Here is a 54,417-nt window from a genome sequence, read left to right as displayed (position 1 = left end):
CGTCGTGGAACGCTGACGGGTCACACGTGAACTCACACGCTCCTTCGCCGCCCGACCAGGCCATTGCTGGAACGAACCGTGGCGAGCCGCGGTAATAAGCGCTTGCGTCCGCGCCTCCCTCCGCTCCGAGTCGGTTCTCGCCCGGCTACGGCGTCCACCACCGGATGCCGACCATCACGAACACGATGGCCAACTGCATGACGCCCTGAATCCCGCCGAGTCTGGCGTTTCGCATCCCGATGTCGGAGATGAGGTCCACATCCGGGTTCTCGGAGACGACCTGCCGGTAGATCCGGATCTCGCCGGGGAGGATGACCCCGAAGCCCTGCACGGACAGCACCGTGACGATGGCGAGCGCGGCGACGATCCACCACGAGGTCATCGCGAACTGCGGGAGCGCGGTCGCCAGGTACGCCCCGGACCCGACGACGGCGAGCGCGAGCGCCACGAGCGTCTTCGGGTCGGTCAGCGCGTCGAACTGGTAGCCGACGAGCAGGACGACCGGAATCAGCGTCGCAGCGGTCATCAGCGCCAGCCACGGGTCGGCGTTCGGGAACTTCCCGAGCCGCAGCGCCAGCAGGATGCCGCCGCCGACGGTCACCGCGGCCAGCGTCGGCATCAGGAACGTCATCTTCGGCGTGAACGACGAGAAGAAGCCGGCCCGCGCCTCTGGGTCCTGACCGCCCAGGACCGGGCCGAGTACCAGGCCCATGAACAGGTCGATGCCGGTCCACAGCACGCCGGCCATCACGTGGACGTACGTCAGCGCCCGGAGGTTCCCGCTCGCGACGGCCCCCGCGAACGCGAGCAGCGGGACGGCCACCGCCCCCGCCGCGAACGCCGGGTTCGCCTGCTTCGCCAGCCCACCGATACCCCGTTTCCGCTCGGTGCGGTCCGCTGTCGGTTGCGCCATGTCTGTGATATCAGGTGGCTCCCCCGACAAAAGCGTTGGTGGCTGGTTCGGAGATTTATCCCGGAACACGGCACAATTGTCGGGTATGACCGCACGCTTAATACGATGCAACACGTTGCATTCCGCATGGAGAACGTCACGACTCGAATGAGCGATACGGAACTCGATCTGGTGGCGCGTCTCGCCGAGGCGAAAGGAGAGAGCCGGAGCGACGCGATCAGGCAGGCGATCCGGCAGGGCGCTCGCGAGGAACTCATTCGGGTCGCTCTCCAGCGCTATCAGGACGGAGAGATCGGGATGCGCGGTGCGGCGGATTTGGCTGGGGTCACCATCGCGGAGATGATGGCTGAAGCGAACGACCGCGGAGTGCTGTCGAACTACGACGAGGTCGACCTCGCGGATGACGTGGATGCGTTGCGATGACCGACCGCGACCGGACGTTGTTGGTTGATGCGAGCGTCTGGATCACGCTTTCGGAGACCAACTCTTTGGACCTTTTACGAGGCTTGGATGGGAAGATTGTAATCCCAGTATCTGTTTTTAAAGAAATTAAAACGAACCCAGCGATGAAAGATCTAGAGAGTGCGAGTGATAACTGGGTACAATTTGAACCAATACTAAAAAATAAAAATATATTCGATGACATCGATGAGTACGTTCAGACGGCGGCTTCCCAATTAGGAGTTGAAGATGAATCTGATTTTACAGGCGATGTCGGACTTCTTGCGATGGCATTAAGAAACGATCGGCCAGTCGTGATAACTGACGACAAACCGCTTCGACAGACCTGCAAGGCGCTGTCGATCCTCATCTCCGGATCGATCGGTGTCCTGATACGAGCAGTCGAGCGTGGCGAGTGTACCGCCGAAGACGCCAAACAGACACTCTACGCGATGGACGAAGTCGGAGCCCGCCTCAGTGCGAGTCTCGTGAAGCGAGCGGAACAACTGATCGACGACGCGGCCGATTAGTCGTCGTCCGCGGCCGGCTGTTCGGCCGCCGATTCGCGGTCGGCGCGAGGCCCTTCAAGCTCGACGTTCGGCAGCAGGTCGCGGAGGTACTGCCCGGTGTACGATTCCTCCGTCCGGGCCACGTCCTCCGGGGTCCCTTCGGCGACCAGTTCGCCGCCGTTCTCGCCGCCCTCGGGCCCGAGGTCGACGACGTGGTCGGCGTTCTTCACGAGGTCGAGTTCGTGCTCGATGACGACCACGGTGTTGCCGTCGTCGGTGAGGCGGTGGAGCACGTCGATGAGCTTTCGCTCGTCTTCCGGGTGGAGCCCGGTGGTCGGCTCGTCGAGCAGGTACAGCGTCTCGCCGGAGTCCTTCTTTCCCAGTTCCTCGGCGAGCTTCACGCGCTGGGCCTCGCCGCCCGACAGCGTGGTCGAGGGCTGGCCGAGGCGCATGTAGCCCAGCCCCACGTCTTTCAGGAGTTCGAGGCGGCGGCGGATCCCCGAGTGGCTCTCGAAGAAGTCGTAGGCCTCCTCGACGGTCATCTCCAGCACGTCGGCGATGGTCGCGCCCTTGTAGGTCACGTCCAGCGTCTCGTCGTTGTAGCGCGCGCCGCCGCACTCCTCGCAGGGGACGGTCACGTCCGAGAGGAAGTTCATGTCGATGGTGACCGTGCCCTGCCCGCCACAGGCCTCACAGCGGCCGCCCTTGACGTTGAACGAGAACCGGCCCTTCTCGTAGCCCCGCTGTTTCGCGAGGCTCGTCTCGGCGAACAGCTCGCGGATGTGGTCGAAGACGTTGGTGTAGGTCGCCGGGTTCGACCGCGGGGTGCGGCCGATGGGAGACTGGTCGATGAGCCGCACCGACTCGATCTGGTCGATGCCCTCGATGTCGTCGTGCTCGCCGGGGTTCACGTCGGTGTCGTTCATCCGCCGGACCAGCCCCTTGTACAGCACGTCGTGCATCAGCGTCGACTTGCCGGAGCCGGAGACGCCCGTGATGGCCGTGAACGTCCCCAGCGGGACGGTCACGTCGAGGTCCGCGAGGTTGTGCTGGCGCGCTCCCCTGACGACGAGTTCGCCGTCGCGCTCGCGGCGCTCCTCGGGGACGGGAATCGCTCGCTCGCCCGCGAGGTACTCGCCGGTCACCGACTCCTCGCAGGCGGTCACCTCGTCGAACGGGCCGTTGACGACGACCTCGCCGCCGCGCTTGCCCGGTCCCGGACCCATGTCGATGATGGCGTCGGCCCGCCGCATCGTCTCGGTGTCGTGCTCGACGACGAGCAGGGTGTTGCCGAGGTCTCGGAGTTCCTCTAAGGTGTTCAGCAGGCGGTCGTTGTCGCGCTGGTGGAGGCCGATGGAGGGCTCGTCGAGGACGTACAGCACGCCGACCAGCCCCGAGCCGATCTGGGTCGCCAGCCGGATGCGCTGGCTCTCGCCGCCCGACAGCGTCGAGGCCTCGCGGTCCAGCGTCAGATAGTCCAGGCCGACCTCGGTCATGAAGCCCAGGCGGGCGCGGATCTCCTTGAGGATCTCCTCGGCGATCTTCCGGTCGCGCGCCGAGAGGTCCGCCTCCAGGCCCTCGAAGTGCGCCAGCGCGTCGCCGATGGACAGCTCGTTGACCTCGGTGATCGACGTGCCGTCGACGAGCACCGCCCGGGACTCCGCCTTGAGCCGGGTCCCCTCACAGGCCGGGCACGTGGTTGTCGCCATGTACTCCTCGATGTGCTCGCGGGCGCGGTCGGAGTCCGTCTCGACGTGGCGGCGTTCGAGGTTCGGGATGACGCCCTCGAAGCGCTCGGTCTTCTCGCGCGTGCCGTTCTTGGTGCGCCACTGGAAGTGGACGAGGTCGTCCGTGCCGTAGAGGAACTGCCGCCGGACCTCCTCGTCAAGCTCCTCGAACGGCGTCGACAGCGAGACGCCGAAGTGCTCGGCGACGTTGTCCAGCTGTCGGGAGTAGTACGTCCGGTCGTAGCTCCAGGGCTCGAAGACGTGCTTCAGCGGCTTCGACGGGTCCCGGATCACGAGGTCCTCGCTGACCTCCTTTGTCTCGCCCAGCCCCTCGCACTCGGGGCAGGCCCCGTGGGGGGAGTTGAACGAGAACGAGCGCGTCTCGATCTCCGAGATGTCGATGCCGCAGTGGGTGCAGGCGAGGTCCTCGGAGAGTTCGACGACGAGGCGCTCGCGCTCGCCGCCGTCGGCCCCGTCGCCGGCCAGGTCGCCCGTCGCGCGGGCGTCCGATCCGCCGAGCGTCTCGGCCGCGCCCTCCGGCGGGTCCGGGAGGATGACCTTCAGCGTCCCGTCGGCCTCGGTCAGCGCGGTCTCCACCGAGTCGGTGATGCGCGAGCGGGCGTCCGGCGCGATCTTGACGCGGTCGACGACCACGTCGACCGTGTGGTCGTAGTTCTCGTCGAGGTCGGGTCGGTCGAGCGTGAGGTCGTAAGACTCGCCGTCGACCTCGACGCGGCTGTACCCCTCGCTCACGAGGTCGTCGAACAGGTCCTCGAAGGCCCCCTTCTGGTCGCGGACGACCGGCGCACACAGCTTCGCTCGGGTCCCCTCGGGGAGTTCGAGCAGGCGCGACACCATGTTCTGGGCGGACTGCTCGCCCACCTCGCGGCCGCACTCGGGACAGTGCGGCGTGCCGACGCGGGCGTACAGCAGGCGGAGGTAGTCGTGTAGCTCGGTGACGGTCCCCACCGTCGAGCGGGGGTTGTTGGCGGCGTTCTTCTGGTCGATGGAGATGGCCGGCGACAGCCCCTCGACGTTCTCGACCTGCGGCTTGTCCATCTGGCCCAGGAAGTTCCGGGCGTACGCCGACAGCGACTCGATGTACCGGCGCTGGCCCTCGGCGTACACCGTCTCGAAGGCGAGCGAAGACTTCCCCGAGCCGGACAGCCCCGTCACGACCGTCAGCTCCTCGCGGGGGATCTCCACGTCGACGTCCTTGAGGTTGTGTTCCTCGGCCCCTCGGACCTCGATAACGTCCTTGCTCATCTATGGGTTCCCCAAGTGCGGGACCGCCGAAACCCTGTCGGTTGCAGTCGCTGGTCCCCGCGACCGACCAGCACAGTTCAGGCCGGCGACCGGGCACGCCCGGCGGTCCGGGACGACCCGCCCCGCTCACGCCGATTTATTTTTCGCCACAGGCGGTCGAAACTTTCAATGCGGAGGGTTCTGTGGACTCCGTGTATGAGTCAGTCCTCCACGTACGACATCTCGGGCATCGACCTCTCCGACGACCGCTACACCGTCGAGCAGAGCCTGATTCGCAACAAGTACAAGGCGATGGACGCCGCCGGGAACGTCGTCCTCCGCGGCAAGCAGAAGATGTTCAAGATGAAAGAGCAGTTCCCCTTCGTCGACGCCGACGGGAACGAGGTGTTCGAGGTCAACGCCGGCGGCATCCTCGACGTGGCGGGCAACTACATGCTCACCGACGCCCGGACGGGCGAGGACGTGGTCGTCCTCGACAACGACTTCTCCGTCTTTCAGGACGTGTGGACGGTCCGCGACGCCGACTCCGGCGAGGCGCTGGCGAAGATCACGTCCCGCGGCGCGCTCGTCACGCTCGCTCGGAACCTCCTCCCGTTCGGCGAGCTGATCCCCCACAAGTACGAGATCACCGACGCCGACGGCGGTCACGTCGGCACCATCGACGGCCAGTTCTCCTTCCGCGACCGTTACGAGATCAGCATCGACGACGCCAGTTCGGTCCCGAAAGAGCCCATCGTCGCCGCCGCGATGGTCATCGACGCCATCCAGGGCAACTGAGCGGTCGCCCCCTCCCCTGGCTGCCCGAGCGCCGACAGCCCGTCGCTCCCACCGGAACGCTTCTTGCCGTGGCTCCCGCAGGGACAGCCATGCGCCGCCGGACGGTCCTCCGACGACTCGGTGCCGGAGCGGGCATCGGGCTGACTGCGGGACGCGCGGGCGCCCACCCGACGCCGACCGACGGCGGCACGGCCGCGCCGGGCCCCGCGAGCATGCCCACCGGCGACGACCCGCTGGGCGTCCTCGCCATGGACGCCGTCTACGAGGTGGTCACCAGCCCGGACGGCCACACCGCCTACGTCGCGACGGGCGACGGCGTCGCGTTCGTCGACCTCGTCACGCCGACGAACCCGCGGCTCATCGGGCTGGAGCGGGACCTGCTGGCCGACAGCGCCGACGGGCCGATCCAGCGCGTGCAGGACCTCGCCGTCAGCGGGACGCGCCTGCTCGTCGCCGGTCCGGCCCACCCCGCCGACGGCGCGCGCGGCCTCATCGTCTTCGACGTGGCGGACCGCCGCGACCCCGAGCGGATCGCCGGCGTCGAACTCGACACGCGCATCCACAACTGCGACTTCGACGGCCGCTACGCCTACCTGACGGCGAACAGCCGCGACGGCAATCCGCTGTCGATCGTCGACACCGAGACCGGCCGCGAAGTCGGCACGTGGTCGCTGCTCGACGCGGACGACGCGTGGGACGACGTGCCCTCGGGCCTGTGGCCGCTCCACGACGTGTGGGTGCAGGACGGCCGCGCGTACCTCGCGTACTGGGATGGCGGGACGTGGATACTCGACGTGTCTGACCCCGCCGCCCCCTCGGTCGTCTCGAAAGTCCGCGGGCGCTCGCCGGCCGAACTCGCGGCGATCGACGACCCGGGCGTCGAGCGGAGCGAACCGCCCGGGAACGACCACTTCGTCACGGTGGACGACGACGCGTCGCTGCTCGGCGTCGGCGGCGAGTCTTGGGAGATCGACGACGACGGCACGGGCGGTCCGAGCGGCATCGAACTGTACGACATCACCGACCCGACCGCGCCCGAACCCGTGGCGACGCTCGACCCGCCGGCGACGTCGGACCCCTCGCCCGGTGGCATTCTCACCACCGCTCACAACTTCGAGCTGACCGCCGGCCGCTGTTACTCGGCGTGGTACAACGGCGGCGTCCGCGTCCACGACGTGCGCGACCCCGCCGCGCCCGATCTGGTGTTCGAGTGGCGCGACTCGGAGGCGGCCTCGTTCTGGACCGCCCGGCGGGCCGACGGCTGCTTCGTCGCCGCCTGCACCGACGCCAACGGCGGGACGGAGGTCCAGCCCGGCGTCTACGCGTTCCCGGACCCGCGGATTCGGACGCCCACGCCGACCGGGGCCGCTTCACCTTCGGGAGCCGAGGCCAAGGGCACCGCGCTTGGCGTCGGCGGTCCCGGCTTCGGAATCGGTACCGCGCTCGCGGCGGTCGCGCTCGCCGCCTGGCGCGCCCGGCGCTGAGCGCCCGGTCTCACTCCAGCGCGCTCCGGACCGCTGCGGCGACACTGCGCGCCCGGTCGGCCAGGTTCTCGGGGACGTTCCCGCGCTCGACGGCGGCGTCGAGTTCGTCGTCGTCGACCCGCTCGACCGTCCCGTCGGCGTGTCTCACCACGTCGACGTGGAGGTCGACGTATCGGGCGGTGTCGGGGAAGACCTCGACCGGCGTGCAGACGTTGACGTAGGTCCCCTTCTTCGCCCCGTCGCGGTCGCGGTAGACGGTGGGATACCACCAGCGCCCCTCCTTCAGTTTGGTCTCGGCCACGTCGCCGGCCTCTTTCGGCACGCCCAGCGCGTCGTAGGTCCCCCCGGCACTCAGCTCGCGCTCGATGGTCACGGTGCCGTCGTCGTCGACCGACTGCACCTCGCCGCTGCCGAGCGTGATGAGGCGGCCGTCGGGCTTGCCGTGCCCGAGCGCGATCGACCCGCCGACCTGCGGGCCGAACTGCCGGGCCGTCACGGCGAACGGGAAGTCGGACTCGCCGGTCTCGGGCTCGTCGCACAGCGCCTCGACGTAGTCGACGGCGGCGCTGGCCGCGCGGTCGCCGGCCTTCACGCGGTGGTGGCCCGGCATCGTCGCCGTCACCTCGCGGCGGGCGTCGTCCAGCGCGAAGCGGCTCTCGCGACCGAACCAGCACCACGTCGTCGCCAGTCCTGGGTGGTGACAGACGGGCGCGCTCTCTGCCGGTGCGTCGGCGTCGGCCAGCGTCGCGTCGATCTCGGCCGCCCGCTCGTTCGCCGCCTCCAGGGCGTCGGCCAGCGCATCGAAGCTGGCGTCCTCGCTCGCCCCCTCCCAGGAGACGCCCCAGCCGTCCCGCGGGTCCGCGGCGATCACGTCGAGCATCGCCGGGCCGCCGGTCCCCGACGACGGGCCGCTCCCGCCGCGCACGAGCGAGAGGAGTTCGCCGCGGACGGCGACCGTCGTGTCCAGCACGGGTCGGTCGTCGTCCCACGGCGCGCTCGCCTCGACGACCTGCACGCGGACGGCGTCGCCCGTCTCGACGCGCTCGGCCGACGACGAGTAGGGGAGAAACCCCTCGCCGTCACCGAGGTCGACGACCGCGCCGCTGCCCAGCGTCTCCGTCACCGTCCCGTCGTAGACCGCGCCCACCGGCGTCGGGTCGTCCCACGCGAGCGCGTCGCGGCCCACGTCGGTCAGGCGATCGACGACCGCGGCCGCGGCGTCGCGCTCGCCGACCACGCCGACGCCCTGCTGGTCGCCCGTCGTCTCCACGGTCACGGCCGCCCGCTCGTCGGCGAACGCGCCGTCGAAGCGCGCTTCGATGGGGCCCGACGCCTGGACGATATCGTGGCCGTCCTCTCGAAGGAGGCGGGTCAGTGCCGTCGCGTAGATGCCCCTGACCCTGACGGTCATAGCGCGTCCTCGTCGGCGGCAAAGCGCACCCGGTCGTGGACCGTCGGGCCGAGCGACAGCTCGATCACCTCGTCGCTCAGGACCCGCCCGCCCTCGACGGGGACCCCCCACCGCTCGAAGCGCAGGTAGCCGCGGATGTCGTCGGCGTGGGTGAACAGGTCGCAATACTCGACGGCGTGTTCCTGAATCTCGCTGGCGCTGTGAGCGCGGTCCATGTCCGAGTACACCGTCTCTCGGTCGTCGAAGAACGCTTCGAGGTCGGCGGCGGCCTCGTCGGTCGCGTCGACGACGGCGTCCGACGCCGCCGCGATGGTGTCCTGGTCGACGCCGGCCTCGCGGAGCGCACGCTGTTCGCGCTGCGTGAAGTGCATGTCTGGGAGTCCGCGACGGCCGACAAAAACAGTGCGGAAACTCAGACGACCATCGCGTTCAGCACGAGCATCAGCAGGCCGAACAGCATCCCGAAGGCGACGATCGTCCGGGGGTCGATGCGAATCGTGTTCTGGTCTTCGGCGTCGAAGTACCGGACCAGCCCGGCACTGGACATCAGCCCGCCGCTATCGCTACTCATACACCGAACTGTCTCGTCGGTGGCGGTAAGCCTTTCGGGTCTCGTCGCCGGTCGTGCGCCCGCAACTGCACATGGATAACCCTTATCTGACACCACAGACTAAGCCGAAGAGAGCACAATGACCGTTACACTGAAAGACTTCTACGCGGACTGGTGTGGCCCCTGCAAGACTCAGGATCCGATTCTGGAGGACTTGGAGTCCGAGTGGACGGACGTGGAGTTCGAGAAGATCAACGTCGACGAGGAGCAGGACGTCGCCAACGAGTACCAGGTCCGCTCCCTGCCGACGCTCATCGTCGAGAACGACGACGGCATCGTCGAGCGCTTCGTCGGCGTCACGCAGGCCGACGACATCGAGGACGCGCTCCAGCAGGCCTCGGCGTAACGACGCAGTCTTTTGCGGTTCGTCACACTGCCCAGTAGCGGCCGCGCCAGCGTCTTGTCGCTGGCGTCGAAAGGGCGGGGTGGCCGCCGAAGCAGGCCCCGCGATGACAGTGCTGCCGGCGGCTGTGCAGTCGCAGCAGGCATACCGCGCGCCGGCGGCGCGCGGTTTCACTCCGAGTGCGGCCGCAGGCCGCGACTCGGAGGTCGTTTTTAGCGTAGATTTTTGCGAACCCGCTCCCCGCAGCGCGCTCTGCGAGCGCGCGAGGAGAGGGGGTGACGTAAAAAGGTACTAGTGGAACTTCACGCCGAGGTCGTGCATCCCGTCGTTGTGCCGGGCGACGTTGATGAGCAGCGGCGTCAGTCCCTCGATCTCGGCGGCGTTGGCGAGCGGGCCGCCGTCGAGCGCGCGCAGTCCTTCGATACCCTCGGCCAGTTCGCAGACGGTGTCCTTGGCGTCGGTGTCGTCGCCGACGACGATGGTGTCCCAGTCGAGGTCGGCGTCCAGGTTGGCGAGGCGGCCGGCCGCGAGGTTGTGGAACGCGCCGACGACGGGCGTGTCGTCCGGGGCGGCGTTGGCGGCCAGTTGCGTGACGCTGCCGGCGCCGGGGCGGTTGTAGTGGAAGCCGTCCTCGTCGCGCTGCATCCCCACGGCCGGGGCGACCAGCGTCGCGTCGTCGAGTTCGTCGGCGACCGACTCGACGGTGTCCGTCAGGTGGTACGCCGGGACGGCGGCGACGACCACGTCAGCGCGGGCGGCGGCCGCCTCGTTCCCGAGACCGTCGATGGTCACGTCGTCGAGCCCGCGACTCGTCAGTTCCGTCTCGTACTCCTCGGCTTTCGTCTCCGCCTTCTCCGCCTTGCGCGAGCCGATGATGATCGTGTGGTTCGTGTCGTAGGCCCACCGGAGGGCGAGGCCCTGTCCGATGTCACCGGTGCCACCGAGCAACGCGATGTCCATACCTACGGGGTCGGACGACCACCGAATAAACGTTGTGCGACAGGCGCACTCGGTTACGTGTACTCCGCCCACGCCCGGTCGAAGCCGCCGGCGAAGGAGACGTACAGTCCGGTTCCGAGTCCCAGCAGGTACGCGAGCCACTGCGCTGCGATACCCAGCGGGGTCGAGTGGCCGAGGAGGAGGTCCAGCAGGATGGTGAGCGGGACGGTCACGAAGAACAGCGCGAGGATGAACAGCGCGACCCGGCCCGGTCGGTGCGCGGACGCGAGGATATCGTCGTGGCGGCGCATCGTCCAGTAGGCCGCGAGCAGCGCGACGACCTGGCAGCCGACGGCGTACGCCGGGACCAGGTCGACGGTGGGCTCGCGGATGACCGCGCCGCCGACGATGCCGGCCCAGAGGCTCACGAGAATCGCCCAGCCCGCGGTCGACAGTCGTCGCATACTGGGGGACTCTGGCCCATCGGTGAAATCGGTGCCGTTTGCGGACGGCGGTCCGTCGTCGCGTGCGGTCCCGCTCACGCCGACTCGAGTAGGTCCGGCAGGTCGGTCACAGATTCGACGACGGCGCTCGCGCCGGCCGCGGCGAAGGCCCGTCTGCCCGCCTCGCCAGTCAGCCCGCCGGTGAGGACGCCGACGCCGTAGTACACGCGGTCGTCGTCCGCCGCGTCGGCGTTGACCGCCGTCTCCACGTCGTCGAGCGTGTCGCCCACGAAGGCGATCCGCTCGGCGTCGAAGCGCTCGCCGAGGGTCACCAGCGCCGTCGGATGGGGCTTGCCCTCCTCCCAGTCGTCCATCGTGAAGCGGTGCTCGTCGGGGAGGTCGAGCCCGACGCGTTCGAGCGCGATGTCGGCCTCGGCCGCGGGACGGCCGGTGACGACGCCGACGGCGAAGCGCTCGCGCAGGTCCGACAGCGTCGCCTCGTCGAGCAACAGCGGCTCGTCGTTGATGTAGCCCGGCGCGTCGAACGGCGGTTCGCCGCCCTCGAGGTCGCGGTACAGCTCCGACCCGAGGTACAGCGCCTGGAACACGTCGCGGAGCCGCTCGGGGTCCCAGTCGTCGAAGACGCGCTCGGCCGCCGGTTCGTCGAGGAGGTCGCGGACCACGGCCTCGGCCGCGTCGAGGCCGCCGCCGCGCTCGGCGACGGCGTCGGTGAAGGCCGCCACGTCGCTGACCGCGGACTCGCGGCGGGCGAGGACCAGCAGCGCCGCGGCATACGTCAGTTCCCAGTCGTTGTTGAAACCGCCGGCGTCCTTGAACCGCTGGATCGCCGCCTTCTCGATCGTGTCGCCGTACACTCGGTCGACGGACTCGACGATGGCGCGGCGGTAGGAGTCGGCCACGTCCACAAGTACGCCGTCGATGTCGAGGACGACCGCGTCGACTTTCATGGCCGGGCGAACGCGGGCCTCACTCAAGCGCCTTGCTATCCCGCGCCCGGTACAGCGTCTCGCCGCCCGGGAGCTGCTCGCGCTCGACGGCGACCGCCGGCTGGTCGCCCCCGAGCGTCGTGAACCAGCACGCCGCGCCGACCGACCGCGCGACCGCCAGCAGCGGTCGATGGAGCTCCGGGGGAAGATTCCGCGCGAACACCACGTCGGCCCCCTCGTACACCGACCGGTCGGGGTCGAGCACGTCGTCCACGACGAACGCGACGCCGTCGGGGACCGGTCGCTCGTAGACGTCCGTCGCCGTCACGTCGACGCCGCGCTCGGCGAGCGCCGCCGCCACGTCCGGCCGGTTTCCGACGCCGACCTCGACGACGGAATCGACGGACGCCAATCGCGCGACGAGGGCCTCGGTGGGGTCGTTCACGTCGCGAGATTTATGCCACGCCGGCGCATATGCGTTCGCATGCACGTCGACATCGTGCCGGTGGGCGAGGTCTCCGCGCAGGTCAAGCGCGAGGCCTCCGACGGACTCCGCTCCGTCTACGACTGTGAGGTCTCGATGCACGAGCCACAGTCCGTCCCCGCCGGCGCGTACGATGGGGACCGCGACCAGTACCGCGCCGAGGAGTTCATCGACCTCGCCCGGCGCGTCGGCTCCGGCGGCAAGAACATCGCCATCACCCCAAAGGACCTCTTCTATCGCCGGCGCAACTACGTCTTCGGCCTCGCCTACCTGGGCGGGTCGGGCAGCGTCATCTCCACGTACCGCCTCCAGACATCCTCCGACGGCGGCTTCTCGAACCGCTCGGCCGGCGAAATCTTCTCTCAGCGCGTCCGAAAGGAGGTCGTCCACGAGGTCGGCCACACGCTCGGCCTCGAACACTGCGACAACAAGCGCTGCGTAATGAACTTCTCGCCCACCGCCAGGCAGGTCGACGTGAAGGAAGTCTCGCTGTGTGGCTCCTGCCAGCGTCACGTGCTCTGACCGGGCACGTCGCTTGCTGGATACGGTCCACGCTCGGTAGCGCGCGTTGCTTGCCCGTCTCTCGTGCCGTGACGGAATCGACGAACGAACCGCAACCACCCTGTGTGTATCACACTCGGCACTGTCCGGTGCAGAGACTGTCGCGCTCGCGGCGCGGTTCGGGATGTGCACCACCGTGACACACAAGAGTCGTTTTGAGCCTTGGGCAGCTACTTAGTGGGGCTGTGATTTGATTCTGTATGGACCGTCGCTACGGACTCGTCGCACTCGTCGCGCTCGGTATCGGCGTGGTCGCTTTCACGACCGTGTGGGCTCCGCAAGCAACCACACCGGGATCCGAGCAGACGTATCCCGCGGGAGCGGGGCCGGATCACATCAACTTCACGGCGCTCGAAGCGGACGAGGCGAACGTATCGCACACGCCGCGGTCGCACTGGGACTCGTACGCCATCGTCTACACCGCTCCGCCCGACCGCCGACTCGTGGAAGGAGACTATTACATCGACTCCTCGACGGGTGAGATACTCACAGACCGGTGGCACAACGCGACGGTCTATCGGAACGGGACCACCTACGCGTTCGTCCAGCCGGCCGACAGTCTCCCGGCCCACCAACGCGAGCAGTTCACGTCTGACCCGCAGTTCGTCTACGACAACGCCACCGACGCGTACTACAGATACGACCCACACTACGGACAGATTGCCCCCACCAACATCGGCCGCCATCCCGACATCCTCGGCGCGTACACGTGGACGGCCACCAACAGGACGACCCATCACGGTGTCCCCGTCATCACGTATCGCGTTTCGGGCGAACGGACGACAGCCGCCGACGTTCCACCGGCTCTCAACGGCACCCTCCGGCTGGGGGCCGAGGACGGGATCGTCTACGCGTTCGACATCACACTCGACGCGGCCGAGCGCGAGTATCGGTACACGTACGACGTCCACCCCGCTCCCTTCCCGGACCACGGCTGGGTCGAGACAGCCAGAGAGCTCGCCGCCGCGAACGAGTCCGCCACGTGAGAGGCCGGCTGTCACGACTGCATCGCTCTCCAGCGCTTCGTGTCACCTCACTCACGCAGAGTCGGACCGAGCCGGATGGACGCCATCGGATTCCGACGCCACGAGCGAGGTACGCAAGCGTCCGACCGCCACCGGCGCGCGGTTCACGTCCCGCTCGCAGGGCGGTAGGATTGCACTACATTTTCGCAGGCGGGAGTGCCCGCAGCGAGCGAAGCGTCCGCGCCCGCTCTATGACGGAACAATTCAGTTCGGCGAGTAGTAGTACTCGCCGGCGTTCTTCTGCTCGCGGTCCAGTTGCGAGCCCGGCTTGTTGATGCGCGGGCGTGAGGTCCGCTCGTCGCGGCGGAAGGTGATGTCGAGGTTCTCGAGGAACTCGTTCATCCCCTCGCGCATCCCCTGTGGCGGCGCGGCGCGGCCGCGCTTTGCCGGCTCGCCCTCGAAGACGAGCAGGCGGTCCGACAGCAGGTCGATCATGTAGATGTCGTGGTCGATGACCAGCGCCGTCGCGTCGTGGTTCTCGGCGTAGCGCCGGATGGCGGAGGTGGCGAGCACCCGCTGTTCCACGTCCAGATGCGCCGAGGGCTCGTCGAGCAGGTAGAGGTCGGCGTCCTTCGAGAGGCAGGCCGCGATGGCGACGCGCTGGCGCTCGCCGCCCGAGAGGTCGGTCAGTTGCTGCTCCATCACTGACTCCAGCTGGAGCGGCTGGGCGATCTCGGTGGTCCAGTACGACGAGCCGAAGTCGTCGGTGATCGAGGCGAGGAACGCGTCGACGCGCATCGGCTGGTCGATCTCGATGTACTGGGGCTTGTACGCGATGTCGAGGTCGCTGTCGACCGCGCCCTCGGTCGGCTCGAGGCGGCCGGCGAGCATCTTCGCGAACGTGGACTTCCCGATGCCGTTCGGGCCGACGACGCCGAGGACCTCGCTCTCGCGGATGGTCCCGGCATCGACGGAGAGCGAGAACTCGCCCTCGCCGTAGCTCTTCTCGAGTTCGGGGTACTCGATGACCACGTCGCCGGTCGAGGCGGTCCGGGGGGCGTGCTCCTCGAACTCGATCTCGGTCTGGCGGATCCGCATGTTCTCGTTCTCGAGGAAGCCCGAGAGGTACTCGTTGATGCCCTTCTTCGTCGACTTGGGCGACGTGACGATACCGAACGCGCCGGGGGTCCCGTAGGCGACGTTGATGTTGTCGGCGAGCAGGTCGAGGATGGCGAGGTCGTGCTCGACGACGAGCATCGAGCGGTCCCCGTCCTCGGCGAGTTCGCGGATGAGCCGCGCCGCGGTCATGCGCTGGCCGATGTCGAGGTAGGGCGTGATCTCGTCGAGGAAGTAGAAGTCGGCGTCGCGGGCCAGCGTCGCGACCAGGGCGACGCGCTGGAGCTCGCCGCCGGAGAGGTCGCCGATGTGGCTGTCGACGACGGGCGCGATGCCGGTCCGCTCGACGAGATAGTCGAGCTCGCCGCGCTCGTCGGTCCGTTCGAGCAGCTCCGCCGCCGTCCCGTCGAACTGGTCGGGGATGCGGTCGACGTACTGGGGCTTGCGCGCGACGCTCACGTCGCCGTCGCGGAGCTGTTCGAGGTACTCTTGCAGCGCCGTGCCGCGGTACTCGTCGAGGATCTCGTCCCACCCCGGCTCCTCGCCGTAGCGGCCCAGGTTGGGCTGCATCTCGTCGGCGAGGATGCGGACGGCGGTCGTCTTCCCGATGCCGTTCGGGCCCAGGATGCCGGTGACCTGCCCCTCGGTGGGGCTGGGGAGGCCGTACAGGGCGAACGCGTTCTCGCCGTAGCGGTGGACCGGCTCCTCGGTCAGTTCCTGCGGGAGGTTGATGATCTCGATGGCGTCGAACGGGCACTTGTTGACGCAGATGCCGCAGGACTCGCCCAGACAGATCTCCTCGGAGATGCGGACCTGGTCGGGCCCGCCCTCGAAGGGCTCGTCCTCCTCGTAGGCGTCCCCGCGCTTGACGATACACTCCTTCCCGCTGCGGTTCGGCGGGCAGTAGTTCATGCACTCGTAGTTACAGCGGTCGGGCTGACACCGCTCCAGGTCGACGACTGCGATGCTGTCCTCGGCCATGCTTACGCTCCCGTGGTCAGCAGGATGCCCCACGAGACGAACCAGAGCGCGAAGGTCATGAACCCGATGTAGAGAAAGTCCTTCGTCGAGAGGTCGTCCGTGTCGATGCCGATCACCCGCAGAATCGGGAACTGTGCCGCGACGGCGACCGCGACGACGAGGACGCCCTGCGGGTCCGATGCGCTCGTCGCGAGCGCGTTCGACCCGAACGCGGCGGCGATGCCAGCGACGGCCGTCAGCGTCGTGACAGTGAGCCCGCGCATGTGCGAGCTCATCCCGTCCGCCGTTTCCGTAGCCATACCTCACCTTCCACTACCCGCAACCAAAAGGGGCGCGGTTCGGGGCCGCTACTCGCCGTCGCGGCGAGGCCGACTCCTCAATCTTTATGCGGCCGGCGCTACTCGATACGGGTAATGACGGACTCTGACGGGGAGGACATCGCAGACCTTCCACCGAGCGCAAAGCTCGTGTACAAGGTTCTGGAGTACGACGGCCCGCTGACGCAGAAAGGCATCGTCGAGGAGTCGATGCTGTCGGCGCGGACCGTCCGCTACGCGCTGGAACGGCTCGACGAAGTCGGCGTCATCGAGGAAGACGTGTACTTCGCGGACGCGCGCCAGAACCTCTACGAGATCATCGACCAATCCGCGGAAGCCGACGCCGCCGTCTCGGACTGATTCCTTCTCTCTCACTCGCTCGAGCGCGTCCGTAGCGGCGTCTCTGTCGCGCTCACAGCGCCTCGATCACGTCGTCCGCCGACGCCACCGCCGCGAACTCGCCCCGAAGGTGCGCCAGCGCCGTCCGGTGAACCAGATCCGGCTCGAAGCGCTCGCCGTCGAGCGCGCGCTCGAAGGTCGCCGTCGCGTCACTCGCGACGACCACGTCGAACCCGCGGTTCTCGGCCATCCGCGCCGTCGTCGAGACGCAGTGGTCGGTCGTCAGCCCGCAGACGACGAGCGTCTCGTGGCCGCGCTCGCGGAGCCACGCCTCCAGGCCGGTGTCGACGAACGCGCCGTTGACGCGCTTCTCGAACGTCGCGTCTCCGGCTTTCGGCTCCAGTCCCGGCTTGAACGCGAAGCCCGGGTCGTCGCCCCGGAGCGGGGAGTCCGATTCGGTCGAGTCGTGGCGGACGTGGACCACGGGCAGGTCGCGCTCGCGCCACGCGGCCAGCAACCGCTCCGCGTTCGCCTCGGCGTCGGGGTTGTTCCGCGTGCCCCACCCCGGGTCGTCGAAGCCCCGCTGGAAGTCCACCAGCACGAGCACGGGGTCCGCGGGGAGCGAGAGCGCCGCCATCAGTCGGCCGGCTCCGGAGTCGATGCGTCGACGAGCCACTTCGACTTCGGGTGCTCGCGCGTCACGGTCATCGGGCACTCGTCGGGGGCCTCGGACTCCTCGGACGACAGCATGTACTGGGGCCACTCGCGGTCGCCGTCGACCCCCCAGTCGCCGATGTCGGCGTGGGGACAGACGCCGTCGTAGTCTTCCAGTCGGTCCTGGATGACCTCGCGGGCGTGCTGGCCGGCCTCGGTGTCGGCCGTCACGTCCAGGTCCTCGAACAGCGAGCGGGGCTGGAGCGTGATCTCCAGGCCGATCGGGCAGTAGCGGCTCTTTCGCGCGTCGTAGAACGGCGCGCGACACGTGGGGAACATCGGCTCGCCGCCGAAGCAGAACTCCCAGTAGGGGTCGTCGGTATCGGTCGGGATGTCCTCGGGCCACGGCGCCGGGTCGTGGACGTGCAGGAACTGGAGGATATGCCAGAGGCGGTCGTGGTACTCGGCTTCCGTCAGCGAGCGCTCGGGCGGGCGGAAGAACGTCACCAGCGAGGCCCGCTCGCTGTGGTCGCGGTACGTGTCGAGGTACGTCAGTATCGTCCGCCCGAGGTCGAACAGCGCGTCTGGGTCGCTGGTCGAGGGGACGGCCGTGTACAGCGGGACGCCGTCGCGGACCGACTCCGCGCCGAAGAAGCAGGGGAACGGCGTGTCGTTTCGCTCGCCGGTCAGTCCCGCGCTGAAGGTCCGCCAGTGCTCGGCCACCCAGTCGGGCGCGACGCCGCGGTCGACCTGCTCGACCAGCGTCGCCTGGTCCACCAGCCCGCCGACGACTGTGTCGCTCATACTCACACTGACGGACTCGAATCCAATTTAGCTGTCGCTTCCGTCGCGCTCTCCGCCGAATTCTACACGATCAGTCACCGAAATCTCGCCGCTCTCGACGATTCGACACCGGAGTCCGCCGCGGTGGACGAGCGCCTCACGGACGCCGGACTCGCCGAGATGGTCTTCCAGATACGCGCACGGTTCGCACAGCTCCGTTCCGACGCAGACGGCGTCGCCGACGCGGAATCGCTCGCCGACGAGGTGGTTCAGCGCGACCCCCGCCGTCGTGACGTTGCGCCGATGGGCTCCCGGTTCGAGGTCGATGCCGTGGTCGCGTTCGACCGCCGCGAGCGCCTCGGACTCGATGAGCGTCAGGTCACACCCCTCGCGGTCGGCGAACGTCCCCGACTCGTCGAAGTAGCGGTCGCCGCACAATCCCGCGCCCGCGACGGCCTCGACGCGCTCGACCGGCTCCGGCTCCGCTCCCCGCTCGGGCGTGACGTGGATCTGTGTGACGGTTCCGGTCATCGCGGGCCCTCCTACGACGGGACGACCGTGATCGTGCTGCCGCGGTCGATGGCGCGCTCCAGTTCCTCGGCGATGCCCGACCCGCGCGAGACCTGGATCTCGCCGCCGCGCGAGACGGTCGCGGTGAACAGGTACTCGCCGTCGGCCTGTAGCTCGACGGTGTCGCCGGAATGCCCGTCCAGCGGGACGATGACGTGCCGGGAGGTGACCTCCGGCTGGACGATCTCGCCCTGCTTGCCGCCGGAGTCGGTCTGCGGCCCGCCGGAGGGGCCCGTCGGGCGCTCCTCGAAGGTCCGCACGTCGATGTCGATGCCGAGGCGGTTCTCCACGTCGGAGATGCGGCCGCCGCCCTTGCCGATGACCTGCGAGATGTCGTCGTCCTCGACCCACACGACGGCGGTGTTCGGCCCGCGCAGTTCGACCTCGACGTGACCCCTCGCGATGGAGCGGATCTCGCGTTCGACCTCCTGCTTGGCGAGGCGGTCGACGCCGGAGTCAGGCTGGTCCTCGTCGTCGTTCAGCGGGACCGTGACGACCTGCCGGTTGAAGGTGTATATCTCGTACTCGGGGCGGCCCGTCTCGAAGTCCTTGATCATGATGACCGGTCGCGCGAGGTCCTCCTCCATCAGGCCCTGCGGGACCTTGACCTCGGTCGAGACGTCGTAGACGGTGTGGACCTCGCCGGCCTCGATGTAGACGACGGTGTCGACGATCTGCGGGATGAGGCCGAGTTCGACGCGGCCGATGAGGCGCTGGAGCGCGTCGATGGCGCGGGTCGCGTGGACGACGCCGACCATGCCGACGCCGGCCAGGCGCATGTCCGCGAACACCTCGAAGTCGTCGGTCTTTCGCACCTCGTCGTAGATGGTGTAGTCCGGCCGGACCATCAGCAGCGAGTCGGCCGTCTTCTCCATCGACCCGCCGAGTTCGGTGTACTGGGTGATGTTCGGCCCGACCTGGAGGTCACGTGGCTTCTCCATCGTCTTGACGGCGTAGTCGGCGTCGACGAGGAACTCGCCGACGGCCTGGGCGAACGTGGACTTCCCGGCCCCGGGCGACCCGGAGATGAGGACGCCGCGCTGGTGCTCGGTGAAGCGGTCGCGGAGCTCGTCGGCGTGCTCGTAGTCGTCCAAGTCCGTCTTGACGATGGGCCGCACGGCGGTGATCTCGCGTGCGTCCGAGAACGGCGGGCGCGCCATCGCGATGCGGAGGTCGCGGAACTGGACGATGGTCATGCCCGGCTCGTCGAGTTCGACGAAGCCGTCCGGCGACGACCGGGCGGCCTCCTCGACGTCCTCGGCGTACCCCCGCAGTTCCGCCTCCGTGGCGATGTCGTCGCGGATGGGCTGGTAGTGCATGTCGCCGATGGACCCCTTCTTCGCGTAGGGCTGGACCCCGACCTTGAGGTGGACGCTCATCGTCCCCTCGTCGAAGAAGTTCTCGATCTGGAGGCGGTCGACGGTGCGCCCGCGCGGCTCGACGAACTCCACGTCGAGGCCCTTCGCGCGGGCCACCTCCGCCTGCACGTCGTCGCTGGTCACGAGCGTCGCCCCGCGGTCCTGAGCCACGTCGCGGATGAGCGCGTCGATCTGGCCCTCGCCGGCCTCGCGCTTCTCGACGGCGTCGGGGCGGCGACCGACGTACTCCAGGTCGATGGTGCCGGAGTCGGCCAGGTCGACGAGCGTCTGAAGCTCTTCGAGGCCCTCCCAGCCGGTCTCGCGGCCGTCGTTGGCCTGCGCCTCGAGTTCGCCGACGACGGCTTCGGGGACGATGACTGTCGCGCCGGCGAAGCCCATGCCGTCCACGTCGGTGTCCGGGTCGGCGTCGGCTTCGATCTGCTCGGACACGCGGCCGTCGATGACCACGCTCGTGTCCGGTACGATTTCCATACGCTCCGTTGGAGGGCTGACGTTGAAAAGGGTGTGGAGTCGGTAGCCGGCGTTCGCGCCGCTACACCTGCCGCTGGAGTCGCATGCGAACCGCCCGGTCCGCGGCCGCGAGTCCGGGCTGGCCGAACTCCTGTGCAGACAGTTCGCGGACCCAGAGCGTCCGAACCAGTTCCCTGAGACCCTCGTCCTCGCCGACGACTCGGACGGAGTCGTCGGTCGCGTCCGCGACCGCTACGTGCTCGTTCCCGCGGGCCGCGCGGCGGAGTTCGGTTGCCGAGTCGGACGTGAGACCGTCGACCGTTTGCTCGCGTCGCATCGTGTAGTTGCTATGCGAAAGCGCGGAATAGCACCACTCCCGAATTGTTTGGGCACCTCATCCCGGCTGGCCCACCGATGCCACCCTCCGCCCCTGACTTTTTGGCCCGGCCGCTCCCCGAACGGTGTATGTCATCGCTCGCGTCGCTCACCCGCGACCTCGTCTCGATACCCAGCCACGAGGGCGAGTCGGCCGCCGGCGACTTCGTCGAATCGTGGCTCCGGGACCACACCGACGCCGCCGTCACGCGCGACGACCACGGGAACGTAATCGCCCAACGGGGCGACGGTGACGCGTCGCTCGCCCTGGTCGGCCACCACGACGTTGTCCCGCCGGACGAGTCGCAGGTCGACGCCGACGGCGGTTACGTCGTCGAGGAGCGCGAGGGCCGCCTGTACGGCCGCGGCACGGCCGACATGAAGGGCTGCGTCGCCGCGGCGATGCTGGCCGTCCGGGACGCCGACCCGGCGGGCGAACTGGTCTTCGCCTCGTTCGTCGGCGAGGAGCAGGGCGGACTCGGCTGTCAGGCGGCCATCGAGGACGGGTTCGCGCCGGACTACGCCGTCGTCGGCGAGGGGTCGACCGGCTACTCCGCCGCCGGCGTGACCGACGTGGCCGTCGCGCACAAGGGCCGGCGTGGGTCGACGCTCGTCGCCGAGGGCGGGGCGGCCCACGCGAGCGAACCCGACGCCGGCGAGAACGCCATCTACCGCGCCACCGACGCCGTCGATGTGGTCCGCGATCTGGACTTCCCGTCGACGACCGTGCTGGGCCACGACCTCCGAGGGAGCGTCGCCGTCACCGAGATCGAGGGCGGGTCGGCCTGGAACGTCATCCCCGAGCGCTGTGCGGTCACGGTCGACGAGCGGACGGTCCCCGGCGAGCGCGCCCCGCTGGACCGCGCCGAGACCGTCGACGGCGTGGCCTGGCGCGTCGACCAGGACCTCCCGCCGATGGCCTGCGGCGACGCCGACTTCGCGGACACGGTGCTGGACGCCGTCACTGGAGCGCAGGACGGCGCGCCAGACCACGTCGTCAAGCCCCACGCGACCGACGCCGGCTGGCTCGCGGAGGCGGGCACCGACTGCGTGGTCGCCGGCGCGGCCGAACCCGGCGAGGCTCACACCGCCGACGAGAGCGTCTCGCTCGCCGTGCTGGAACGCTGTCGCGAGGTCTACGAGCGCGTCGCCGAGACGTGGCCGCCGGCGTGAGTCGGGGTTCGGGACCGCGCCCGCGCTGACCGCGCGGCCCCGCGCTATCGCGACGCCCCTTACCGCCGACACCGGGTCTTTAGGGCCGCCCGCCCAACCACGGCGTATGGCAACAGCGAGCGAGGACAGCGAGTCCACGTACGAGCAGTTCCTCGACCACGTCCGCCGCCTCCACTACGTCCAGGACGCCGGCGGCGTCCTGAACTGGGACCAGCAGGTGATGATGCCGGACGCCGGCACGCCGGCCCGCGCCAAGCAGACCTCCGCCGTCTCCACGCTCCATCACGAACTGCTGACCGACGACGACCTGGCCGGCTGGCTCGACGAACTGGCAGACGCCGACCTCGACGCCGAACAGGCGGCCGTCGTCCGGGAGGTCCGTCGGGACCACGAGCGGGCGACGAAGGTCCCCGCCGACCTCGTCGAGCGCCTCTCTGAGGCGTCCTCGAACGCCCTGCCGGTCTGGAAGGAGGCCAAGGCCGAGGACGACTTCGACGCCTTCGCCGACACGCTCGAAGAACTGGTGGAACTCCGCCGCGAGTACGCCGCAGCCATCGACCCCGACCGCGACCCCTACGAGGTCCTGTTCGAGGAGTACGAGCCCTACCTCGGCATCGACACCGCCGAGGAGGTGCTGACGGACCTGCGCGACGCGCTCGTGCCGCTCATCGACGACATCGCCGACAGCGACGTGACCCTCGCCGACCCGTTCGAGGGGACCTACGACGAGGACGACCAGCACGCCCTCGTCGAGGCGGCGCTGGACGACCTGGGCTACGACTGGGACCGCGGCCGGCTTGACACCGCGCCCCACCCCTTCTCGATGGGGACGCAGTTCGACGCCCGCGTCACCACCCGTTTCACTCCCGACGACCCGCTGGACGCGCTCGGGTCGACGATCCACGAGTTCGGCCACGCCACCTACACGCTCGGCCTGCCACAGGCCGAGTACGGCACGCCGCTCGGCGACAACCGCGACCTCTCGGTCCACGAGTCCCAGTCGCGCTTCTGGGAGAACCACGTCGGCCGCTCGGAGCCCTTCTGGGACTTCTTCGCCGACACCGCCAACGACCACCTCGGGACCGACGCGTCGCCCCGCCAGTTCTACGAGGCCGCAAACGAGGTGTACGACGACAACCGCATCCGGGTCGAGGCGGACGAGCTGACCTACCACATGCACATCGTCCTGCGCTTCGAGATCGAGCGCGACCTCATCCGGGGCGACCTCGACGTGGCCGAGGTGCCGCGGGTCTGGAACGACAAGATGGAGGAGTACCTCGGCGTGCGCCCCGAGACCGACGCCGAGGGCTGTCTGCAGGACATCCACTGGACCAACGGCGCGTTCGGCTACTTCCCGACGTACTCGCTCGGGTCGGTGCTGGCCGCCCAGTTCGACCACCACGCCCGGCAGGACATCGACGGCTTCGACGAGCACGTCCGCGCGGGCGAGTTCGGTCCCATCCACGACTGGCTGACCGAGCGCGTCCACCGCCACGGCGCGCGCTACACGACGGACGACCTCGTTCGGGAGGCCACCGGCGAGTCGTTCACCGCCGACCACTTCCTCGACTACGCCGACGGGAAGTACCGCGCGCTGTACGACTGCTGAGTCGCGGGCTGGCAGTATCGGTCGTGAAAATTTTAGGTAGTCGCCTTTTACCGCTGGCGTCCGTCAATCCGGATAGCATGTCTGAGGAGCACGTCGACGCTGAGCCGAGGGCCAGCACTACGGATATCGACGAAGATATCGACGCAGACATCGAGGACGAGATCGCCGAAAACATCGACAGGCAGTCCGGATACAACCACGAGGCGGCGAGCGAGATCCAGACCATGCTCGCCGAAGTGGAGGACTCCTCGGTCGACGTCGCCGAGGAGACGGACGCCATCCGCGCACAGGCCGCCGAGCAACACGAGGCCATGACCGAGATCGCGAACGAGGTGTCGAACCTCTCGGCGTCGGTCCAGCAGATCGCCTCGTCTTCGGAGGAGGTGTCCGCCGCCTCGCGCGAGGCCACGGAACTCGCGGAGCGGGGCCAGGACAACGCCGAAGACGTGCACGAGGCGATGGAGAACATCCAGCGCGCGGCCGACAGCGTGGCCGAAGACGTCGAGACGATTCGGGAGAGCGTCGCCGAGATCGACGAGATCGTCGAGGTCATCAACGACATCGCCGATCAGACGAACATGCTGGCGCTGAACGCCTCCATCGAGGCCGCTCGCGCCGGCGAAGCCGGGGAGGGGTTCGCCGTGGTCGCGAACGAGGTCAAGAGCCTCGCCGAGGAGTCCCAGCAGAACGCGACGGAGATCGAACAGATGATCGACGGGATTCAGGAGGACACGGAGAACGCCGTCGAGAGCCTCGAAGAGAGCAACGCGGAGATCGACGACGGGATCGACACCGTCGAGGAGTCCACCCAGATTCTCGAAGAGATCGACGACACCGTTCGCGAAGTCAACGACGGCATCGCCGAGGTGGCCACGGCGACAGACCAGCAGGCCGCCTCGACCGAGGAGGTGGCCAGCATGATGGACCAGTCGACCGCGGCCGCGAAGGACATCGCGGACAGCACGGCCGACATCGCCGGGGAGTCCGTCGAGCAGACCGACCTCCTCGCGGACATCAATCAGGCGATGGACGACCTCGTCGCGGACCTCGAACGGAACGCCTGAGAGCGCCGACGAACACGCCGCTTATTTCGCCGGCCGGCCAACTCCCTCCCATGCGACCGGACCTCGACCCGGAACAGCTCGACCGCTACTCGCGGCACATCATCATGGACGACGTGGGGCCCGAGGGACAGGCGGCCCTGCTCGATACGTCGGTGCTCGTCGTCGGGGCCGGCGGGCTCGGGTCGCCGGTCCTCCAGTACCTCGCGGCGGCCGGGGTCGGCCGGCTCGGAATCGTCGACGACGACGCCGTCGAGCGGTCGAATCTCCAGCGACAGGTCATCCACGGCGACGCGGACGTGGGCCGCCCGAAGGTCGACAGCGCCGCCGAGTTCGTCGCCGACCTGAACCCCGACGTGACCGTCGACCGCCACGCGGTCCGCTTCGAACGGGAGAACGCCCCCGGCCTCGTCGCCGACTACGATATCGTCGTCGACGCGTCGGACAACTTCGCGACGCGCTTTCTCGTCAGCGACGCCTGCACGCTCGCCGGGACGCCCTTCTCCCACGGCGCGATCTTCCGCTTCGAGGGGCAGGTGACGACGTTCTCGGGCGACGGCCCGTGTTACCGCTGTCTGTTCCCCGAAGCGCCGCCGGAGGGGACGGTCCCCGACTGCGCGACCGCCGGCGTGCTGGGCGTGCTGCCGGGCACCATCGGCTGCATGCAGGCCACGGAAGTCGTCAAGCTCGCGATGGGCTACGGCGAGACGCTGGACGGGCGACTGATCGCCTACGACGCCGCAGAGATGACCTTCGAGGAGGTCCCCGTCGCCCCGAACCCCGACTGCCCGGTCTGCGGCGACGACCCGGCCATCGACAGCGTCGCCGACGCGACGTACGAGGGGCGCTGCTCGCTGGCCGAGGACTGAGCGGAACCGCTGTCCTGAAGCCCCGCCCGACGGCCCGCGGCGCTCGGCCGATTCTCACAGCTAATACTGCGACACCGAGCTTTATGCGACGGTGGTCCGGAGGTCGGGTATCTCGTGTCATGGCCCCGACTGAGCGCCCCCACTCCCTCTCGATTCGCCTGCAGAAGCCCGGCTACGTCGAGCTGGTGTTCTCGCTGGTGCTCGTCTGGGGCTTCGGCGACGCGCTGTCGACGCTGTTCGCCGCGCGCTTCGCGGGACCGGGGCTGGAGGCGAACCCCTGGATTCGGTCGCTCCTGTTCCACGAGCCGCTGCTCGTCGTCGCGCTGAAGATGGCGGTCGTCCTCTACGTCGGCGTCGTCCTGCTGGAGTGTCGCGACCTCGTCGAGCGGGTCCCGCTCTGGCGGGCCTGGCTCCTCGGCGTCGTCGCCGTCGGCGCGCTCGTCGTCTTGGGGAATACGTACGTCGGGCTGGCCGCGGCCGCCGTCGCTTAGGCCCGAACGGCCCCGAGGTCGACGACGGCGTCTCGCGGCGGTGAATCGAACAGCTCCGGGTGGACGAGCGCCGCGAGGAACTCCAGCGTGTCGACCAGCCGCGGCCCCGACCGATTGACGTAGTGGTGCCCGTCCACGACGTAGGTCCGGCCCTCGCGGACGGCCGTCAGGTCGTCGAAGCCCGGCCGCTCGGTCAGGTCGGCGAGGTTCTCGCGGGTCTGGGCCACGTCGAAGCCGCAGGGGGCGGCCACCAGCACCTCGGGATCGTACTCGCGGACTGCCTCCCACTCGCGCGGCCGGGAGTGCGCGCCGGCGTCCTCCAGTCCGTAGCGCCCGCCCGCGGTCGCGACCATCTCGGGAATCCAGTGGCCGGCGACCATCACGGGGTCGAGCCAGTCGAGGACGGCCACGCGTGGGCGCGTCTCGGCCCGCGCCGCCGTCGCCTCGACGGCCGCGACCCGCTCTCGGAGGTCCGCGACGAGAGCCGACGCCCGTTCGTCCCTGCCGATCGCGCTCCCCACGCGGTGGATGGACTCGAAGAGGTCGTCGAGGCTGTGCACGTCGAGCGTGAGCACCTCGGCATCGAGCCCCAGTTCCGCGACCGCCTCTGCCACCAGCACGTGGTCGACGGCGCACACGTCACAGACGCCCTGCGTGACGACGAGGTCGGGGTCCAGTTCGGCCAGCGCCTCCCGGTCGACGGCGTAGACGCCGTCGCCCTCCTCGGCCGCCGCGACCTGTTCGTTGATCTCAGCGCTAGCTGCTTCGGGGTCGACACGCGAGCGGTTGACCGACGGCCGCTCGCGGGCGGCCGGGGGGTAGTCGCACTCGTGGGAGACGCCGACCGGTTCGACGCCGAGCGCGTAGACGATCTCCGTCGCCGAGGGAAGCAGCGTGACGACTCGCATACCTCCGTGTTCGGCCGGGAGCGCAAAAGCCTCTCCCCGTCCGGCCGGTTCGTTACGCTTACCCTCCACCGCCGACGAGACGGGAGTATGGAAGTCAAGTCGCGTCACCACCTCCGCTCCGACGAGGTGGACGCCATCACCGCGGCGCTGTCGGACAACCTCGGGGTCGACCTCGACGCCGACAGCTTCGAGAAGGTCGCGTTCGACGACAGCGACTGGAACGTCGTCCTCGTCGACGGCGACCCGCTCGTGCTGTACTTAGACGACGAACCGTTCCTGACCGTCCAGGGCGCGAATCAGCACCCGCCACGGAAGCACGTCGTCACCGTCGACGCCGGGGCCGTCTCGTTCGTCTCCGACGGCGCGGACATCATGCGGCCGGGCATCACCGAGGCCGACGACGACATCGGCGCGGGCGACCTCGTCGTCATCAACGAGGAGTCCCACGGGAAGTTCCTCGCGGTCGGCCGCGCGAAGACCGACGGCGACGACATGGTCGGCGACAGCGGGAAGGTCGTCGAGTCGCTGCACCACGTCGGCGACGACCTCTTCGAGTTCTCGGTGTAGCGTCGAGCGGCCGCCCGCTGTCTGCCCGCGATTTTGCGTCTGTTACACCAGCGGTCGGAGTCCCAACCGGCCGACGCCGCGGTCGAGGCCTACTCTGACGAGTGCTTCGACAACACCAGCACCCACGGCGACCCCGAGCAGCAGGGGCCAGACGGTGAGATACGACGACAGCGGGTGGAGATGCATCCCGTACAGCCACTCGTACACCGTGTTGCCGAGCAGCCAGAGTGTCGCGAGTCCCGGCGTGACAAGCGAAAACCGGCCACAGAGATACAGCGGGACGGCACCCGTGAGAACCATTCCGACAGCGGCGTAGCCGGCCCCGAACGCGAGGGTCGCCGGCTCCTGTGACCAGAAGTGGACGCCGTTCGAAAACAGCCACGACAGCACGCCGATGGCATAGAGAACGCCACCGACGGCCGCGACAGCGATGGGAGTCGTTTTGACGGAGGGCGGACGCATCGGTGTCGCTGTTCGGTCCGCCGCTGAATAACGCTTTGTCCCCGTCCGCGCGCAGAGTCCGGCTGATCAGGGCCCCCTGTGTCAACACGTTCGATGGACGAAAACTTGAAACCGGTTGCGCACGCCGGGAGTGACATGGGACTGATGAGCAAGATTCTCGGCGAGTCGGGGTCGTCTCGGAACACCGAGGACTACGTCGAGCTAAACGCCAACGAATTCGACATGAGCGGGACCGAGACCGAGCGGCAGGTCCGCATCGCCCGCATCAGCGACAAGCAAGACGTCATCGAGATCAAGGACGCCGTCTACGACGGCGACGTGGTGATCGCCGACATCACGCGCCACTCCACGCAGGACCGGACTATGGAACACATCAGCGACGAGCTCAAGCAGGTCGCCAACGAGGTCGGCGGCGACATCGTCCAGAAGGACGACGACCAGCTCATCATCACGCCGGCGGGCGTCGGCATCGCCCGGGAACGCCTCGGTCGATAGACGTCGGCGCGGCGGCGTTCGTTTCAGTGTAACGGCCGGTTCGTCGGGGGTTCAATGCGTTTTTCGGTGTCGCCGCGCTAGCGATGCCAATGACAGATCCGGCCATACGAGCCAGTGGGTTACGAAAGCGATACGGCGACGTGCAGGCGCTCGACGGCCTCGAACTCTCCGTCGATCGGGGGGAGTTCTTCGGCCTGCTCGGGCCGAACGGGGCCGGCAAGACGACCTTCATCAACACGCTGGTCGGTCTCGTCCACAGCGACCAGGGAACCGCCGAGGTGTTCGGCTTCGACGTGGAGGACGACTACCGGGAGGTCCGCGACCGCATCGGGCTGGCCCCACAGGAGTTCAACGTCGACCGATTCTTCCCCATCATCGAGGTGCTCGAACACAAGGCCGGCTACCACGGCATCCCGCGGGACGAGGCCCGCGAACGCGCCGAAGAGGCGCTCAAGACCGTCGGCATCTGGGACAAGCGCGACACGCGCTTCGACTGGCTCTCCGGCGGGATGAAACGCCGGCTGATGCTCGCCCGCGCGCTCGTCTCGGACCCCGACCTGCTCATCCTCGACGAGCCGACGGCGGGCGTCGACGTGCAGCTCCGGCACGACCTCTGGGACATCATCAACCGCATGAACGACGCGGGGACCACCATCCTGCTGACGACCCACTACATCGAGGAGGCCGAGCGCCTCTGTGACCGCGTCGCCATCATGGACGACGGGCGGAAGGTCGAGGTGGCGACGCCCGACGACTTGATGGCCCGCGGCACGGACACCATCGTCCTCGAACTCGCGGATCCGCCGCGGACCGCGCCGCGCCTCGACGTGGATGGCGTCACGGACGTGGAACTGACCGACGAGGGCCTGTCCGTGACCGCGATGGGCGGGAGCCAGACCGCGCCGGCGATCATGCGCGAACTCGAAGCACAGGGCCACACCGTCGCCTCGCTCGACATCCGCCGGGCGTCGCTCGAAGAGGTGTTCGTCGACATGACGCGCGACGAGCGCGACTACGCGGAGGTGTCGGCGTGAACCCCAACGCGACCCAGCTGGTGACGCTGGTCCGGCGGGAAGTCCTCCGGTTCGTGCGCCGGCCGTACAACACGTTCCTGCCGCCGATCATCACGAACGCGCTGTACTTCTCCGTCTTCGGCGTGATCCTCGGCAGCCGGATCGGGTCCATCGCGGGCGTGAGCTACATCCAGTTCGTCCTCCCGGGACTGGTCGTGCTGGGGGCCATCTCGGACAGCTTCGAGAACGCCTCGTTCACCATCTTCCACGGCCGGTGGAACGAGTACATCCAGGCCGTGACCACCTCGCCCATGTCGAACCGGAGCATGGTGTCGGCCTACGTGACCGCGAGCGCGCTCCGGGGCGTCATCACGTCGCTGCTCATCATCGGCGTCGGACTGGTGTTCACGTCCGTCCCCGTCTCGCACCCGGGCTACCTGGTCGCGTTCGTCCTCGTCATCACCACGCTGTTCGGCGGCCTCGGCGTCGTCGGCGGCCTGTGGGCGAGCGACTTCGACTACCTCACCGTGATGAACCAGTTCATCCTCCGGCCGCTGGTGTTCTTCGGCGCGGTGTTCTACTCGCTCGACGTGCTGCCGCCGCTCTGGCGCAGCGTCTCGCTGCTCAATCCGATGGTGTACATGGTGAACGGTGTTCGCTACGGCATGATCGGCGTCACCGAGATCGACCCGAACACGTCGCTCGCGGTCCTGACCGGCGTGACCGTGGTCGTCCTGTCGATCGACTTCGCGCTGTTCAAGCGCGGCTACGGGCTGACGGAGTGAGGGCTCGCCGGTGCGCCTCGCGCTCGTCGGTTTCGCGACGCTACTCGCCGTCGCTCCTGTCCTACGAAAAGGGGGACGTGCCCTCGGCGGCTGACCCGGATCGGAATGCCGGATTGGGTCCGCTCCGGCGGGCGGACAAACTATGACAGGGTGCCCCGGAACGAGGTTCCGTGGCGACACGAGCGGACTCGTGACCCGGATACTTGTGAGCGCCTCCGGGCGTGGCGTATGTTAAATTATGACATGAGGGCATTTAGGTGTGACGCCCGTCTGACGCGCAGTGATAATCGGGCCCGCTGTGGCTGTGCAATCGCTCTTGAGTGGTCGTTCGGCAGCACGTCACCGCGTGGCTCCGGAACGCGGTCGTTTCGTGCTCACGAGCAGGTACTGCGCGCTCGGACTTCGATCGCACCCGCAGAAAGTCCGCCCCGGTCGGACCCTATACGTTGTCCGGCGCGTCGGCGTCGTCCTCGACCGAGCGCTTCAGCGAATCGCGGCGCGCCTTCGCGTCGCGGTCCGTCGCCTCTTCGAGGAAGTCGTTTTTCTTGGCCACGGCGTCCTCGGCGGCGTCGACGTGTCCCTCGGCGATGACCTCCTCGGCGGGGCGCTCGTCGATGTGCAGCGCCAGTTTGTCCTTCTTCGATCCGTACTCGACGCGGCCGGCGACGACCCGCTCGAACACGGGATTGTCCGGTTCGTCGACGACCAACAGGTCGTTGCCCTCGTACTCTTCCGTGTCAGTTACCGGTCCGAAATACTCCTCGACGAACGCCTCCATGTCAGGGACGCGGTCTTCGAGATGCTCGCCCCGTCGCATCTTGTACTCTCGCATGGCCGAGTTTTTGCGAGGGGCTGTCTTACCCTTTGCGTTCACTCGTCGCGGTGGTTGATAAGTGACCCCTTGTGGCACTCGGGACAGAAGTCGCCGGCCCGCAGCGAGGTCGATTCGACCTCGGTCGTGAACCCGCACTCGGGACAGCGGAACTCGCCTTCGGGAACGGTCACGGCGTTCTCACCGACGGGCTCGACGTCGGATTCGTCGTCGTCCTCGACGGGCATCGTCTCGGGTGACCAGTCGTCACCGTCGTCTCCTGGCTCCTCGGGCCACGCGCCGGGCTCCCGGTCGCCGCTCGTCCCCTCCTCGTCCTCCTCGCCGAGGATGAGCCCGTCGTCTTCCTCGGGATCCGTCTCGTCACCGGCCAGCGAGTCGTCGCCCTCCGCGTCCGGTACGTCGACCGTCGTCGTGGGCTCGTCCAGTTCGACGTCCCCGCTTTCGGCCTCGTCGTCGCTCTCGTCGTCGTCGATGATCTCGGCGTCGTCGGCCGACGGGTCGATCGGTTCCGACTCCTCGTCCGATCCGCCGCCTCCCACGCCACCGACATCCGGGTCGACGGGCTCCGTCTCGACGCCCTCGTCGACGCTGTCCCAGCCGTCGGACGCGTCTTCCGCCTCGTCGTCTTCTGGGGGTTCGAACTCGCTCCCCTCCGGTTCGGCGTCCGCCGCGTCAGCGTCCGCGTCGTCGACGAGATCGCCCGCGATGTCCGATGGCGTCTCGATTGCCGTCACTTCCTTGTTCTCCGAGACGATCCGTGTGTTCCCACACCGTTCGCAGGTCTCCCGTTCCTGGATGGTGATTACGACTTCGCTACCCTGCTCTTCGCGCTCGCGCTCGACGGTGGTCTCACCGTACTTGTGCCCGAGGACGGAACATTTGAGACCCATTGTCAGAACTTCCCGCCGTGGTATACTTAAACCCTGCCCGTTCGCCCGTCATCACGTGACAGTCTGAGATTTATTTCACCTCCTATTGCGAAATTTTATAACAGATACCGGGCCTACGATTCGTCAATGCGTTGGACGACGGCGGCGATCGTCGCGTTGTGTCTGCTCCTGCCGGTTCTCAGTAGCACCGGCGCGGCGACGGCGAACGAACCGCCGCTTCCCGACGCTGGCCTCGACCAGTCGGTTGAGCGCGGAGCGACGGTCCACCTAGACGCCAATGGGTCGCGCGACCCCGACGGCGACGTCCGCCGCGTGGAGTGGACCATCCGAACGCCTGGCGGCGCGACGCGTGCGCCCGACTGCCCGACCTGCGTCCAGACGGCGTTCACCCCGACTGAACTCGGGCGATACAACGTCACTGTCGCGGTCACCGACGACAACGGGACCACCCGCTCGGACACGCTCTACGTGACGGTGACCGACCCTCGCGGACCGACGGTCTCGCTGTCGTCGCCGACGGCGCTCCCCGTCGGTGCGCAGCGGAACCTCTCCGCCACCGTGACCGCCGGCGACGCGTCTCTCCGGTCGCTCGCCTGGCTCGTCAACGGAAGCATGGTCCGGCGAGCGCAACTCTCGGGCGACAACGCGACCGCGACGCACCCGTGGACGTTCAACACCACCGGTCCGATCTCAGTCCGCGCCGTCGTGTACGACGCGGCCGGCCACCGCGGGGCCGCGAACCAGACCGTCCGAGTCGTCAGCTCGACCGGCGGTGGTGGCGGCGGCGTCGGTTCCGAGCCGTGTCCTGGCGGTACGATCAACTACTACGACAGTTCCAACCAGAATCGAGGGTGTACCACCGGCGCATCGATGACTATCGGCGATACCGTCGTCGACGTCGATGGGAAACCCGGGATCTGGATGTACGTAGACAACGAACTTACACAGGTCGTTAAGCCGGAAGAAGCCGATAGTCTCTCGAAAAATGGTTTGGGGGAAACGTTCACGAAAGAAACAATTGATGAAGAAAGTCGGAGCCTATTAAATCAGCGACAACAGAGAGAAACCGATAATAGAGATAGCGATTCTGATAGTAGTCCTGATTTCATATTCCACGAAGAGACTGATTCAAATGGAAAAGCAGATGTAAGAAACACTCCCAGCAATGGTGTTGGTGGGTGTGAAACGTGTGATGGAGGAACGGATGATACCAGTGGAGGTAACGACAGTCCAGTCTATGGTGGATGGGGGCCGTGAAGTAAAGAATCGTTTCAACATGGCGAAAGCAAATAAAAAACGTAGCATAAAATAAGATATAAGATGATGTTAGATTTAAAAAGGAGTTTTGTGTTGTTCAGTATTCTCACACTTGTCTTGTTTTCGGGGTGTTCCAGCCTTGGAACCAGTAGAAGTACTGTGACACCGGAACTAACTCCAGAAGAAACAGCCACTGAGAAAACAACAGAGTCAGCAATCCGAAAGAGTTCGACACCAAAAAAGAAGACCCCTCACGAAGCTATTCAGACCAAAACAGAGGTTGATAAATATGCCGATCGTCGACAAAAATATAGACAATTCGATAAAGAATTTCGAATTTGGATGACTCTTGGAATTACTGCAAAGGTTATTAATACCGAGATCTATCCAGAGAACGAATCATATCATATCCAATATGAAATGGAGAATCCAAGAAATAGGTCAATTAGCAGAGAAGAGAGACGGCTTATTGCTTTGAGCTATATGCATATTGTCAACCGGTGGAACTCTGCTGATTTCCCAGATCGTGATCATACATATATCCCAGATACAGTAAATGTGACTGTTCTAACGCCAGAGGGAAAATTGTACGAGACAAGCTACCTAAAATACAACTGGGCTTATCAACACTCTATTGGAAAGTGGTCAAAGCGCCTCTATCTGGCACATTATGCGGGTTCTATCGAATTAGGTCCAGAACATCCTGATTACGAAGGTCGCGAATAAAATCGAGTGGTTAATAAATATCCAAGGTTTGTCCCTTCTATTCTAGTAATTTTTATAATGTACGGTCAGCTGTGTCTTTCGAGACTAAATATGAACCTAGTAACTCCGTGCAGATCTCTTCTCTCTTTATACCCGTTGACAGGGGACAAAGATTAGACCCGTCCGGTAATAGAGGGGACCATGAGAGCGAAGCCGGAGTATCGTGACCGGGACGAGACCGAGGTTGCGGTGCTCGACGCGCTCGCCGACCGCCGCGAGGAGGGGATGACCGTCTTCGAGCTTCGGTCGCGGACGGAGGAGAACATCGACCGGATCGAAGACGCGCTGGCGGCCCTCAAGGCGGACGACCTCATCGAGGTCGAGGACAACGGCGAACGGACGGTCATTCTGCCGGGGGAGGACGTGGTGGGCGACGACGTGCCGGACGAGGAGGGATCGCTGCTGGACCAAATTCGCGATCGGTTGCCGTTTTAGTCGCTCAGTCGTCGGCCGTGGGGGTGGCGGCGCAGTTGTTCGGCCCGAGTTCGAGTTCGAAGGCCGCGTCGTCGTCGGCGGTTTCGGTGCCGAGGTTGATCGCGATGATGCGTTCGAAGTTGGCCGGCCGCGGGGGTATGTCGTCGCAGACGGCGTCGACGAACGCTTCGCGGTCCATCGAGAAGGCGGGGTGGCGCTCGCGGAGATCGCCGAGGGGGGCGGTGTAGGTCCCGTCTGACGCGGGCGTCGCGGCGTCGCCGTAGTGCCCCGGTGCGACGAGCGTGTCGTCCGGGAACGCGGCGAGGCGCTCGATCAGCGTGCGGTGGAGGTCCCGAGCGAGGTCGCGCGCGCCCTCGGCTCCGGCTTCGAGGTCCGGGCGAGCGACGCCGTCGAGGAAGACGCTGTCGCCGGCCAGCAGCACGTCGCCGACTGCGAACCCGGTCATGCCGGTAGTGTGGCCGGGCAGGGGGTGGGCGCGGAGCGTCGCCGAGCCGACGGTGAGCGACCCGTCGTCGGGGAGCGCGGTCACCGCGTCCGTGACGCCGCGGTCGACCGCTCGTGTGGCCATGACCGGTTCGGCGTCGGTCTCGGCAGCGAGGCGGCGAACGCCGCTGACGTGGTCGGCGTGGACGTGCGTGTCGACGGCGTAGCGGAGCGTCGCGTCGTGCTCGGTGGCGTCGGCGACGTAGCGGTCGGCGAACGTCCGAAGCGGGTCGACGACGGCGGCGTCGCCGTCGCTGACGACCATGTAGCCGAGACAGCCCGAGGCGGGGCGTCGGTACTGGACGACGGTGGCCGCGTCGCAAGGGATCTCGCGGGCATCGTAGAGACGGGCCCATCCCTCCATGCCGTCGGCGAGGTTCTGCGCGTCCACGTCGTGGTCGGCCAGAAGGCCGGCGACGAAGGCGCTGGCCTCGCCGCGGGCGCAGACGACGGTTATCGGGCCCGAGCCGGCCACGTCCGCTACGAGGTCGTCGACCTCGCCGGTCACCTTCGCCTGCAGGAACTTCGGGAACGGGAGTTGCGTCGCCGTGACCGACGGGCCGTCGATGTGCCACTCTTCGTACTCGTCGCGGTCGCGAACGTCGAGCAGTCGGACCGGTTCGCCGGCGTCGAGTCGCGATTGCAGCGCCGCCGCCGACACGGACTGTGGCTCCGTCGGGGGCTCCGGATAGTCCTCGGTCATACCGGACGTAGGTCGCTCCGGCAGATAAACCGGGCGGGGAATTGAAGCCCGCGCCGGCCCCAGCGAGAGTATGGACGCGCGAGCCACGATCGACGCGGTGCGAGACGCGACGGAGACGGAACGCGACCGACTCGGGTCGGACAAGGCGCTCGTCGCCGCCACCGGCGCGTCGCTTGAGACCGACGCGGTCCTCGAAGCCGCCGCGACTCGCGAGGCGGGGCTGGCGGCCGCGCTGGGACGGTGGAGTGACGAGATCTCGGACGACGATGGAGCGGACGGCGCGGTCGCGGACGCGCTCGATGAGGCGGCCGCGGCGGCCGCAGAGCGGAGCGACCGAATCGACGCCGATTCGGGAGAGCCAGACGCGCTCTCGGCGCACCTCGAAACCGTCGCGGGGACCGCAGAGCGCGTCGGGGCCGGCCTCGTCGCGGCCCCCCTGATCGCCGACCGCTTCTACCTGCAGGTGGTGAACTTCTTCGTCAACGAGGCCGACGAGGGCCGCGCCGACCTCGCCCGGGAGCTCAGGTCCGACGCATCGTCGCTTGACCAGGCCGAGACCGCTCTCGACGCGCTCTCGGAATCGGAGCGTGACGCCGCTGCGGCGGCTGCCACCGAGGCCGTCGAGGCCGCCTACGAGGGCTACGCCGAGGCGCTGGACGCGATGGGACTCGATCCGAAGCCGATCTGTTGAGCGAGGTGGTCCGTCGCTGGTCTGGGTCCGGAGGCCGCTCCCGCCGCACCGTCCGTTCGCGCTCAGTCGAAGCGGTAGGTGGCGACGCGGTTGGACGCGTAACGGAACCCGGCGGCGCCACACCCCAGACAGAGCAGGAGCGTCGCCGCCAGGCCGCCGCCGAGGACCAACGGCTCGTCGCCCAGCGAGAACAGGTCGTGGACGCTGAACAGGAACGCTAGGCTCGCCGGCGCGACGGCCGCGCCGAAGACGACGAGGTAGCCGACGAAGGCCCAGCCGCTCGGAACGACCACCTCGCGCCCGTAGACGGAGGACCGCTCGAACTTCGGAAAGACGACGCCGGTGCCCACGGCGATGGCCGGCGCCGCGACGGTGGCGACGAGTGCGGTCGCGAGCGCGACGCCGAACACCAGCGGTGGCGTGCCGGCGGCGACGCCGACGCCGCCGACCAAAACCACCGTGAGTGCGACGCCGGGGAGCGCGCCGGCGAGGACGAGCCCCGAGACGAACGCTCGCCCGGAGACGTTCGCGGTCAGCGTGAGCGGGAGGACGCGCTCCTCGCCGCCGAGCGGATTGAGCGTGAACGCCGCGCCCGCGGCCGCCGCGCTCGCGACCCCCGCGGCCAGCGGAAACGTCGGCGGGACGACGCCCTCGAGTATCACGGTCTGGAGGTGGAACATCAGGAAGAAGAACGGCATGGCCGCGTACTGGACGGTGATGGGGGCGCGCTTCGTCCGGAGCCACGACTTCTGTGCGACGACGCGGGTCGCCGTCGAGACCCGGCCCCGAAGGAGTCGGTCCGAGAGCGTCCGCTCGTCGTGGTCGAACTCGTGGGCTGGCTGGATCGGATCCGCGTACCAGGTCCGTCTGGCGAGCCACAGGCACGCGACTGTCCCGACCGGGAGGCTCCCCGCGAGTGCGACGGTCGCGACGCCCGCGTGGAGGGGGTCGGCGCTCGCGCTCCCGAGGGCCAGCAAGACCGCGTCGGCGGTCCACGACAGCGGCGACCGCGTGGCCAGTCGGAGCACGCGCGTCTGCACGGAGGGGATCGTCGTCATCGTGATCCAGCCGACCGCGAGCGCGAGGGAGGCGAGCCCGCCGAAGCTCGCGCGGTGGCGCGCGACGACGGCCGATTGGCTCGCGACCAGCTTCGTCACCAGTCCCAGCCCGTAGCCGCCGAGGGTCCCGAGGACCGCGACGAGGAGCGAGCCGACGAGGAGGACGAGCGCGACGGCGACGCCCGCGCTCCCGGCGGCGAGACCGAGCGTCAGCGCCGCGAGGGGGAGCGCGAGGCCGGCCAAGACGCGGCCGACCTCCGCGACGACGAGTCCGGCCAGCGCGTCCTCGTAGGGAATCGTCGTCAGGAGCCCGTCCGCGGCGTCGGGTTCGCCGGCCGACTTCACCGTATGCTGAAGCGTGACGAAGCCGACCAGTCCCAGCAGGCCGCCGATCGCTCCCGTCGTCGCGAGCCTGACAGTGTGGGGGTCGCTCTCGACGAGCGCGCCGCCGAGAAACAGCGCCGCCGCGCCGATGGCGAGGCTGTACAGCGAGATCATGAGACCGCCGCCGCCGAGCGTGAGCGTCCCGCGCGCCGTCCCGAGGAGCTTTCGCCACGTCCGCCGAAGCTCGGTCCGCGCGACGAGCAGCGCCCGGCGGCCGTCCGGCCGTCTCATTGCTCCGCCGGCCGCTCGCTGGTCACGTCGAGGAACACGTCTTCGAGCGTCCCGCCGGCCGCGATCTCGTCGGTCAGCTCGGCCGGCGTGCCCTCGGCGACGAGGTCCCCGCCGTACAGGACCCCGACGGTGTCGGCCAACTCCTCGACCACGGGGAGGATGTGCGTCGAGAGGAACACGGTCGTCTCCGCGGCCGCGACCTCGCTGATCGTGTCACGCACCGTCCGGGCCGCCCGCGGATCGAGTCCCGAGGTCGGTTCGTCGAGAATCAGCACCTCGGGCTCGTGTAACAGCGCCTGGACGAGTCCGAGCTTCTGTTTCATCCCCTTCGAGTACGTCTCGACGCGGCGGTCGGCGTCCGCCGAGAGGTCGAAGCGGTCGAGCAGCGACTCCACGCGCTCCCAGTCCTCGTGGCCGCGCAGGCCCGCGATGTACTCCAGTTGCTCGCGACCGGTGAGTTCGTCGTACAGCGGCGGTTCCTCGGGGAGAAAGCCGATTTTGTCGACCACCGCCGCTCTATCGGAGACCGGTTCGCCGGCGACCCGGGCCGTCCCCGAGGTCGGGTTCGTCAGCGTCGTCAGGATGCGGATGGTCGAGGTCTTGCCCGCGCCGTTGGGGCCGAGAAAACCGAAGACGCTCCCGCGGGGCACGGTCAAATCGAGGTCGACGATGGCGCTCGTATCGCCGTAGCGCTTCGTCAGACCGTCCGTCTCGATCGCCGGTGCTGGTGGAGGGCACATACCGGCAGTGCCGCCCGGGCGGAAAAAAGGTCTTCCTGTTGGTGCGAACGACTGTCCGGACGCCGTCGGGCGGCACTACTCCTCGGCCGCCTCGTCTTCCGCGCCGTCGTCGGCGTCGTCGTCCGGGTCCTCGACCACTTCGATGCCGCGGTTGTTGACCGCGGAGGGGTCAAGGCCGACCTCCTGCAGGAAGTTTTTGTACTCCCGTTCGCACTGCTCGGCGTCCTTCTGGCGGTCGCTGGCGCGGTCACACAGCGCGATGAGGTCCTCTGGTACGTCGTTGGTGTAGACGATCCAGTGGTTGATGAGGTCCGACAGCCGCCGGATGGGCGAGGTGAAGTGGCCGTAGATCTCGAAGTTCAGCGCGTGGTGGCCGCCGAAGGGGTCGTTCATGTACTTCGCGCGCGGCATCACTTTCATCACGGCCCACTGGATCTTGTCGAGCTGGCGGCCGGGGGCCTGTTCGAGCGTGGCGTTGACGGCCTTGCGCGGGTCGTCCCAGGCGTCGCCGGGGATGGAGACGCCGTCGAGTTCCTGGATCTCGACCAGCGCCTCGTCCCACTCGTCGGGGCTGGGCTGGGGGTGGACGCGGTACATCGCCTCGACGCCGCGCGACCACATCAGCTCGTGCGTGACGGCCTTGTTGGCCTTGAGCATGCACTCCTCGATGATGGTGTGGGCGCGGTCCCGCGCGGGGTTGAGGACGAGCGACCCCTCCTCCTTGCGCTGCTCGTGCATCCGGTCGGCCAGCTCCCAGACCTGCTCGGTCTTCTCCGCGAGGTCGACGCTCTGGTCTTCGAGCAGGTCCGCGGCGCTGTCGGGGTCGTCGAGCAGGCGCTCGGCCTCGGTGTAGGTCAGCCGGGCGTCAGAGCGGATGACGGACTTGTAGATGTCGATCTCGTCGTAGCCGAGGTTCTCCTTGTCGAGGTGCATCTCGACGGTGTGGGCCAGTCGGTCCTCGTTCGGGACCAGCGAGCACACGGTCTCGGCGAGGACTGGCGGCAGCATGTGGACGGTGTAGGCCGGGAGGTACACCGTGTTCCCGCGCTCGACGGCCTGGTCCCACATCGCCGTGTCGGGGTTGACGTAGTGCGTCACGTCGGCGATGTGAACCCAGAGGACGTACTCCTCTTCGCGCTCCTCGACGGAGATGGCGTCGTCGAAGTCCTGGGCGTCGATCGGGTCGGTCGTCCAGGTCGTCATCTCCCGGAGGTCCTCGCGCTCGTCGACCTCCTCTTCGATCTCGGCCTGGACGTCTTCCGTGCGCTCTCGCGCTTCTTCGAGGACCTCCGGCGGGAATTCGTCCGGGATGCCGAACTTCTCGAACAGCTCCTCGCGCTTGTTCTCTAAGTGCCGGGCCAGCTCCTCGTCGATCTGGACGGGGCCTTGCCCCTCGGCGGTCCCGGCCGCCGCCTGCGCGTCCTCGGTAGTCATGTAGCCGGGTACGAACAGGGTGTAGTTAGGACTGTCGGGGTCACTCCACCGAACTGTCGCCCTCGGAGAGCTCCCGGAACCGACGGAGGAACGTCTCGCGATCGGCCTCGCCGGCCCCGGCCGCGTCGAGCGTGGTCTCGAGTCCCTCGCGGGGCTGGCGACACAAATCCGCGAAACAGGGTTTGCAGAGGTGCTCGAACTCCTTGTCCCGCCGGTCCCACCGGTCGCCGTGCTTGTCGTACTCGCGGGCGTCCGACCGGGCGACCGAGTCACCGCAGGCGATGCAGGTGACCGAGCGCTCCCGGGCGTTCCGGGACCCGAACATACCCGCTGGTAACGCCTGACAGTGTATAGAGTTTTTCGCAGAGGCAACAGTTCGGCTGCGCTGCTCCAGCCAGCCGGGTATGCCGCTCCCGCCAGCGCGCTCTGATCGCCCCCGCATCGGGCCACACGTTTATTCACCGGCCGCCACTAGAGGGGGTATCGGCTACTCGGAGCCGGGGACACCGAATGAAGCCACCAGAGACACTCGCGCGCTCGACACTGGATACGTTGCCGATAAACATCGCTGTCCTCGACGCGGACGGGACCATCGTGTTCACGAACCGCGCCTGGCGGGAGTTCTCGGGCGACGCCGACGGCGAGATGGAGGGCACGAACTACTTCGCGACCACCGACGTCGACGCCGACGAGTACGCCGGCAAGGCGGTCGCGGGCATCGAGTCGGTCATCGACGGCGAGGAGGACCTGTTCACGATGGAGTACCCGTGTCACTCCCCCGATGAAAAGCAGTGGTTCCTGATGCGGGTCGCGCCGCTGTCCGACAGCGAGTCCGGGAGCGCGGTCGTCGCGCACATCGACATCACGCAACGGAAGCTCGCCGAACTCGCGGCCGAGCGCCGCAGCGAGGAGCTTCGCGCCGAGCGCCGGAACCTCGAGCACCTCGTCGACCGCGTCGACGGCCTCCTCAGGGCCGTGCTGGGCGACGTGCTGACGGCGGACTCCCGCGAGTCGATCCAGCAGACCGTCTGCGACCGACTGGCGGCGACCGAGGGCTACCGGTTCGCCTGGGTGGCCGACATCGACCTCCGCGACGAGAGCCTCGTCCCGGTAGCGCTCTCGGCCGACCGCGACGACCCGCCGTCGATCCCGCTCGACGCCGACGATCCCGTCGCGGCGGCCGCCCGGACCGAGGAACTCCAGGTGGCCGCCGTCGACCTCGACGGGCGCCACGAGCGGTTCGCCGGGGCCGACGTGAGTTCGGTCGCCGCCGTGCCGCTGGTCTCCGGGGACTCGCTGTACGGCGTGCTCACCGTCTACGCCGACGGCGATGATGCGTTCGACCCTCGCGAGCAGGTGGTCCTCCGGACCATCGGCCGGGCGGCGGCGGCGGCCATCGACGCCCGCGAGACCAGTCGGCTGCTGACCGCCGACAACGTCACCGAACTGCAGTTGCGCATCACCGACCCCGAGGTGTTCTACATCGCGGTCGCGAGCGAACTCGGCTGTTCCATGGAGTACGGCGGGAGCGTCCCCGACGGCGAGGCGACGGTGATGTTCTTCCTCGTCGAGACGGACGACCCCTCCGCCGTCTGCGCCGTGGCCGCCGACCACCCGCAGGTCTCGGGCGTCTCGCACGTCTCGACGGCCGACGGGACCGCCCTGTTCGAGTTCGCGGTGGACGACCCGCCGGTCGTCTCGACCGTCGCCGACCGCGGCGCGCAGACGAAGCGAATCGTCGTCGAACCGGGCGCGGCGACGGTGACGGTCACGCTCCCGGCGACGACGGAGACCCGGGCCGTGGTCGAACAGGTCCGGGACCGCTACCCCGAGACGGAACTGCTCTCGGTCCAGGAGCTCGACGAGCCGCCGGTCTCCCGGCAGGCGTTCATCGCGACCGTCGAGGAGCGACTGACCGACCGACAGCTCACGGCGCTTCGGAAGGGATTCCTCGGCGGCTTCTTCGACTGGCCGCGGGACGTGTCCGGGGAGGAACTGGCCGAGTCGATGGACATCTGCCCGTCGACGTTCCACCAGCACCTCCGGGCGGGCGAGCGGAAACTCCTGGAGGAGGTGTTCGAAAACTGGTGAGCGTGCCCAGTCGACCGCTGACCGGTGGGGAGACGCCGACGCGCGCCGAGTCCGGTCGCCGTCCCCGAAGCAATTTGGTAGTCTGCTTATCCCCACGACCGCCGTATTTCACGGTAGTGACGAAGTACCCGTGTCCCGCTCTCGACCGCCGTTTCGGCGGGGCACAGACCCCCGTGAGCGCACCGCCACGTCCGACAGCACCCACTCGGTCCCCGACTCGGACAGCGCCGTCGACGCACCGCGCATCGAGAGACCGCTCGACCGCTTTCAATGCACTCTGACAACATCCAGACCAGCAAATCGATTCAGCAGGAGACCGGACGGACGTTCCACCTCGCGACCCGCCTGCTCCCGGAACGGATCCGCCACCCGACGTACGTCATGTACGCCTTCTTCCGGGTGGCCGACGAGGTCGTCGACCGGACGGACGGGCCGCCGCCGACGGTTCAACACGAGCAACTGGAAGTGATCCGCGAGGCCGCGCTCGGGAACGTCGACCCCGCCGACACCGACCACGAGGCCGTCATGGCGGCGTTCCAGGACCTCGCTGAGCGCCACGACATCTCCGAGGACACCATCAACGTCTTCATCGACGCGATGGAGATGGACATCGCGCAGGCCCGCTACGAGACCTTCGAGGACCTCAGGGGGTACATGGCCGGGTCGGCCGTCGCCGTCGGGTCGATGATGACCGAGGTGATGGACCCGCCCCAGAAGGAGGCGGCCCTGCCCCACGCGGAGGCGCTGGCCGAGGCGTTCCAACTCTCGAACTTCCTGCGCGACGTGCGCGAGGACATCCACGACTACGGCCGGGTGTACCTCCCGCAGGAGACGCTCTCCCAGCACGGCGTCACCGAGGCGCAACTGGCCGACGCCGAGCTGGACGAGGGGTTCCGCGCGGTGATGCAGGAGGAACTGGCCCGCACGGAAGAGCTGTACCGCGAGGGCGTCGCCGGCATCCGATACCTCCCGGAGGACTGCCAGTTCGGCGTCCTGCTCGCGGCGGTCCTGTACGCCGAACACCACCGGCTCATCCGCGACCGCGGCTACGACGTGCTGACCGAGACGCCGGAGCTCAGCCGTCGACGCCGCCTCTGGCTGCTCGCCCGAACCTGGTGGCACTGGCGGCGCAACGGTGACCCGGAGGCGACGTTCTACACGGTGAGCGCCGTCTCCGAGCGCGGGCCCGGCGAGCGACCGACTGAAGTCCACGGCCACGGCCAGCCGACGTGGCGCGGATGACACGGTCCGCGAGCAGGACAGCGCTCCGCCCCGTCTCGCGACGATGACGCCGCCGCTCTCGTATCTCCAGTTTCACGCCCTGTTCGTCGCGCCGGTACTCGCGGCGCTGGCGCTGACGGCGACCTACCGCCTCGGCAGCCGACGGGCCGTCCTCTCGGGGACTGCGCTCCTGACCGGACTGGCCGTCATCTATACGATCCCGTGGGACGGCGCGCTCATCCGCCGCGGCGTCTGGTGGTACGGCGAGGGGACGGTGCTGGCTCGGTACTGGTCGATTCCGCTCGGCGAGTACCTCTTCTTCGTCTTCCAGACCGTCGGCGTCGGGCTGTGGACCGCCCGGTTTCGCGTGGACACCGACCGGCCGCTCGCCACGCCGCTTCCGACGCGGCTGGTCGGCCTCGCCGCAGCCGGCGCGGTCGCGGCGGTCGGTCTCGCGCTCCTGCGGGCCGACGCCGGGCTCTATCTCGGGTCGCTCCTGGCCTGGAGCGCGCCGATACTCGCCCTCCAGTGGGGCTTCGGCTGGCACTTCCTCGCCGGCGAGCGGCGGACCGTGGCGGCGGCGACGCTCGTCCCCACGGCGTACCTCTGTGGCATCGATAGCATCGCGCTCGAACTGGGAATCTGGACGCTCTCGGGGCAGTACACGACCGGATACGCCGTCCCGCTGATCGGCCTGCCGGTCGAGGAAGCGGTGTTCTTCTTCTGCACGTCGCTGTTCGTCGTCCAGGGCGTCGTCCTGTACGTCTGGCTCCTCGACAGATGGCACTGACCACCGACGCGACGGCCGCCGCCCGCGCGACGCTCGCCCGGGTCGCACTCGCGCCCGGATGGGCCGCGAGCGCCGCGCTCGTCGTCCCGTTCCTCGCGGGCGTTTCGGTCCCGCCGACGCTGCAGTACGTCCCGCTGGTCGCCAGCGTCGTCGTGCTGGGCCTCCCCCACGGCGCGGTCGACCACTTCGCCGTCGCGCGCACGCGCGACGAGCGTCCGGACCTGCGAGCCGTCGGTCGCGTGGTCGCGCTCTACGCCGTCGTCGGCGGGGCCTACGCGGTCGTCTGGTTCCTCGCGCCCGCCGCGTCGCTCGCCCTGTTCATCGCAGTGACGTGGTTCCACTGGGGGCAGGGCGACCTGTACGCGCTCGTCGCGCTGGCGGACGCCGACCACCTCCGGTCGCTCCCCCAGCGGGCCGGGACCGTGCTCGTCCGCGGCGGCCTGCCGATGCTGGTCCCGCTGCTCGCGTTCCCCGCGTGGTACCGCCGCGTCGCCACCGATCTGGTGTCGCTGTTCGCCGCCGACGCCGCCGCCCTCGCGTGGGCGTTCCGGCCGGACGCCCGGGCCGCTCTCGCCGTCGCCTACGGCGCGCTCGTCGCGGCGACGCTCGCGCTCGGGTACGTCCGCGCCGAGTCTCGTCGTCCGTGGGCGCTCGACGCCGCCGAGACGCTGGGCCTGCTCGCGTACTTCGCCGTCGTCCCGCCGGTTCTGGCCGTCGGCGTCTACTTCTGCCTGTGGCACTCGCTGCGCCACGTCGCCCGCCTCCTGCTCGTCGACGACGCGGCCGCCGCTGCCCTCGGTGACCGCGACCTCTCGAGAGCGTTCGCCCGCTTCGCCCGCGACGCGCTCCCCCTGACCGTCGCCTCGCTCGCGCTGCTCGGCGGCCTGTTCGTCCTCGTTCCAGACCCCCCCTCGACCGTCCCCGGCTGGGTCGCGCTGTACCTGGTGTTCATCGCCGTCGTCACGCTCCCGCACGTCGTTGTCGTGACGGTGATGGATCGGGAGCAGGGCGTCTGGGCGTAGTCCGACCGGACCGCACAGGAGCAGAGCGTCGTCGACACTGGCCGGCCAGTCGTTTCGACGGACGTGACGACAAACAATGCGTCAGCGGTTCCGACTCGATCCGCGCTGGCGACCGATCAGAGTCCGCCCGGCGGGAACAGTCGCCTCGCGGTGGACTGGTCGCCGGAGACGCCGGTCGCGTCGGATCCCGTGGACCGCTGGACCTTCTTGCCCAGCCATTTCCGTACGTCTTCGAACAGTAGTCTGAATTGTGGCTTTCTCATTACACGGTATTTTAACGCCCAAACGTATAAACTTTTTATACACAATAGTTCATTCGTCCATTAAAATTGGCTGGATTTAGGCGCTGAAGACGACAGCATCTGGCGACTCCTCACTACTGAGCGTGTCGCGACTGGACGCGTCGAGAGAGAAGAAACGGCCGCGTCGGCGTTACTTGCCCTTGCCGCCGTTACTGCGCAGCGACGGGCGGGTCTTCTCTGCGCCCTTGCCCTTCGTGCCGAGGCCGCGGTTGCGGCGGCCGGCACCGGTCAGACCGCGGAAGGCGCGGTCGGCCTGATTGTCGGCGCAGATCCAGTTGAGGTCGTCGTCGTTCTGGATCGCGGGGTGCTCCGGGTCGATGAGGATGATCTCGTGCCACTTCTGGCGACCGTCCTGGCCGACGGAGTAGCTGTTGAGGACGCGGAGGTTCGGGAAGGTCCGGGAGGCGCGCTCCTCGGCGACGCGCTGGATGTCCTTCCGGCGGGTGATGCGCGTGACGCCCTGGCGCTTGGAGCGCCGACCGGCCTTGTGCCGGCGTTTGCGCGCGCCGCCCTTGCGGACGGAGACGCGAGCGACGACGACGCCCTGTTTCGCCTTGTAGCCCTGCGAACGGGCCTTGTCGAGGCGCGTCGGGCGCTCGATGCGCTCGACCGCGCCCTCGTCGCGCCATTCCTGCTGGCGCTGCCACTGCAGTTCTGCGAGCTGTCCGTCGCCCGGGTTCTTCCAGGCCTCTCGAATGTAGGAGTATGCACTTCGTGCCATGTGTGTTCACCACGGGCGTTGCGTGGTTCAAGTCGCGTCCGGCGACTCACATCCCGACCTGCACACGCAGGTGCCCGCTGGTGCCCGTCGTCCAGCGAGTTACTCCGTCGTTCGCCGCTGGGACTCTTAAGCGGTTCGGACCGTGGATGCGGGTGTGACGCGCTCACGCGGACGACCGCGTCGGAATCCGGGGCCGGTTCGCTCGCTCGCCCGAATCGGTCGCTCTCGGAAAACGCCCTCGATACCGCGGATATCTCTCTTTCGACCTACCGGTTGACAAATTGGTTATAGAATCGCCCTCAATTCCGATCCTGTCTCGACTTGACCTCTATACAATTCCGTATTCTTATTTCTATTTCCAAAAATCTCGAAAATAGGCCTATTATTTAGATACTAGTGTTTAACTAGACTACAATAGCGAAGTATCTGTGTAAAAATCGCAGATGTGTCTGGTGACCCCATTCGGAGTCTTTACTCCGGCACGATTGGAGATTCTTCTTCGATTGACGGCTGTCCACGCGACAGTATCGGGCTCGCCGTTCCCGGGAAATAACAGTCGTACGGGCGTTAGCGGTAGAGTGCGCACCCGCGTCGTCCGGTAACAGTGGTACGTTCGTTAGCCACGTCAGTCCGCGGTGAGGTCGACCTGGACGGACTTCGTGGTGCTGAGCACCTGCCCGGTGATGTCCTCTTCGAGGTACCGGCCGTTCAGTCGGTCGACGGGGCCACAGACGCCCAGTGCGGCGATCCGACTCCCGTCGATTTCGGGGAGCGGCGCGGCCACGCCCACGACGCCCTCATACTGTTCTCCTCTGCAGAACGCGATGCCGTCGTCCCGGATCCGCCGGAGTTCCCGGACGAGTTCGTCGGGATCCGTCGTCGTCGCGTCGGTCGGCGCGATCAGGTCGGTGCGCTCCAGAATCGCGTCGATGCGGTCGGCCGACAGCGACGACAGTATCGACTTCCCGGGCGCGTTCACGTGCAACGGGAGTCGCTCGCCCTCGACGAAGGGGGGCGACCAGCCGTCGTCGGCCTCGGCCACGTACACCGGGACGCCGGCGTCTTCTTCCAGGACGAACAGCGTCGTCGTCTCCCCGGTCGCCGCCGCGAGGTTGTCCAGTTTCCGCTTCGCCGCGTCGTGGACGTCGATGCCCGCCCGCGTCCGTTCGCCCAGGGTCAGCGTTCGGAGCGACGCGTCGTACTGCTCACCTCGCTTGATCACGTAGCCGGCCGCCCGGAGCGTCGAGAGGTGATTGTGGGCGACGCTCTTCGAGACGCCGACGTGGTCGGCCAGCGCCGTCACGCCTACCGTGCCCTCGGCGTCGACCAGCGTTTCGAGGACGGCGAGCGACGTCTCCGTCGCCTCGACCGCGTATCGTGGTTCGTCGGTCATTGCCAATCGGGTACACGCTCCGGGGTGAAAAATATGTTCTTTAGAGCAGAACGATTCGGGTATGTAATGATTCTTAACCCTCGCTATCTATCATGGTTTATCGAGTATGTGTGATCGCTCCGGCGAATACGAGCCGAAATTTATCCGTTCTGCTCTGAAGAACGGCTCGTGTCGAGACGGGAACTGGGCTTCGGGACAGAGCAGCCGGCAGGAAAAACGAACGGTTCAGGCCGACCAGACGGTCGCGGGGTCGGCGCCGTCGTGGACGATCCCGTCGAGGGCGTCGATCACGGCGGCGGGGTCCTCGGTCTGCCAGACGCTTCGACCCATCACGAGACCGCGTGCGTCGGCCGCCATCGCGCCCGCCACGTCGTCGAGCATCGCGCGGACCGACCCGGACGCCGGGCCGCCGAGGATCATCACCGGGACCGGCGCGTTCGCGACGATGGGTTCGAACGACTCGCGGTCGCCGGTGTAGGGGGCCTTCAGCACGTCCGCACCCAGTTCCCAGCCGATCCGGCAGGCGTTGGCCACGTACTGCGTATCCGTCTCGAAGCGGTCCGGGACCTCCTTGCCCCACAGCACGGTCTCGACGACGTGGGGGACGCCGGTCCCGCGCAGGGACTCGGTGATCTCCGTGACGTACTCGACGTTGCGCTCGAACGCGCGGCGGTCCTGCCGGCCGAAGGCCAGCACCGACTTGACGCCCACGGGGTCACAGGCGAGCAGTCGATCCGCGTCGAAGGCGTTCGCCTGGACCCACGGCCCCACGTCTTCGCCCGGTTGGCTCGACGGCGACACGAAGTCGGCGGTCACCAGCACGTCCGTCGACGAGGCCGCGAACGCGTCGGCGAACCGCTCGGCGAAGTACGGCCCGACGAGCACGCCGTCGGGTTCGCCCGCGAGCACCGCGTCGAGCGTCGCCCGCGGGTCCTCGAAGCCGTCCATCGCGCCCATACCGATGCCGTGGTCCAGCGCGACGACGACCGCGTTCCCGGAGTCGGTGTCGAGCAGGTCGAACTCGCTCATTCGCCCTCGCCCGGCACGACGACCTTCTTCAGCCCCTCGGCGTTGCCCATGCGCTCGAACGCCGTCGGCAGGTCCTCCAGTCCGATGCGCTCGGTGACGAGCGCGTCGGCGTCGACGCGGCCGTATCGGAGCAGGGTCACCGCGCGCTCGAAGTCCTCGGTCGTCAGCGAGAACGACCCGCGGTAGCCGACCTCGTCGAAGAACACGTCGAACGGGCTGATCTCCATCGTCGCCTCCTGGTCGGGGACGCCGAAGACGAGCGTCGACCCGCCCGGCGCGGTCACCGCGTTGGCCTGTTCGATGGTCGGCACGAGGCCGATGGCCTCCGCGCCCACGTCGACGGGGCCGCCCGCGGCCGCCGGAATCGCGGCTTCCGGGTCGTCCTCGTTGGGGTCGACGACGGCGTCTGCGCCGAGTTCCGCGGCCAGCTCGCGCCGCTCGTCGTCCAGTTCGGAGACGACGATGGGCGCGGCCCCGGCGTTGCGGAACGCCTGGAGCAGGAGGAGACCGATCGGGCCGGCTCCGATGATGGCCACGCTGTCGCCCGGTTTCACGTCCACCTCTTCGACGCCGTGGACGCAGCAGGCGAGCGGTTCGGCCAGCGCCGCGTGCTCGAAGGACATCTCGCCGATGTCCTCGACGTTGATGGCCGGCACGCGGACGTACTCCGCGAACGCGCCGTCGAGGATGGTCTCGCCGGCCCCGCCGATGCTCGTGTTGTTCTCACAGAGGTGGGTCTCGCCGCGCTTGCAGTACGAGCAGGCGTTGCACGGGACCGTTGGGTTGATCGCGACGCGGTCGCCGACCTCGAAGCCCGCCACGTCGTCGCCCACTTCGGCGACGGTGCCGGCGCTCTCGTGGCCGAGCACCAGCGGCGTCTCGACGGCGAACGTGCCGTGGTACATGTGGTAGTCGGTCATGCAGACGCCGCAGGCGCCCACCTGTACCAGCACCTCGTCCGCGGCCGGCTCGGGCCGCTCGCGCTCCTCGACCGCGATCTCGCCCACGTCGGTCAGCGCGCTCGCGCGCATCATCGGCCCTCCCGTCGCTCGACGGCGGTCACTGTCACTGTACTCCGGTCGTATGGTGTGCTAACTCGGATCATGTATCGGTCACGCCGCGCCGACCGCCGGCCGCGTCCGGACGGTGCGCTCGGCGTCTGTCCGTGGTTGCGGTATATTCGCACCGCGTATTAAAATCTTGCCACGCCCCTCGGAAAACCGACGCGTGACGGAGTCTCGACGGCGTTTCGACGCGTCGGCCAGCCGCGGTCGGAACGAGAAACGGCCGGAGTCACGACACGTAATATACGTTACAAATGATTAGCTTTATTATTGATGGGTAATTCGATAGTGACGAGGTCAACAGACATGCCCAGCAAGCGCAACAGACGGCACTTTCTGAAAGCAACGGGAGTCGGACTGCTCGGCGGTCTCGCGGGATGTACGCGAGGCGGCGATAGCTCCGGGAGCGGCGGGAGCGACGGCGGTTCCGGGAGCGGCGACGGAAGCGACGGCGGGAGCGGGACGTCGTCGGAGGGGAGCGGCGACGACCTGGCCATCCCGCTCAGCGAGTACGAGGACGCCGACATCGAGTGGCGGCAGTTCGAGGGCTCACAGATCAACATCGGCGCGGTCCAGCACCCCTGGGTATCCGCGATCAAGCCCGCGGTACCGGTGTTCGAAGAACTGACCGGTATCGACGTGGTCTGGAACATCCTGCCCGAACAGCAGTTCCGGACCAAGCGCCAGACCGACGTGAGCACGGGGGCCGGGCAGTTCGACGTGTTCTACATGGACCAGGTCGTCAACCAGTTCCGCGAGGAGGGCTGGCTCCAGCCGCTCGACCCCTACTTCGAGGACAGCAGCCTCTACGACGAGGCGTGGTACAAGCCCGACGACCTCTTCGAGTCCTCGAAGTGGCAGGCCCACGGGGGCGGCTACAGCGACACGTGGACCGGACTGCCCATCACCGTCGAGGTCCAGACCCAGTTCTACCGCACCGACCTCTACGAGAAGCACGATCTGGAGGTCGCCGAGACCCTCGAAGAGTTCCGCCAGAACGCCCAGACCATCCACGAGAACGAGTCCGACGTCGTCGGCACGGTCGGCCGGGGTCAGAAGGGCTACGGGATGAACATCTACATCCTGAACACGTTCCTGCGCGAGTTCGGTTCCTCGCTGTGGACCGAGTTCCCGACCGACTCCGGGCTCGACACCGACGGCGTCATCAACGCGGCGGAGTGGTACGTCGGCCTGCTCCAGGACTACGGTCCGGAGGGCGCGTCGACCCAGACCTGGTCCGACGTGCTCTCGACGATGCAGGAGGGCCGCGCCGGCCACATCGTCTCCGACGCGAACCTGTTCTGGCCCGGCCTCACCGGCTCCGACTCCTCGGTCGCCGACACCATCGGCATCGCGAAGGTGCCCAAGCCGGCCGACGGCCAGTTCTCCCCGAACGCGTTCAACTGGCAGATCTCCACCTCGAAGAACGCCCGGAACTCCGAGCAGGCGTTCCTGTTCATGCTGTGGGCCACCTCCCAGCCGACCAACACCTGGATGCACGTAGACAACGGGGCCGCGTTCTCCGTGCGCCAGTCGGTCTGGGAGAACGACGAGTTCCGCTCGCGCGTCGGCGAGAACTTCGCGGAGGTCACGCTCGAATCACTGCAGGAGGCCGCGCCGGACCCGTTCGACCGCAAGTACCCGCAGTGGGGGCAGCGCTACTCCGAGGAACTCCAGCGCGCCATCGCCGGCCAGAAATCTGCTGAGGAGGCGATGACGCAGGCGGCGTCCATCGCAGAAGACATCTACAGCTAATCGCGTACCACTATATCACTCCAGCCACAACACCCCCTGTCACACATGAGTACACCAACGCAAACGGAATCGACCTCGCAGCCGACCTCGGCCAGGCTCCGGGAGCTCTGGAACGACTACCTCCCGTACTGGTTCATGGGACCGATGGTGCTGGTGATGATCATGATCACCTTCTTCCCCGGTGCCTACGACCTGTACCTCGCGCTGATCGAGGAGCCGACGCTGAACGTCTTCGCGGCCGAGTTCGCCGGCCTCGACAACTTCGAGACGGCCTTTACCCGCGGCGGCGCGCTGCACTCGTTCGTCGTCACCATCACCGTCGTCGTCAGCGCGCTGCTCCTGGAGAGCGTCCTCGGGTTCGCGCTCGCGGCGTTCGTCGCCGGCGTCGAGTCCTCGCGTGCCAAGTCGTTCTACCGGGTGCTGTTCATCCTCCCGATGGCAGTCGCGCCGGTGTCGATGGCGACCATCGGGCGGATCATGCTCAACAGCGAGATCGGGATCATCCCGTACGTCATCAACGCGGCGACGCCGTTTGCCGCGCCCGCGTTCCTCTCGGACATCCCGCTGCTGACGGTGATCCTGCTCGACACGTGGAACTGGACGCCGTTCATGTTCATCATCTTCTACGCCGGCCTCTCGTCGGTGCCCGACACGCTGCTCGAAGCCGCGCGGGTCGACGGCGCGCCGCTGTGGCGGCGGTACGTCCACGTCATCATTCCGTACATGAAGCCGGTGGTGTTCGTCGCCACCCTCATCCGGCTGATCGACCTGTTCCGGACCTTCGGCGTGGTGTACGGGCTGACCCAGGGCGGTCCCGGGACGGCCACCCAGCTGGTGAGCATCAACATCTACGAGCAGATGTTCATCAACAACCAAATCACGGTCGCCGCGGCCATCGCCATCGTCTACCTCGTGCTGGTGGTCGCGCTGTGTAACGTCATCATCGCGAAGGTCGGCTTCGAGGGGGTGTGGGACTGATGGCGACGGACACCGTTCCGGGCTCGTCTCAGCGCCTCGATAAGGACACCCGCGAGACGCTCGTGAAAGTCGTCCGCCACGCCGTCTTGCTGACGTGGTCGCTCGTCGTCATCTTCCCGTTCTACTGGCTGGCGTCGATGTCGCTGAAGCCGCCGGGCGAGGCCAACGCGCTGCCGCCGGACTGGATCTTCCTGCCGACGGTGTACAACTACATCCAGCTCGTCCAGCAGTCGGAGTTCGTGACGGCCTTCGCCAACAGTCTCCTGATGGTGTCGGCGTCGGTCGTCCTCGTCCTGCTGATCGGCGTGCCCGCGGCGTACGTCCTCTCGCGATACGACATCCCGATGGAGCGGGACGTGCTGGTGTGGATCCTCTCCTCGCGGATGCTCCCGCCCATCGCCGTCGTGCTCCCCTTCTTCATCATCTTCCGGGAGCTGAACCTCTTCGACACGCGGATCGGGATGGTGCTGATGTACGTCAGCATCAACCTCTCGCTGGTCGTGTGGGTGATGAAGGCGTTCTTCGACGGCATTCCCGAGACGCTCGAAGAGGCCGCCCGCGTCGACGGGGCGACCCGGTTCCAGGGCTTTCGCAAGGTCGTCCTGCCGGCGGCGAAACCCGGCATCTTCTCGGTCGCCATCATCAGCTTCATCTTCGCGTGGATCGAACTGCTGTTCGGGCTCGTGCTGACGAGCTTCAAGGCGGTGCCGGTGACGCTGTTCGTCTACTCGTTCATCGGCTCGCGCTCCATCGAGTGGGGCATGCTGGCGGCCGCTTCGATGGCGATGATCCTCCCCGTCGTCGTCTTCCTGATCGCGGTGAACAAGTACCTCGCTGCCGGACTCAGCTTCGGCGTGGTGATCAAAGAATGAGCACGACATCGACTCGACGACGCGTATCGCTCGCGAATCACTCCCCTGCGGCGGGGACAGCTTCAATCAGCCGCGCTACGGAGGGTCGCTAATGGCAGGTATCACAATAGACGACGTCACGAAGGAGTTCGGAGAGGGCGAGGAGTCCATCGTCGCGGTCGACGACGTATCGCTGGACATCACCGACGGCGAGTTCGTCGTCTTCGTCGGCCCGTCGGGGTCGGGGAAATCGACGCTCATGCGCATCGTCGCCGGACTGGAGACCCAGACCGCCGGCGACGTGCACATCGGCGACACGCTCGTCAATCAGCTCGGACCGCGCGCACGGGACATCGCGATGGTGTTCCAGAACTACGCGCTGTACCCGAACATGACCGTCGAAGAGAACATGTCCTTCGGACTGAAGATGTCGACGGAGATGTCCGACGACGAGATCGAGCAGAAGGTCCGCTCGGCGGCGGAGATGATGGACATCGACATGCTGCTGGACAACACGCCCGGCGAACTCTCGGGCGGCCAGCAACAGCGCGTCGCGCTCGGCCGCGCCATCGTCCGGGATCCCAACGTGTTCCTGATGGACGAGCCGCTGTCGAACCTCGACGCGAAACTCCGCACGGAGATGCGCACCGAGATCAACCGCCTCCAGAGCGAACTCGGCGTGACCACGCTGTACGTCACCCACGACCAGACCGAGGCGATGACGATGGGCGACCGGCTCGTCGTGCTCAACCACGGCGACCTCCAGCAAGTCGGGACGCCGCTGGAGTGCTTCTACCGGCCGGCCAACCGCTTCGTCGCCGGGTTCCTCGGCTCGCCGTCGATGAACTTCTTCGACGGCACGGTCGAGGGCGGAACCCTGCGGGCCGACGGCTTCGACTACGACCTGACCGAGCGGATGCAGTCCGCGGTCGGGAACCGGAACGCCCTCGCGCTCGGCGCGCGCCCCGAGGACATCAGGCTCCACGACCGGGCGAACTCGAACCACGAGTTCGAGGCCGTCGTCGACGTGGTCGAGCCGATGGGGAGCATCTCCTACGTCTATCTGCGCGCGAAGGCCCA

At 67.7% G+C, this 54,417-nt stretch carries 60 protein-coding genes (2 of these 60 running past the window's edge); 29 read left to right on the top strand and 31 right to left on the bottom strand.

What is annotated here, in order from left to right:
* Positions 1-64, bottom strand: the start of a protein-coding gene (locus tag GM656_RS16240; protein ID WP_162414729.1) for a pentapeptide repeat-containing protein. 2,123 nt of this gene lie to the left of the window's left edge; only the first 64 of its 2,187 coding nucleotides appear in the window; its start codon is at positions 62-64; its stop codon lies beyond the left edge, outside the window.
* Between the two features lie 81 nt (positions 65-145).
* On the bottom strand, positions 146-913 hold the full coding sequence (locus tag GM656_RS16235; protein WP_162414728.1) for a hypothetical protein: 768 nt from the start codon (positions 911-913) through the stop codon (positions 146-148).
* A 126-nt stretch (positions 914-1,039) separates the two neighbouring features.
* On the opposite strand from GM656_RS16235, the gene GM656_RS16230 reads away from it, so the two are divergent.
* Positions 1,040-1,336 (top strand): UPF0175 family protein, encoded by a 297-nt coding sequence (locus tag GM656_RS16230; protein WP_162414727.1) that lies wholly within the window; start codon positions 1,040-1,042, stop codon positions 1,334-1,336.
* Positions 1,333-1,884 (top strand): DUF3368 domain-containing protein, encoded by a 552-nt coding sequence (locus GM656_RS16225; protein WP_162414726.1) that lies wholly within the window; start codon positions 1,333-1,335, stop codon positions 1,882-1,884. Before GM656_RS16230 ends, GM656_RS16225 begins: the two co-directional genes overlap by 4 nt.
* Here the strand turns inward: GM656_RS16225 and uvrA are convergent.
* A complete protein-coding gene (gene uvrA, locus GM656_RS16220; RefSeq protein ID WP_162414725.1) occupies positions 1,881-4,856 on the bottom strand; it encodes an excinuclease ABC subunit UvrA in 2,976 nt (991 codons plus the stop codon). The genes GM656_RS16225 and uvrA overlap by 4 nt on opposite strands.
* Positions 4,857-5,051: 195 nt before the next feature.
* On the opposite strand from uvrA, the gene GM656_RS16215 reads away from it, so the two are divergent.
* Both GM656_RS16215 and GM656_RS16210 read left to right on the top strand, forming a co-directional pair.
* The gene (locus tag GM656_RS16215) at positions 5,052-5,633 is read left to right on the top strand and encodes an LURP-one-related/scramblase family protein (protein ID WP_162414724.1); all 582 of its coding nucleotides are present in this window, start codon (positions 5,052-5,054) and stop codon (positions 5,631-5,633) included.
* Positions 5,634-5,722: 89 nt separating this feature from the next.
* Positions 5,723-7,117: an LVIVD repeat-containing protein gene (locus GM656_RS16210; RefSeq protein WP_162414723.1), complete on the top strand. Its 1,395-nt coding sequence runs from the start codon at positions 5,723-5,725 to the stop codon at positions 7,115-7,117.
* Between the two features lie 10 nt (positions 7,118-7,127).
* On the opposite strand, the gene GM656_RS16205 is transcribed toward GM656_RS16210, so the two are convergent.
* Genes GM656_RS16205 through GM656_RS16195 form a run of 3 tightly spaced genes read right to left on the bottom strand, consistent with a single transcriptional unit; the run spans position 7,128 to position 9,099 of the window.
* The gene (locus GM656_RS16205) at positions 7,128-8,528 is read right to left on the bottom strand and encodes a DUF402 domain-containing protein (protein ID WP_162414722.1); all 1,401 of its coding nucleotides are present in this window, start codon (positions 8,526-8,528) and stop codon (positions 7,128-7,130) included.
* Positions 8,525-8,899, bottom strand: coding sequence for a DUF7532 family protein (locus GM656_RS16200; protein WP_162414721.1), 375 nt, complete (start codon positions 8,897-8,899; stop codon positions 8,525-8,527). Before GM656_RS16200 ends, GM656_RS16205 begins: the two co-directional genes overlap by 4 nt.
* Before the next feature lie 41 nt (positions 8,900-8,940).
* On the bottom strand, positions 8,941-9,099 hold the full coding sequence (locus GM656_RS16195; RefSeq protein ID WP_162414720.1) for a preprotein translocase subunit Sec61beta: 159 nt from the start codon (positions 9,097-9,099) through the stop codon (positions 8,941-8,943).
* A gap of 118 nt (positions 9,100-9,217) precedes the next feature.
* Here GM656_RS16195 and GM656_RS16190 point away from each other — a divergent pair, with 118 nt between their 5' ends.
* Positions 9,218-9,484, top strand: coding sequence for a thioredoxin domain-containing protein (locus tag GM656_RS16190; protein WP_162414719.1), 267 nt, complete (start codon positions 9,218-9,220; stop codon positions 9,482-9,484).
* Positions 9,485-9,772: 288 nt separating this feature from the next.
* Here the strand turns inward: GM656_RS16190 and npdG are convergent, their stop codons facing one another.
* The 4 genes from npdG to GM656_RS16170 form a co-directional block, all read right to left on the bottom strand.
* Positions 9,773-10,441, bottom strand: a complete 669-nt coding sequence (gene npdG / locus GM656_RS16185; protein WP_162414718.1) for an NADPH-dependent F420 reductase — start codon at positions 10,439-10,441, stop codon at positions 9,773-9,775.
* A 53-nt stretch (positions 10,442-10,494) separates the two neighbouring features.
* Entirely contained in the window at positions 10,495-10,884 is a 390-nt protein-coding gene (locus GM656_RS16180) for a hypothetical protein (RefSeq protein WP_162414717.1), read from the bottom strand.
* 74 nt (positions 10,885-10,958) lie between these two features.
* Positions 10,959-11,831 carry a TIGR01548 family HAD-type hydrolase gene (locus tag GM656_RS16175; protein WP_162414716.1) on the bottom strand — a complete coding sequence of 291 codons (873 nt, stop codon included), beginning with the start codon at positions 11,829-11,831 and terminating at the stop codon, positions 10,959-10,961.
* Between the two features lie 19 nt (positions 11,832-11,850).
* Positions 11,851-12,255, bottom strand: coding sequence for a UPF0146 family protein (locus tag GM656_RS16170; RefSeq protein WP_162414715.1), 405 nt, complete (start codon positions 12,253-12,255; stop codon positions 11,851-11,853).
* 39 nt (positions 12,256-12,294) lie between these two features.
* Between GM656_RS16170 and GM656_RS16165 the strand changes: the two genes are divergently transcribed.
* Together GM656_RS16165 and GM656_RS16160 are read left to right on the top strand one after the other, a co-directional pair.
* Positions 12,295-12,816, top strand: coding sequence for an archaemetzincin family Zn-dependent metalloprotease (locus tag GM656_RS16165; RefSeq protein WP_162414714.1), 522 nt, complete (start codon positions 12,295-12,297; stop codon positions 12,814-12,816).
* 239 nt (positions 12,817-13,055) lie between these two features.
* Positions 13,056-13,841, top strand: a complete 786-nt coding sequence (locus GM656_RS16160) for a hypothetical protein (RefSeq protein ID WP_162414713.1) — start codon at positions 13,056-13,058, stop codon at positions 13,839-13,841.
* Positions 13,842-14,084: 243 nt separating this feature from the next.
* Here GM656_RS16160 and GM656_RS16155 read toward each other — a convergent pair whose 3' ends face one another.
* Positions 14,085-15,917, bottom strand: a complete 1,833-nt coding sequence (locus tag GM656_RS16155; RefSeq protein ID WP_162414712.1) for a ribosome biogenesis/translation initiation ATPase RLI — start codon at positions 15,915-15,917, stop codon at positions 14,085-14,087.
* Positions 15,918-15,919: 2 nt separating this feature from the next.
* On the bottom strand, positions 15,920-16,216 hold the full coding sequence (locus GM656_RS16150; RefSeq protein ID WP_367397974.1) for an EMC6-like membrane protein: 297 nt from the start codon (positions 16,214-16,216) through the stop codon (positions 15,920-15,922).
* Between the two features lie 114 nt (positions 16,217-16,330).
* Here GM656_RS16150 and GM656_RS16145 point away from each other — a divergent pair, with 114 nt between their 5' ends.
* Complete coding sequence (locus GM656_RS16145) at positions 16,331-16,594, top strand: ArsR family transcriptional regulator (protein ID WP_162414711.1); 264 nt, start codon at positions 16,331-16,333, stop codon at positions 16,592-16,594.
* Positions 16,595-16,646: 52 nt separating this feature from the next.
* On the opposite strand, the gene GM656_RS16140 is transcribed toward GM656_RS16145, so the two are convergent.
* From GM656_RS16140 to GM656_RS16120, 5 genes are all read right to left on the bottom strand, one after another.
* Positions 16,647-17,210, bottom strand: coding sequence for a cysteine hydrolase family protein (locus GM656_RS16140; protein WP_162414710.1), 564 nt, complete (start codon positions 17,208-17,210; stop codon positions 16,647-16,649).
* Positions 17,210-18,031, bottom strand: coding sequence for a YqcI/YcgG family protein (locus tag GM656_RS16135; protein WP_162414709.1), 822 nt, complete (start codon positions 18,029-18,031; stop codon positions 17,210-17,212). The genes GM656_RS16140 and GM656_RS16135 overlap by 1 nt, the downstream gene beginning before the upstream one ends.
* A gap of 27 nt (positions 18,032-18,058) precedes the next feature.
* Complete coding sequence (locus GM656_RS16130; protein ID WP_162414708.1) at positions 18,059-18,541, bottom strand: MOSC domain-containing protein; 483 nt, start codon at positions 18,539-18,541, stop codon at positions 18,059-18,061.
* Positions 18,542-18,552: 11 nt separating this feature from the next.
* On the bottom strand, positions 18,553-20,430 hold the full coding sequence (locus GM656_RS16125) for a PINc/VapC family ATPase (protein ID WP_162414707.1): 1,878 nt from the start codon (positions 20,428-20,430) through the stop codon (positions 18,553-18,555).
* Positions 20,431-20,491: 61 nt separating this feature from the next.
* A complete protein-coding gene (locus tag GM656_RS16120) occupies positions 20,492-20,746 on the bottom strand; it encodes a hypothetical protein (protein WP_162414706.1) in 255 nt (84 codons plus the stop codon).
* Between the two features lie 128 nt (positions 20,747-20,874).
* Here GM656_RS16120 and GM656_RS16115 point away from each other — a divergent pair, with 128 nt between their 5' ends.
* The 5 genes from GM656_RS16115 to GM656_RS16095 all read left to right on the top strand — a co-directional run bounded on the left by GM656_RS16115 (position 20,875) and on the right by GM656_RS16095 (position 25,987).
* A complete protein-coding gene (locus tag GM656_RS16115) occupies positions 20,875-21,957 on the top strand; it encodes a M20 family metallopeptidase (RefSeq protein ID WP_162414705.1) in 1,083 nt (360 codons plus the stop codon).
* A 106-nt stretch (positions 21,958-22,063) separates the two neighbouring features.
* Positions 22,064-23,566, top strand: coding sequence for a carboxypeptidase M32 (locus GM656_RS16110; RefSeq protein WP_162414704.1), 1,503 nt, complete (start codon positions 22,064-22,066; stop codon positions 23,564-23,566).
* A gap of 77 nt (positions 23,567-23,643) precedes the next feature.
* A complete protein-coding gene (locus tag GM656_RS16105) occupies positions 23,644-24,630 on the top strand; it encodes a methyl-accepting chemotaxis protein (protein ID WP_162414703.1) in 987 nt (328 codons plus the stop codon).
* Between the two features lie 50 nt (positions 24,631-24,680).
* Positions 24,681-25,496 carry an SAMP-activating enzyme E1 gene (ubaA, locus tag GM656_RS16100; RefSeq protein WP_162414702.1) on the top strand — a complete coding sequence of 272 codons (816 nt, stop codon included), beginning with the start codon at positions 24,681-24,683 and terminating at the stop codon, positions 25,494-25,496.
* A 119-nt stretch (positions 25,497-25,615) separates the two neighbouring features.
* Positions 25,616-25,987 carry a DUF5658 family protein gene (locus tag GM656_RS16095; RefSeq protein WP_162414701.1) on the top strand — a complete coding sequence of 124 codons (372 nt, stop codon included), beginning with the start codon at positions 25,616-25,618 and terminating at the stop codon, positions 25,985-25,987.
* Here the strand turns inward: GM656_RS16095 and GM656_RS16090 are convergent.
* Complete coding sequence (locus tag GM656_RS16090; RefSeq protein WP_162414700.1) at positions 25,984-26,895, bottom strand: cobalamin-binding protein; 912 nt, start codon at positions 26,893-26,895, stop codon at positions 25,984-25,986. The two genes, GM656_RS16095 and GM656_RS16090, sit on opposite strands and share 4 nt — an antisense overlap.
* 87 nt (positions 26,896-26,982) lie before the next feature.
* On the opposite strand from GM656_RS16090, the gene GM656_RS16085 reads away from it, so the two are divergent.
* Complete coding sequence (locus GM656_RS16085) at positions 26,983-27,462, top strand: RNA-binding protein (RefSeq protein WP_162414699.1); 480 nt, start codon at positions 26,983-26,985, stop codon at positions 27,460-27,462.
* Between the two features lie 42 nt (positions 27,463-27,504).
* Here GM656_RS16085 and GM656_RS16080 read toward each other — a convergent pair whose 3' ends face one another.
* A complete protein-coding gene (locus tag GM656_RS16080; RefSeq protein ID WP_162414698.1) occupies positions 27,505-27,924 on the bottom strand; it encodes a hypothetical protein in 420 nt (139 codons plus the stop codon).
* Positions 27,925-28,059: 135 nt separating this feature from the next.
* On the opposite strand from GM656_RS16080, the gene GM656_RS16075 reads away from it, so the two are divergent.
* From GM656_RS16075 to GM656_RS16065, 3 genes are all read left to right on the top strand, one after another.
* Positions 28,060-28,419 (top strand): cell division protein SepF, encoded by a 360-nt coding sequence (locus tag GM656_RS16075; RefSeq protein WP_162414697.1) that lies wholly within the window; start codon positions 28,060-28,062, stop codon positions 28,417-28,419.
* A gap of 89 nt (positions 28,420-28,508) precedes the next feature.
* Positions 28,509-29,453: an ABC transporter ATP-binding protein gene (locus GM656_RS16070; protein WP_162414696.1), complete on the top strand. Its 945-nt coding sequence runs from the start codon at positions 28,509-28,511 to the stop codon at positions 29,451-29,453.
* Positions 29,450-30,217 carry an ABC transporter permease gene (locus GM656_RS16065; RefSeq protein WP_162414695.1) on the top strand — a complete coding sequence of 256 codons (768 nt, stop codon included), beginning with the start codon at positions 29,450-29,452 and terminating at the stop codon, positions 30,215-30,217. Before GM656_RS16070 ends, GM656_RS16065 begins: the two co-directional genes overlap by 4 nt.
* A 439-nt stretch (positions 30,218-30,656) precedes the next feature.
* On the opposite strand, the gene GM656_RS16060 is transcribed toward GM656_RS16065, so the two are convergent.
* On the bottom strand, positions 30,657-31,049 hold the full coding sequence (locus GM656_RS16060; RefSeq protein ID WP_162414694.1) for a DUF5611 family protein: 393 nt from the start codon (positions 31,047-31,049) through the stop codon (positions 30,657-30,659).
* A gap of 38 nt (positions 31,050-31,087) precedes the next feature.
* Entirely contained in the window at positions 31,088-31,939 is an 852-nt protein-coding gene (locus GM656_RS16055; RefSeq protein ID WP_162414693.1) for a zinc ribbon domain-containing protein, read from the bottom strand.
* A gap of 126 nt (positions 31,940-32,065) precedes the next feature.
* Between GM656_RS16055 and GM656_RS16050 the strand changes: the two genes are divergently transcribed.
* From GM656_RS16050 to GM656_RS16040, 3 genes are all read left to right on the top strand, one after another.
* On the top strand, positions 32,066-33,196 hold the full coding sequence (locus GM656_RS16050; protein ID WP_162414692.1) for a PKD domain-containing protein: 1,131 nt from the start codon (positions 32,066-32,068) through the stop codon (positions 33,194-33,196).
* A 63-nt stretch (positions 33,197-33,259) separates the two neighbouring features.
* On the top strand, positions 33,260-33,922 hold the full coding sequence (locus tag GM656_RS16045; RefSeq protein WP_162414691.1) for a hypothetical protein: 663 nt from the start codon (positions 33,260-33,262) through the stop codon (positions 33,920-33,922).
* 180 nt (positions 33,923-34,102) lie between these two features.
* Positions 34,103-34,396: a DUF6432 family protein gene (locus tag GM656_RS16040; protein ID WP_162414690.1), complete on the top strand. Its 294-nt coding sequence runs from the start codon at positions 34,103-34,105 to the stop codon at positions 34,394-34,396.
* Positions 34,397-34,400: 4 nt separating this feature from the next.
* On the opposite strand, the gene GM656_RS16035 is transcribed toward GM656_RS16040, so the two are convergent.
* On the bottom strand, positions 34,401-35,582 hold the full coding sequence (locus GM656_RS16035; RefSeq protein WP_162414689.1) for an MBL fold metallo-hydrolase: 1,182 nt from the start codon (positions 35,580-35,582) through the stop codon (positions 34,401-34,403).
* 70 nt (positions 35,583-35,652) lie between these two features.
* On the opposite strand from GM656_RS16035, the gene GM656_RS16030 reads away from it, so the two are divergent.
* A complete protein-coding gene (locus GM656_RS16030; protein WP_162414688.1) occupies positions 35,653-36,273 on the top strand; it encodes a transcription antitermination protein in 621 nt (206 codons plus the stop codon).
* A gap of 62 nt (positions 36,274-36,335) precedes the next feature.
* Here GM656_RS16030 and GM656_RS16025 read toward each other — a convergent pair whose 3' ends face one another.
* The 4 genes from GM656_RS16025 to GM656_RS16010 all read right to left on the bottom strand — a co-directional run bounded on the left by GM656_RS16025 (position 36,336) and on the right by GM656_RS16010 (position 40,445).
* Positions 36,336-37,946, bottom strand: coding sequence for a hypothetical protein (locus GM656_RS16025; RefSeq protein WP_162414687.1), 1,611 nt, complete (start codon positions 37,944-37,946; stop codon positions 36,336-36,338).
* Positions 37,943-38,686: an ABC transporter ATP-binding protein gene (locus tag GM656_RS16020; protein WP_162414686.1), complete on the bottom strand. Its 744-nt coding sequence runs from the start codon at positions 38,684-38,686 to the stop codon at positions 37,943-37,945. The genes GM656_RS16025 and GM656_RS16020 overlap by 4 nt, the downstream gene beginning before the upstream one ends.
* A 75-nt stretch (positions 38,687-38,761) precedes the next feature.
* On the bottom strand, positions 38,762-40,120 hold the full coding sequence (locus GM656_RS16015) for an RNB domain-containing ribonuclease (RefSeq protein ID WP_162414685.1): 1,359 nt from the start codon (positions 40,118-40,120) through the stop codon (positions 38,762-38,764).
* A gap of 40 nt (positions 40,121-40,160) precedes the next feature.
* On the bottom strand, positions 40,161-40,445 hold the full coding sequence (locus GM656_RS16010; protein ID WP_162414684.1) for a DUF7562 family protein: 285 nt from the start codon (positions 40,443-40,445) through the stop codon (positions 40,161-40,163).
* 185 nt (positions 40,446-40,630) lie between these two features.
* On the opposite strand from GM656_RS16010, the gene GM656_RS16005 reads away from it, so the two are divergent.
* The 4 genes from GM656_RS16005 to GM656_RS15990 all read left to right on the top strand — a co-directional run bounded on the left by GM656_RS16005 (position 40,631) and on the right by GM656_RS15990 (position 45,244).
* Entirely contained in the window at positions 40,631-42,211 is a 1,581-nt protein-coding gene (locus GM656_RS16005) for a bacterio-opsin activator domain-containing protein (protein WP_162414683.1), read from the top strand.
* A gap of 270 nt (positions 42,212-42,481) precedes the next feature.
* Positions 42,482-43,453 carry a phytoene/squalene synthase family protein gene (locus GM656_RS16000; RefSeq protein WP_162414682.1) on the top strand — a complete coding sequence of 324 codons (972 nt, stop codon included), beginning with the start codon at positions 42,482-42,484 and terminating at the stop codon, positions 43,451-43,453.
* Positions 43,454-43,496: 43 nt separating this feature from the next.
* Positions 43,497-44,222: a lycopene cyclase domain-containing protein gene (locus tag GM656_RS15995; protein ID WP_162414681.1), complete on the top strand. Its 726-nt coding sequence runs from the start codon at positions 43,497-43,499 to the stop codon at positions 44,220-44,222.
* Positions 44,213-45,244, top strand: coding sequence for a Brp/Blh family beta-carotene 15,15'-dioxygenase (locus GM656_RS15990; protein ID WP_162414680.1), 1,032 nt, complete (start codon positions 44,213-44,215; stop codon positions 45,242-45,244). The genes GM656_RS15995 and GM656_RS15990 overlap by 10 nt, the downstream gene beginning before the upstream one ends.
* A 116-nt stretch (positions 45,245-45,360) precedes the next feature.
* Here the strand turns inward: GM656_RS15990 and GM656_RS15985 are convergent, their stop codons facing one another.
* The 5 genes from GM656_RS15985 to GM656_RS15965 form a co-directional block, all read right to left on the bottom strand.
* A complete protein-coding gene (locus GM656_RS15985) occupies positions 45,361-45,507 on the bottom strand; it encodes a hypothetical protein (RefSeq protein ID WP_162414679.1) in 147 nt (48 codons plus the stop codon).
* Between the two features lie 169 nt (positions 45,508-45,676).
* Entirely contained in the window at positions 45,677-46,267 is a 591-nt protein-coding gene (locus GM656_RS15980) for a 50S ribosomal protein L15e (RefSeq protein ID WP_162414678.1), read from the bottom strand.
* Positions 46,268-46,892: 625 nt separating this feature from the next.
* Complete coding sequence (locus GM656_RS15975; protein WP_162414677.1) at positions 46,893-47,660, bottom strand: IclR family transcriptional regulator; 768 nt, start codon at positions 47,658-47,660, stop codon at positions 46,893-46,895.
* Positions 47,661-47,885: 225 nt separating this feature from the next.
* Entirely contained in the window at positions 47,886-48,689 is an 804-nt protein-coding gene (locus GM656_RS15970) for a class I fructose-bisphosphate aldolase (protein WP_162414676.1), read from the bottom strand.
* Positions 48,686-49,720 carry an alcohol dehydrogenase catalytic domain-containing protein gene (locus GM656_RS15965; RefSeq protein WP_162414772.1) on the bottom strand — a complete coding sequence of 345 codons (1,035 nt, stop codon included), beginning with the start codon at positions 49,718-49,720 and terminating at the stop codon, positions 48,686-48,688. Before GM656_RS15965 ends, GM656_RS15970 begins: the two co-directional genes overlap by 4 nt.
* Before the next feature lie 339 nt (positions 49,721-50,059).
* On the opposite strand from GM656_RS15965, the gene GM656_RS15960 reads away from it, so the two are divergent.
* From GM656_RS15960 to GM656_RS15945, 4 genes are all read left to right on the top strand, one after another.
* Positions 50,060-51,508, top strand: a complete 1,449-nt coding sequence (locus GM656_RS15960; RefSeq protein ID WP_162414675.1) for an extracellular solute-binding protein — start codon at positions 50,060-50,062, stop codon at positions 51,506-51,508.
* Positions 51,509-51,553: 45 nt separating this feature from the next.
* Complete coding sequence (locus tag GM656_RS15955; protein WP_162414674.1) at positions 51,554-52,486, top strand: carbohydrate ABC transporter permease; 933 nt, start codon at positions 51,554-51,556, stop codon at positions 52,484-52,486.
* Entirely contained in the window at positions 52,486-53,358 is an 873-nt protein-coding gene (locus GM656_RS15950) for a carbohydrate ABC transporter permease (protein ID WP_162414673.1), read from the top strand. Before GM656_RS15955 ends, GM656_RS15950 begins: the two co-directional genes overlap by 1 nt.
* A gap of 91 nt (positions 53,359-53,449) precedes the next feature.
* Positions 53,450-54,417 carry the 5' portion of an ABC transporter ATP-binding protein gene (locus GM656_RS15945; RefSeq protein WP_162414672.1) on the top strand. 199 nt of this gene lie beyond the right edge of the window, so 968 of the gene's 1,167 nt are visible here — the first part of the coding sequence; it begins with the start codon at positions 53,450-53,452; its stop codon lies beyond the right edge, outside the window.

The sequence above is a fragment of the Haloarcula salina genome, assembly GCF_010119195.1.
Lineage (GTDB): Archaea > Halobacteriota > Halobacteria > Halobacteriales > Haloarculaceae > Haloarcula > Haloarcula salina.
Note: the sequence above shows the minus strand (reverse complement) of the source record. Positions and strands in the feature narration are given on the sequence as shown.

Excerpts from the sequence above, each read along its gene's own strand:
- GM656_RS16040 (WP_162414690.1), top strand. The coding sequence starts at position 34,103 with ATGAGAGCGAAGCCGGAGTATCGTGACCGGGACGAGACCGAGGTTGCG.
- GM656_RS15955 (WP_162414674.1), top strand. The coding sequence starts at position 51,554 with ATGAGTACACCAACGCAAACGGAATCGACCTCGCAGCCGACCTCGGCC.
- GM656_RS15960 (WP_162414675.1), top strand. The coding sequence starts at position 50,060 with ATGCCCAGCAAGCGCAACAGACGGCACTTTCTGAAAGCAACGGGAGTC.
- GM656_RS16045 (WP_162414691.1), top strand. The coding sequence starts at position 33,260 with ATGATGTTAGATTTAAAAAGGAGTTTTGTGTTGTTCAGTATTCTCACA.
- GM656_RS16205 (WP_162414722.1), bottom strand. The coding sequence starts at position 8,528 with ATGACCGTCAGGGTCAGGGGCATCTACGCGACGGCACTGACCCGCCTC.
- GM656_RS16030 (WP_162414688.1), top strand. The coding sequence starts at position 35,653 with ATGGACGCGCGAGCCACGATCGACGCGGTGCGAGACGCGACGGAGACG.
- npdG (WP_162414718.1), bottom strand. The coding sequence starts at position 10,441 with ATGGACATCGCGTTGCTCGGTGGCACCGGTGACATCGGACAGGGCCTC.
- GM656_RS16180 (WP_162414717.1), bottom strand. The coding sequence starts at position 10,884 with ATGCGACGACTGTCGACCGCGGGCTGGGCGATTCTCGTGAGCCTCTGG.
- GM656_RS15975 (WP_162414677.1), bottom strand. The coding sequence starts at position 47,660 with ATGACCGACGAACCACGATACGCGGTCGAGGCGACGGAGACGTCGCTC.
- GM656_RS16135 (WP_162414709.1), bottom strand. The coding sequence starts at position 18,031 with ATGAGCGACACAGTCGTCGGCGGGCTGGTGGACCAGGCGACGCTGGTC.
- GM656_RS16150 (WP_367397974.1), bottom strand. The coding sequence starts at position 16,216 with ATGGCTACGGAAACGGCGGACGGGATGAGCTCGCACATGCGCGGGCTC.
- GM656_RS16070 (WP_162414696.1), top strand. The coding sequence starts at position 28,509 with ATGACAGATCCGGCCATACGAGCCAGTGGGTTACGAAAGCGATACGGC.
- GM656_RS16005 (WP_162414683.1), top strand. The coding sequence starts at position 40,631 with ATGAAGCCACCAGAGACACTCGCGCGCTCGACACTGGATACGTTGCCG.
- GM656_RS16190 (WP_162414719.1), top strand. The coding sequence starts at position 9,218 with ATGACCGTTACACTGAAAGACTTCTACGCGGACTGGTGTGGCCCCTGC.
- GM656_RS16000 (WP_162414682.1), top strand. The coding sequence starts at position 42,482 with ATGCACTCTGACAACATCCAGACCAGCAAATCGATTCAGCAGGAGACC.
- GM656_RS15990 (WP_162414680.1), top strand. The coding sequence starts at position 44,213 with ATGGCACTGACCACCGACGCGACGGCCGCCGCCCGCGCGACGCTCGCC.
- GM656_RS16095 (WP_162414701.1), top strand. The coding sequence starts at position 25,616 with ATGGCCCCGACTGAGCGCCCCCACTCCCTCTCGATTCGCCTGCAGAAG.
- GM656_RS16050 (WP_162414692.1), top strand. The coding sequence starts at position 32,066 with ATGCGTTGGACGACGGCGGCGATCGTCGCGTTGTGTCTGCTCCTGCCG.
- GM656_RS16230 (WP_162414727.1), top strand. The coding sequence starts at position 1,040 with ATGGAGAACGTCACGACTCGAATGAGCGATACGGAACTCGATCTGGTG.
- GM656_RS15950 (WP_162414673.1), top strand. The coding sequence starts at position 52,486 with ATGGCGACGGACACCGTTCCGGGCTCGTCTCAGCGCCTCGATAAGGAC.
- GM656_RS16080 (WP_162414698.1), bottom strand. The coding sequence starts at position 27,924 with ATGCGTCCGCCCTCCGTCAAAACGACTCCCATCGCTGTCGCGGCCGTC.
- GM656_RS16110 (WP_162414704.1), top strand. The coding sequence starts at position 22,064 with ATGGCAACAGCGAGCGAGGACAGCGAGTCCACGTACGAGCAGTTCCTC.
- GM656_RS16115 (WP_162414705.1), top strand. The coding sequence starts at position 20,875 with ATGTCATCGCTCGCGTCGCTCACCCGCGACCTCGTCTCGATACCCAGC.
- GM656_RS16035 (WP_162414689.1), bottom strand. The coding sequence starts at position 35,582 with ATGACCGAGGACTATCCGGAGCCCCCGACGGAGCCACAGTCCGTGTCG.
- GM656_RS16055 (WP_162414693.1), bottom strand. The coding sequence starts at position 31,939 with ATGGGTCTCAAATGTTCCGTCCTCGGGCACAAGTACGGTGAGACCACC.
- GM656_RS16160 (WP_162414713.1), top strand. The coding sequence starts at position 13,056 with ATGGACCGTCGCTACGGACTCGTCGCACTCGTCGCGCTCGGTATCGGC.
- GM656_RS16105 (WP_162414703.1), top strand. The coding sequence starts at position 23,644 with ATGTCTGAGGAGCACGTCGACGCTGAGCCGAGGGCCAGCACTACGGAT.
- GM656_RS16235 (WP_162414728.1), bottom strand. The coding sequence starts at position 913 with ATGGCGCAACCGACAGCGGACCGCACCGAGCGGAAACGGGGTATCGGT.
- GM656_RS15965 (WP_162414772.1), bottom strand. The coding sequence starts at position 49,720 with ATGCGCGCGAGCGCGCTGACCGACGTGGGCGAGATCGCGGTCGAGGAG.
- GM656_RS16215 (WP_162414724.1), top strand. The coding sequence starts at position 5,052 with ATGAGTCAGTCCTCCACGTACGACATCTCGGGCATCGACCTCTCCGAC.
- GM656_RS16125 (WP_162414707.1), bottom strand. The coding sequence starts at position 20,430 with ATGGAAATCGTACCGGACACGAGCGTGGTCATCGACGGCCGCGTGTCC.
- GM656_RS16090 (WP_162414700.1), bottom strand. The coding sequence starts at position 26,895 with ATGCGAGTCGTCACGCTGCTTCCCTCGGCGACGGAGATCGTCTACGCG.
- GM656_RS16155 (WP_162414712.1), bottom strand. The coding sequence starts at position 15,917 with ATGGCCGAGGACAGCATCGCAGTCGTCGACCTGGAGCGGTGTCAGCCC.
- GM656_RS16010 (WP_162414684.1), bottom strand. The coding sequence starts at position 40,445 with ATGTTCGGGTCCCGGAACGCCCGGGAGCGCTCGGTCACCTGCATCGCC.
- GM656_RS16060 (WP_162414694.1), bottom strand. The coding sequence starts at position 31,049 with ATGCGAGAGTACAAGATGCGACGGGGCGAGCATCTCGAAGACCGCGTC.
- GM656_RS16085 (WP_162414699.1), top strand. The coding sequence starts at position 26,983 with ATGGAAGTCAAGTCGCGTCACCACCTCCGCTCCGACGAGGTGGACGCC.
- GM656_RS15985 (WP_162414679.1), bottom strand. The coding sequence starts at position 45,507 with ATGAGAAAGCCACAATTCAGACTACTGTTCGAAGACGTACGGAAATGG.
- GM656_RS15980 (WP_162414678.1), bottom strand. The coding sequence starts at position 46,267 with ATGGCACGAAGTGCATACTCCTACATTCGAGAGGCCTGGAAGAACCCG.
- GM656_RS16225 (WP_162414726.1), top strand. The coding sequence starts at position 1,333 with ATGACCGACCGCGACCGGACGTTGTTGGTTGATGCGAGCGTCTGGATC.
- GM656_RS16200 (WP_162414721.1), bottom strand. The coding sequence starts at position 8,899 with ATGCACTTCACGCAGCGCGAACAGCGTGCGCTCCGCGAGGCCGGCGTC.
- GM656_RS15995 (WP_162414681.1), top strand. The coding sequence starts at position 43,497 with ATGACGCCGCCGCTCTCGTATCTCCAGTTTCACGCCCTGTTCGTCGCG.
- GM656_RS16120 (WP_162414706.1), bottom strand. The coding sequence starts at position 20,746 with ATGCGACGCGAGCAAACGGTCGACGGTCTCACGTCCGACTCGGCAACC.
- GM656_RS16175 (WP_162414716.1), bottom strand. The coding sequence starts at position 11,831 with ATGAAAGTCGACGCGGTCGTCCTCGACATCGACGGCGTACTTGTGGAC.
- GM656_RS16165 (WP_162414714.1), top strand. The coding sequence starts at position 12,295 with ATGCACGTCGACATCGTGCCGGTGGGCGAGGTCTCCGCGCAGGTCAAG.
- ubaA (WP_162414702.1), top strand. The coding sequence starts at position 24,681 with ATGCGACCGGACCTCGACCCGGAACAGCTCGACCGCTACTCGCGGCAC.
- GM656_RS16075 (WP_162414697.1), top strand. The coding sequence starts at position 28,060 with ATGGGACTGATGAGCAAGATTCTCGGCGAGTCGGGGTCGTCTCGGAAC.
- GM656_RS16020 (WP_162414686.1), bottom strand. The coding sequence starts at position 38,686 with ATGTGCCCTCCACCAGCACCGGCGATCGAGACGGACGGTCTGACGAAG.
- GM656_RS16195 (WP_162414720.1), bottom strand. The coding sequence starts at position 9,099 with ATGAGTAGCGATAGCGGCGGGCTGATGTCCAGTGCCGGGCTGGTCCGG.
- GM656_RS16025 (WP_162414687.1), bottom strand. The coding sequence starts at position 37,946 with ATGAGACGGCCGGACGGCCGCCGGGCGCTGCTCGTCGCGCGGACCGAG.
- GM656_RS16145 (WP_162414711.1), top strand. The coding sequence starts at position 16,331 with ATGACGGACTCTGACGGGGAGGACATCGCAGACCTTCCACCGAGCGCA.
- GM656_RS16140 (WP_162414710.1), bottom strand. The coding sequence starts at position 17,210 with ATGGCGGCGCTCTCGCTCCCCGCGGACCCCGTGCTCGTGCTGGTGGAC.
- GM656_RS16130 (WP_162414708.1), bottom strand. The coding sequence starts at position 18,541 with ATGACCGGAACCGTCACACAGATCCACGTCACGCCCGAGCGGGGAGCG.
- GM656_RS16210 (WP_162414723.1), top strand. The coding sequence starts at position 5,723 with ATGCGCCGCCGGACGGTCCTCCGACGACTCGGTGCCGGAGCGGGCATC.
- GM656_RS15970 (WP_162414676.1), bottom strand. The coding sequence starts at position 48,689 with ATGAGCGAGTTCGACCTGCTCGACACCGACTCCGGGAACGCGGTCGTC.
- uvrA (WP_162414725.1), bottom strand. The coding sequence starts at position 4,856 with ATGAGCAAGGACGTTATCGAGGTCCGAGGGGCCGAGGAACACAACCTC.
- GM656_RS16015 (WP_162414685.1), bottom strand. The coding sequence starts at position 40,120 with ATGACTACCGAGGACGCGCAGGCGGCGGCCGGGACCGCCGAGGGGCAA.